The organism is Komarekiella delphini-convector SJRDD-AB1 (assembly GCF_014831675.1).
Classification (GTDB): domain Bacteria; phylum Cyanobacteriota; class Cyanobacteriia; order Cyanobacteriales; family Nostocaceae; genus Komarekiella.
On record NZ_VJXY01000050.1, the window covers coordinates 1 to 52558 of the forward strand.

Here is a 52558-nt window from a genome sequence, read left to right on the forward strand (position 1 = left end):
CCCCATTCCCCATTCCCCATTCCCCAGTCCCCATTCCCCAGTCCCCATTCCCCAGTCCCCATTCCCCAGTCCCCAGTCCTTATGTCTCCAAAGAAATCTCCTCAACCCACACCAGTTGATAGCCGCATTCGTATACCTCAGCATTACCAACGACAACCTGTGATTTCGCGTTTGGTATCGCGTTATGGTATTAGCGTTAATATCACATCTGCGATGCTCACACCAACAGAAAACTACGGTTGGTTTGACTTACAGTTCCAAGGCAATCCAGAACACATCTGTAGTAGTCTGCTGTACTTGCAGAAATTGGGAGTAGATTTGATACAGCTGAGTATTGCTGGGAGTGTGCAGCATGATTTGAGTTCTCAGCCATTTCCCAGCCAAAAACTCAATAAACAAGAATTTGCACCTTTGGCTACGTCTTCGCACACTCAAGCTTACCAAGGCTATAGTGGTCAATCTCACCGACTGCGCTTGCAAATTTGCATCTTGAAAGATTATTACCAAACACCAGTTATCTCTGATTTGGTTTCCCGCTACGGCATAACAGTCAATATTATTGCGGCATCACTCCCAGCTAATCAGCAAGATGATGGTTGGTTTGATTTGGATCTTTGGGGTAGACCACAACAACTTTTTTCTAGTTTCAATCACTTAGAAAAACTAAAGTTGCCACTATGGCTAGATGCGTCTTCTATGCATGGATATGTCCTTTAGATCTAATACCAGTTTGTAGTTAATATTTTAATTAAATACTTAAATTTGATCGACAAACAGTAGTTAAATATAGTTATGTACCAAATTGAATGAGTAGAGAACATGGGAATTCGAGTAGAAAATATTTCTAAGCATTATGGAACTTTTCGTGCAGTTGATGATGTAAGTTTGGAGATTAAAAATGGATCTTTGGTGGCGTTATTAGGCCCTTCAGGTTCAGGAAAATCCACCTTACTAAGGATGATTGCGGGATTAGAAACACCAGATGCAGGTCAAATTTGGTTAGTGGGTGAAAATGCTACTTACCGCAGCGTACAACAACGCAATATTGGCTTTGTTTTTCAGCATTACGCGCTGTTTAAACACCTGACAGTGCGTGAGAATATCGCCTTTTCTATGGATCTTCGTAAACATCCTAAACACCATGTACGACAACGCGTTGAGGAACTTTTAGAATTGGTACAGATGCAGGGATTTGGCGATCGCTATCCTTCTCAGCTTTCTGGTGGTCAACGACAACGCGTAGCATTAGCACGCTCACTTGCTGTACAGCCTCCCATCTTGTTGTTAGATGAGCCTTTTGGGGCCTTAGATGCCAAAGTTCGCAAGGATTTGCGTGTTTGGTTACGCAATCTGCATTCTGAAGTTCATGTCACCACCGTATTCGTTACTCATGACCAAGAGGAAGCAATGGAAGTTGCTGACGAAATTGTAGTGATGAATCAAGGACGGGTAGAACAAGTTGGGAGTCCGGCTGAAATTTATGACAACCCAGCAACACTATTTGTGATGAGTTTTGTTGGGCCTGTGAACGTCCTACCTAGTCATGTCGGTATCGTACCCAACAAAAATGCAACTTCTCCTAGTGACAAAGTTTTTTTGCGACCACATGATATTTTGATTAAGACCGAACCGAGTGAGAATGCCGTATCTGTGATTGTTGAAAGGATTATTCATCTAGGCTGGGAGATTCGTGTGGAGTTAGTTTTGCAGTCTGGTGAAACGCTCAATGCTTATCTGAGTCGAGAACAGTTCCATCAGCTTCAGCTACGAAAGGGACAACGTGTCTATATCCAACCGAAACAAACGAAGGTGTTTTCTGCTGCTTATGCTTTAAGGTAAGAGTTCTGAATTATTGAGTGTAGAAACCGGGTTGCTGTGTAAATCCGGTTTCGTAAGTATTCAAATTCATAACTCGTCTAAAATTCTTTAGAATTAACCCTAAGTATAGAAGGGATGCGTGGAGCGATCGCTAAAACTGATTAAGTTGTCAGATCACCCACTAACCCAGACTCCATCACTCCAGCATAAAAGTCTGCAAATAATCCAATGGAACTGTGAAGACATAATAGATCACTCCTATGCCAAGGAGAGCCACAGCCAAACTCGCAAGAATTATCCAACGGTCTGGCGGTTGATAGGTATCTTCGTCAATGTCTCGGCGAACAGCGAAATAATGCTGAGTTGAAAGTAATACTGTCAAGACACCCACCAAAGCGAACGCCAAACCCAACTTCCAGCCATTACCAGGAGGTTGTGGCGCTAATGGAGGACGGATAATACGCAAACGCACAATCAACACACCAAAACCCATGAGCGCAATACCACTACGCATCCATGCTAGATAAGTGCGTTCATTCGCCAAATGATCCCGTATTCGATCTGACCTATACTTCTGTACTTTTTCTGATTTTTGTGTCTCTAATTTTTCTGCTTCTATCTTCATAGAATTTGCATTGTCGAATAATTGTTAAAACTGTTGAATACTTAATTAATATTTTCTCAAAAAAAATACAAAAAAAATAATATTTTTACATCAACAATATTTCTTGATTAACTCAGGCTACTTAATCAAATATATTTATCCAAATTGAATAATCGATCATCTTGCTTATTCCGCTAGTAAGTTTAACTTTTTGGCGGGAGCAAGTCAAAAAATAAGAGCCAGAATTGCTCTGACTCTTATTTTTGTGTTATTCTTGCTTAATTAGCAAATTCAATTAGTACCAGTTACTCAATCGTCAATTTTTGCATTGGTAATTCCGGCATCAAGCGCAGCTTGTAAATTATCAGGAATAAACCAGTTGGCTTCGCCAGACTTGAAAATATTCGCAGGTGGAAGATTAAATTCAGTCTCTCCAGTTTGGGGGTTACTTGTAGCAACTAACCGAGTTCCATGAACAATCTTAAAAGCGCTAGCGGGTGTTCCTTCCTGTGCTTCTGTAGCAGCTTGACCGGGGATATAAACGCCTTGACAGTCCCACTCATCATCAGTTTCCGCACCACTAGGTAGCAGATATAATTCATTATCGTAGGTTGAACGAGATTTTTTTGCTTTTTGACCGTAGACTAACAGCGTCTTTTCTGTTTCATTACGGCATATTCCAACATTTTCACCAGTTTCAATGATATATTTCTGGAATTGTAAATTAGAGACTTTTTGTAGAATCTCTGGTGTAGCACCTTGTGTTTGTTTTTCTTGTAAGGCAGTATCTAGCGCCTTGGTGATTTCAATGTAATCTGGATCGTTTGCATATTTTTTTCCTGCCCAAGATGGTTGAGCAATCATCAAGTTTACCAGTAGCAATAAGCAAACAATAGTGATTTTGAAAACATTAGTTTTGAAAGTTTTCATGTATTTTTCCTTGTAGATTAGAAAAGATTTACTAGTTGTTAACTACCTAATTTAAGGTATTGCATGAGTATTTTTTCATCTATTTGTTGAGAATATTTATGTCTAATAGAAGTCTATTTTTGCTCAACTCTAGATAAAACTTCAGATTCAGGTGATCCCAAAGGAAATCTGTAAATTTCTTGCCATGCATTCCTACCTAAAATTAACAAGTAGGAGCCAAGACTTACACAAGTAATAACGACCAAGGCGGGAGTTTCTAAAGTGTGACTTTCCATCAAAATGGAAACACCCAATCCGATTAAGATAAAGGGAATAAAAGAATTGCCATAGCGAGTAATAACAGATGCGATCGCACTTACCTGAGTTAAGCAATAGGCTGCATAACACCACATACCTACCATCACAAAAAACACGGTCAAAACAACCAGTAAGCTATCCCATGTATTGGTAGCAAACATTGGCATATAGATACTAATGTTGTCACCACCATTAGCAATTGTTACTGCTGCTACACCGTAGGTTTGGGGAGAGAGAAAATTGTACAACCAAGATTGAGAAGATTCGGGAGTTTTGGGATCTTCTCCATCGTCAGTCTCTTGATTTAGTAAACGACTGATACCAATGATGATCGGAACAATTCCGAGTAAACCAATCCAGGATTCTGGTAGGATGAATTTGCTAAAAAAGCTAGGCAAACTTGCAATTACCAGCGCACTAAAACCCAGATATTGACCGATAACAATGTGGCGGCGGTGAAAGCAAGCATTTATTTGTGAGAAAAATAGCGATAAGATGACAATATCATCAAGATTTGTGGCAACGAAAGCAGTAAGTCCTGTAGGAATAGCAGTTAGTAATCCGCTCATTTATTGTGTCTCGTCAATGGTAGTGGTTCTCAACCATCTGTATCGGTGGGTAGCTGGGATGCTTGCTGATACGCAGGTTTAAAGTTTTGAATCTGGAATTACCTATTAGCGCTTGTCTTGCAGTGAAAAGGCAATTATTGTTGAAGTTTAAATTCTGTGATCATCAGCAAATTTTCTAGTTTATAGATGTCCGATTACGGTTGAATCGAACTGGTGATTTGCCTTAATCAAGAATGCTGTATCAAGGGCATAGATTTACTTTATGGTTTACTTTCAATAAAAGCAAACAGTGTTTTTTGTTAAATCGATAGATTGAACTTATTGATTACAGATATGAACGCATCCAAGACCTTTTGGTTAAGGGGTAAAGGGGAAAGGGAAAAGATGAAATTTCTCCCTTACCCTTTAACCTTTTCTCAAATCTTAAAGGAGATAAGAAGTACTTATAAGGGAAAGTATTGTTACCGTATCCACATAATTGAAGAATATTTAAAATTATCTACAGTTTTCCGCCCAATCTGCCGTATAATACTTTTGTGGTATTCAAAATCACTATCCTACAAGCTTCTACCATAGCCAAAATGACGCTGGAGCAGTTGCGAATCTTTTTAGCCGTTGCAGAAGTGTTGCACTTTACCCGCGCAGCTGAAGCACTTTATATTACTCAACCAGCAGTGAGTGCTGCTATTCAAACTTTAGAGACAGAATATGGTGTTAGGTTATTTCATCGCATTGGTCGTCATATTGAAATTACAGATGCGGGTAAATTATTGCAGGGTGAAGCGCAGAAAATTCTTGACCATGTAGAGTTAACAGAACGTGGTTTGAAGGAATTAAATAATTTGCAGCGGGGAGAGTTGAAATTGGGTGCAAGTCTCACAGTTGGGAACTATTGGCTACCCGAAAAAATTAGCCAGTTCAAGCAGTTATATCCCGGTATTTTTATCAACTGTAAGCTGGGTAATGCTGAAGAAATTTGTGAAGGGACTGCTGTTGGTATGTATGATTTAGGTTTAGTGACAGGAGAAATTAAGCCATCATTGCAGCAGTGTTTGGAGAAAGACAAAGTAGGAAGCGATCGCCTGCAAATTGTTGTTAGCAAATCTCACCCTTGGTTTCAGCGTACCGAGATTTATCTAGACGAATTACTCACTACAAATTGGGTAATGCGTGAATCAGGTTCCGGTGCACAACAAATGTTTCACCAAGCCTTACAAAGTTGGGGAATTGAACCCAGCCACTTGAATGTTGTACTCAACCTGAACACCAGTGAAATGGTGAAAGCAGTTGTAGAAAGTGGCGTTGGTGCGGCTGCACTTCCCGAATCTATGGTGAAAAAAGAATTGCAACTAGGAACACTACACGCTGTACGAATTATCGATCCACAAAAACAATCTCCAAAGAGATTAGAAATTATCCAGCCTGTTTGGAAACTGAAACACCGTCAACGTTTTCATACACGGGTGATGACAGCTTTTGAAAATATTCTCCTCGAAGAAAACGTGCAAGTTGCTTAATATCAAGTTGTAATTTATCAAGTAATATTTTATCTAGATTAATATATTTATATTATTATTTAGAACAATGAATATAAATTTTAAATGACATGAGTATCATTCAACTGTTTTTTTTAGTAAAATTGTTAAACAAATAAAACTTGCTCCTAGCTTAAAAAGACTTAAAGTTCCAGTTTTTAAAACAATAAAACAGCCTAATACTATCAATATAAAAGGGAAAATATAACTACTATATCTACTTAAGATATTTGCAACTTTTACTTGATAAGTAAATTTATACGCTAAATAACACCAAAGTGCTATTAATATAAAAAATACACCAATAATAATCACAAAATTTTCTAAATTACTACTAGCAAATAACGGCACATAGACGCTGATATTATCGCTTCCATTGGCGATAGTGATGGCTGCAACACTGTATGTCTGTGCATTAAAAATACTTGCTGTGTTTATATCTTGATATTCTGCTGTTGCAACTATAACCTCTTGTGATACATCTTCCTCTCGATTGATCAAACTGCTGATACCTATCGCTACAGGTATTAATCCCAGCAATCCAATTAAATTAGGTGGTATGACTAATCCACCAAATAACCCTGGAAGACTGGCAATCACTAACACTGTAAAGCCTAAATATTGACCAGCAATAATGTGCCGACGCCTGAAGCTAGAATTTAGTTGAGAAAACAGCAGTAATAAAATAACGATATCATCAATATTGGTGGCAATGAAGGCTGAAATTCCAACTAAGAGTGTAGTAATTAACTCACTCATTTCAGTATATCCTGATTTGTTTGCTTAATATTTTATTGGTTAATCATTATTGCTGACAACCTCACATGAATAAAATTAGTACAATTATCACTGAGGGAATTATTGCCTTTGTCGCCACCAATATTGACGACATTATCATACTATTGCTATTTTTTTCCCAGTTAAATACTCAATTTCGTCGTCGGCATATTTTCGTCGGTCAGTATCTTGGCTTTACTGCCATTATTATTGCCAGTTTACCAGGATTTTTTGGTGGTTTAATATTACCAAGAGCCTGGATAGGCTTGTTGGGCATACTACCAATAGCAATTGGAATTAAACAATTAATAAATCAAGAAACAGAAAATATAGAAGTTCAGACTGTAACTACTAATTTCAAACCGTCTACTACCAGTAACCCTATACTATCTTTTATTTGGAGTGTTCTGAGTCCCCAAACTTACAAAGTTGCAGCAGTCACTTTTGCAAATGGTGGTGATAATATCGGCATCTATATTCCTTTATTTGCTGGGAACAGTTTTGACAGTTTGCTAGTGATCCTGATTGTGTTTTTTATTATGGTAGGGATTTGGTGTGCTGTTGCTTACTTCTTAGCTCGTCAAGCTACAATTGCTTATATTTTAAGTCGCTATGGTAAAACCGCTGTGCCCTTTATATTGATTGGTCTAGGTTTGTACATTATGTATGAAAGGGGCACATTTACTCTATTACCTTGGCTAAAATAATAATCATTTTTTCTTACTCTGCCTTATCTGCGGCTATTTAAACTCCGCCTGTTGTCAGGAATTATAGTACCACAGCACAGAATTCAAAATCACCTAAAAACCTTTTAACCAGGGTTTTTAGGTGATTTTGAATAGTGATTTTGTTTTTGCGAGTCTGTCGTAGTTGAATCCATTATTTTTATTTATCGTTTTAAAAAGAAAGAATATTTGCTCTTATTGAGTAGAAGGAAGTAGTATTTAGTTCAGATAAAGTTAAAGTATCTAGCTAAAAATAAATCATTAGTTGATTTGATAGCGATCGCTTCCAACAATTATAAAAAATAACTGTCTGCTACTGCTAGGCAAAACAGTTAAATAATCACCTAAGATGCCCTCAAATTAAAAGAGTAAAGCAGGGCTAGAAAAAACATAATTAAATTTTTGCGGACAACAATCATGAGTTGGTTAATTGGTACTCTAATTATCGGAATTTCTGCTGCTTTTGCAACTACATTTGATGATAATTTATATTTGACAGCTTTCTTTGGGAAAGTCAATCACACCTTTCGTCCTAAACATATTATTATCGGCGAATTTTTGGGATTCACTGCACTAGTATTTGCTAGTCTTCCTGGCTTTTTCGGTGGTTTGGTCATTCCACATACCTGGATTGGATTACTAGGTTTTCTTCCAGTCGCCATTGGTATCAATCATCTTTTGAGCCGAGAAAATGACGAAGAAGCAGTACAAGCTGTGTCAGTTAACTTAAATTCTGCTAAACCTCAACGGCATAAAAAGTCACTATTAGCAACTCTACGCGACCCTCAAACTTACCGCGTTTCTGCTGTTACTATTGCCAATGGAGGAAACAATATTGGGATATATGTGCCGTTGTTTGCCAGCAGCAATCTTCCAAGTTTAGGGGTAATTTTATCTGTTTGTTATTTCACAGTTGGATTGTGGTGTTTTCTATCTTATAACCTGACTCGTAACCCCTTGATGCTTCCTATTCTAGCTCGCTACGGTCGAAAAGTCTTTCCTTTAGTATTAATCTGGTTAGGATTCTCTATCCTCATTAAAAGTGAAACCTATTTACTTTTACCTAGTATTGCAATGTTTTCCAATTAAATATTAGGTAATATTTCGCTCTCGATTCAACTGTAAATCATCATAAGGAAAAACTGATGAATATTCCTAATTCAAAAAAGCTAACTTCCTAGATTTTCACTGCTACATTTATAGTATTTTCAACGGGATTTTCTCTGCTTGACCAGTCCAGCGCCATAGCTCAATTACAAACATCATCTGCACCTATTGAATCTACATCTGCTCCCGAATTACTAATAGACATCTCCAAAAACGAATGTAGAGACGTAGCAGTGCTACATCTCTACTGGATAACGTATATTTAATTTCACCAGATGTCTAATAAAAAATATTAAACGATGAATTTTATTTAATAAACTAACTTTAAGCTCACCATCATTAATATAGAGTAAATAATAAACCGCAATGGTTTTAACGGTACAATTTGACAAATTTTCGTCCCCAGTATTACTCCTGGTACTGAGCCAAACCATATCGGTAGCACTAAACTCCAATCAACTGTACCTAATGTGAGGTGTCCAATAGCGGTAAATAGTAAGAGAATTGCTGCTTGGGAAATATCTGTACCAACTAGCTTTCGTGCATCCAAGCGGAAAAATGCAATCAGTACCAAGGCAAACATTGAACCGGAAGAAACGCTTGTTAGACCTACAATACAACCTAAAAACGCTCCGACGCTAATTGTCTGCAAGCATCCTAGTTGAGTTTCTAAATCAAATTTGGGGAGTTCAGGTAATTGAAACTTTGGAAAGAAAATCAATAGCAGCATTTGCACTAACGCCAAAACTGTAACCAACAGAATCGTTATACCCAACAAGTGAAGCATGATTTCGTTTAGGTTATGCTCGCTATTCTGTCTAATCAGGTGCAATATCCCTACCCCAAACAGAGAACCAGGAACACTTCCCAAAGCTAGCCATTTTACTACCTGCACATCAAGGGTTTGTTGCTGCCAGTGTTTGATGCTACCAACTACCTTCATGAGTGTAGCAGCAACGACATCAGAACTTACTGCGATCGCAGGCGGTACTTGAAAAATAAAAATCAACATCGGCGTAATCAGAGAAGCGCCACCAATTCCCGTCAGACCCACAACAATGCCAACCAGAAAGCTGAAGAGAGGTAATAATAAAAAGTTCATACTACTGTCTTTGAGTGGGGTTTGGTGAATGCAGCTTTGTTTAGCTGAAACAAAAAAATCGCTGTAATGCTCTCGTGGAAAACATTTCGTGCAATTGCAACTTTTGACCAACTGTTGAAAAGTTTATATCAAGTACTAAAATCTGATCGGCTTACCGTATTTTAATGTTAAAAATAATAAAAGTCCATGTTTATATGGAGTGATACGAAATACAAATATAAATTTATACTTAAAGTTAAAGTATTTTATTCAACAAACTGAGTTTCAGCTTATATCTCAAGTTCAGTAGTAAACTAGATAGCAGTATTTCAAAAAACTACATTAATTTCAGCGCAATACCGTATTTGATATGGCATTAGAAAAAGTCAACGACGAAAATCAACAAACAGCAGCATCTTTGCAAAAACCACAGTCTCCCATAGGGTTTGTGCAAAAACTGTTAATTATCTATTGGCGTTCTCTGTTGCTATTATTCGTGGGGATATATCTACCACTGCAAATTTTTGGACTGCTGGCATTAGAGGTGCAGCAAAAAGAGGGTAGTTTTCCTTGGGATTTGCCAATTTTGGTAACGGTTCACTCTTTAGCACAGCCGCAGTTAGACGTATTCGCTGTGATATTGACAAAATTGGGTTCATTTTGGACTGTATTACCCATACTGAGTATCATTGCATTCATTCTACTACTGCAACGTCGCTGGCGATCGCTCACTTATTTAGTTATTACTACTGCTGGTAGTGCAATTATTAACCGCACAGCCAAGGAATTTTGGCACAGAGTACGTCCTGATTTGTGGCACTCAGTTGCACCAGAATTTGATTATTCATTTCCTAGTGGTCATTCCATGACAAGTATGACTTTGATTGTCATTTTGGTAGTTTTGACTTGGGGTAGTGTTTGGTGCTGGTTAGTATTAATTTTGGGTAGCTTGTTTATCTTAGCTATTGGCTGGACACGGTTATATTTGGGAGTTCATTTTCCTAGTGACATTATCGCAGGTTGGATGGTAGCGATCGCTTGGGCAATTGGCGTGAGTTTAATTATTCGACCATTATCACAATCAGCAAATATTATCAGCGAAAAGCCAGCGAGTGAAACCAAATTGCTCTCTGAAGAACAGGAGTTATTTAATCAAGAATAATTCTTTTTAGTTCGTAACTATAGGCTTTATTAATACAATTTAAATACGTAAACTTTCTACTTTACTAGACTCAAAATCTTGTAGACTTTTTTGATTTTTTGTTTTAAAATACGGTAAGCCGATAAAAATACTGTACTAATATGATTGACATTGAAAAAAGTGTTCAAGAGCCTTTGTTACAAACTACAGAGAATTTACCCAAAACACTATTGCAGAAGATTAGAGGTGGATTTTTTTTAGTTATCGGATATTTGTTGTCACCATTATGCTGGTGGAACGATTTGATATTTAATTTACCAATTGCTTATTTATTTGGTTATATTTGTAGTCTTTTTGCTCCTAAATTACTTATGCCTTGTATCATTATCGGTTACTGGCTATCTAATATTATTGGTATTCTCTTGATGCAAGCAGGTGCAATTGATATTTTCCAAAAACAACCCCAAGAACGCAACTTAAAAAAAGAATTATTTACAGGCTTAATTTCTTCAACTGCATATACCTTTTTAATTTTGGCATTAATCCAGTTAAAAATTATCGAAACTCCTAATTTTTTCTCTGGTAGTTAATAAAATTTGAAAGTTCGTAGTAAGCAATTTAGTGATTAAAAAATCAAGGACTAAAGTCCTTACTACAAACCCGCATAACTATGAAAATTAATGAGACAGAGCACTACAACTATCTTTAATTGGTAGTTGTCAAAAATAGTTAAATCACTTTAATTTTAAAATATCATTCATATTTAAAAGACTTGGACTATCCTTTGTCATAATTAAAGGTAATTTACCATCCCATTTTTCTATAGCCTGTCTTTCCAAAATCTCATCAGTCAAACTCTCATGTAATAATTTGTTTACTTCTGCTTCTCCTCTAGCTAAATTTACCTTAGCCTCTGCTTCCTTTGCTGCTTTCAATGCAATAAAACCTGCTCGCTTAGCATCTTGTTCTGCAATCTGTTTTGCCTCTACTGCTTCACTAAATCTATCTGAAAAATTGACATTAACTAAAGAAATATCATCAACTGCAATATGGTAGCTGTGTAATCTCGTCGTCAATGTATTATCAACATCAGATTTTACTTCTCCTCGTTTAGTGACTATTTCTTCTGCTGTATACTTTGCAATGATTGCTTTTAACACTTCTTTAACTGCGGGATTAATAATTTTTTCAACTACGTCTTTTTCATCACCAACATCTCGAAAAATTATATTAGTTTCTTCAGGCAGAATATGCCAATTTAGCACTATATCTATATATATATCTTGTAAATCTTTTGAAGGAGATTCAGCATAAATATCTTGTCTTTGAACTCTCACACTGATTCTTCTGACTGTATTGACAATAGGAATTATGAGATGTATTCCTTCTGCCAATACCGTCTCTTGGACTCTACCAAACTGCATTAATACACCACGTTCTCCAGCATTTATCACCACAAACGGTGTCAGTAAAATTGTAATTAAAAATAAAAGTGCAGTTAATTTACCAGCACCATTTGTAAGCTTAATTTGTTTCATATTTAGCAAAACTATTTGTATTCTATTTGTGAATTTCCTTAAAGGGTGCTTGTTTATACTACTAAAATTCGATGGGAATAAGCTAGTTAATAAGTATTGTATACGAATATGTCATAGGTTTATCTGCAAAACAAGCCGCCAACAGTGAGAGCAGTAGTCCTTTTAAGGTGGGTAAAAATCCAAAAAAATTTTGCGAATTTTGGGCTTTTCAACTTCGTGTCTACCCTACGGTAAGCCGCTACCGCGTCTGAGTGCCTTAGTGGTTCAAAAGTCAAATTTGTAACCACTAAGACATCAAGAAAAATGCATTACACCTTGAAAGAGCTACAGTTATGGCATTAGGAAAGAGTTACTTGTCCCTTACTGTCCTACTCTCATCTCCTTCTAATCCTTTCTAAAAGCAGCAATAGTCTTGTAACTCTGATTGAGTACGGTAAACCGTATTTGCTCATTAGTTCACAAAGATTAGTTTAATTGTTAAGTTTAGTTACATAAATTAAAAATTGCTGCTAACTAGGAGAACTTATGAAAACCAGTAGTACCTTTTTGCGATCGCAACCTCAGATGTATGTCAGCCAACAACCTCAGTTTGATTTTACTGAGTGTGCCTAAAAGTTGAATAGTCGCTTGGCAATGATTGGGTTTGTCTTTCTTGTAGTTCTGGAAGTTCTGACTGGTCATAGTGCGATTAGTTTTTTGACCACTTTTTAATCAAACTTCCCAATCCACTCCAAAAATAAGATTTACTTAATAAATATTGTTTAAGATTGACATGGAAGCCACAAAGCAATTAGTTCATTTTTTAGAAGAAGAGTTGGGCATATCTGACGGAGCAATTTCTCTGGCGTTGCGACATTGTGAGCAAACACCCAACTTTTTACCTATAACCCTTTGGCAGTATGGCCTGGTGACACTGGATCAATTAACCCAAATTTTTGACTGGCTGGAAACAGTGTAAGCAACTGCTTCAACTATTTGGGATAGAAATAGCCAGCTTTCAGAGACACTGATACTTTCAAGAGTTTTAACAAAAAAAGCAAGGATTCAGAGAGAATCCCCTGATGAAGTCGGGTTCTCCTAACTCTTGTCTCCTAACCCCTGGGGTCTTAATTACGAATTAGCATGACTCCTCTCATTTGCAGGATTAGTAACATTAATGACGATTAAAGAACAACCTAAGCCGCCTCGGTTTCGGCTCATTGCCAATATATTGCTATCTGTATCAGGGTTATTCCTGCTCTTAAATCTGTTTTTGCCTAGTTTATTTACTTCCGGGCCTGCTGGTGTTCCCTACAGCTTATTTATTCATCAAGTACAAGAAGGGGAAGTCAGCCGTGTTTCCGTCGGTCAAAACCAGATTCGCTACCAGCTAAAAACTGAGAACGCTGAACCGGGTGCGGTATTCGTAACTACACCAATCTTTGATTTAGAGTTGCCCAAACTGCTTGAGTCAAAAGGAGTTGAATTTGCTGCTGCACCTCCACCCAAGAATACTTGGTTTACAACTCTCCTGGGTTGGGTCATCCCACCGTTAATTTTTATTGGTATTTGGCAGTTCTTCATCTCTCGTGGTGGCGGTGGCCAGCAAGGTGTTCTCTCTATTGGTAAGAGCAAAGCCAAAGTTTATGTTGAAGGCGACTCGGCAAAAATTACCTTTACAGATGTCGCTGGTGTTGAAGAAGCTAAAACTGAGTTAGTAGAAATTGTAGATTTCCTCAAGACTCCGGCACGTTTTACCCAAATTGGGGCGAGGATTCCCAAAGGCGTGCTGTTGGTAGGCCCTCCAGGTACAGGTAAAACACTGCTAGCTAAAGCTGTAGCCGGAGAAGCAGGAGTTCCATTCTTTAGCATCTCTGGTTCCGAGTTTGTGGAATTGTTTGTCGGTGTCGGTTCTTCTAGGGTGCGCGACCTATTTGAGCAAGCAAAAAAACAGGCTCCCTGTATTGTATTCATTGATGAATTGGATGCGATCGGTAAGTCTCGTAGCAGTAATGGCTTCTACGGTGGTAATGATGAACGGGAACAGACCCTTAACCAGTTACTAACGGAGATGGATGGGTTTGCAGCTGGAGATGCAACGGTGATTGTACTTGCAGCTACGAATCGCCCCGAAAGCCTTGACCCTGCACTATTGCGTCCAGGTCGCTTTGACCGCCAAGTGTTAGTAGACCGTCCCGATTTATCCGGTCGTGAGGCAATTCTCAAAATTCATGCTCAAAAGGTGAAACTAGGAGATGACGTAAACTTAAAAGCGATCGCAACTCGTACTCCCGGTTTTGCTGGTGCAGATTTAGCAAACTTGGTAAATGAAGCAGCATTATTGGCGGCTCGTAATCAACGTCAAACAGTTGCCCAAGAAGACTTTGCCGAAGCTATCGAGCGGGTAGTTGCAGGTTTAGAAAAGAAGAGTCGGGTGCTGAACGATACTGAGAAAAAGATCGTCGCTTACCACGAAGTCGGTCACGCAATGGTAGGGGCACTGATACCCGGAAGCGGTCGTGTAGAAAAGATTTCCATCATTCCCCGTGGGATGGCAGCTTTAGGCTACACCCTACAATTACCGACCGAAGACCGCTTTTTGATGAATGAAGAGGAACTGCGGGGTCAGATTGCTACCTTACTGGGTGGACGTTCCGCCGAAGAGATTGTGTTTGGCAGCATTACAACAGGTGCTTCCAACGATTTGCAACGGGCGACTGACTTAGCAGAACGGATGGTGACAACCTATGGTATGAGCAAAGTCTTAGGGCCACTGGCTTACCAACAAGGTCAACAAGCAATGTTCCTTGGCAATGGTGCGCCCAATCCCCGCCGTTTGGTGAGTGAAGATACAGCAAAAGCCATTGATAGCGAAGTCAAAGAAATTGTAGAAACAGCCCACGAACAAGCCCTAGAGATTCTCAAACAAAATCGAGATTTGCTCGAGGCGATAGCCACTCAACTCTTAGAAACAGAAGTGATTGAAGGCGAGAAACTAAATAGTCTGCTTAGCCAAGTTCAACCTATAGCTAAGGAAACAGCTGGTTCTGTTGCATCTTAGTTTAATCAACTTCACCCATTGATTGCAGAATTAGCGGAATCCAATGCAAGGATTCCGCTTTTTCTGTTATACCTCACCCGCCCAGAACTCAAGTTCTCGTAGCCTAATTACGAATTACGAATTATCTTGACGGCTTCCCGTACTCAACGAAAGTGAAAATAGAAAATAATAGATACATGAACAAACGCTATTTTCTTGAGGCTAGCGCAGCAATAGTTAGCACAGCACTGTTATCACGCTATATCAATTGGGGTTCAGAAAAAATGACAACTTCTAAGAGTGGATTTGAAATTACCAAACCTGAAGAAGAGTGGCGCACAATTTTAACGCCAGAACAATTTCGTGTGTTGCGTAAACATGGGACTGAACGCGCTCACACTAGTCCACTTGATAAGGAATATGATGAAGGCACTTATGTGTGTGCCGCTTGCGGACAGCCATTGTTTACATCTGACACTAAATTTAATAGTGGTACTGGCTGGCCTAGCTTTTTTAACCCGATTGAAGGAGCGATCGCTTTTACTGTAGATCGATCGTTTTTTATGACCAGAACTGAAGTGCATTGTAGTCGTTGTGGTGGACATCTGGGTCATGTTTTTGATGATGGCCCTGCACCCACAGGCAAGCGCTACTGTATGAATGGTGTCTCGCTGAACTTTGTTCCTGCTTAATTAGCTGCGATCGCACTGTCAATTTAAATCGTTAATGAAAACGGTGTGATACAATCACACCTCAATACGCTTAGTGTTAAGCCCAAAAGCAAGACGAACACACCGGATATTAGTGGGAAACTATTAAGCTCATCCCACCCATAAAAGGGGATGGGATAACACGAAAGATGGTTGACAGTTGACTATTAACCGTCAACTGTCAACGGCCTAAAAAGGCGTCTTTCATCACCTACCGAGAAGGAATAGGTTTTCCCGACACCTTTTTATAAGTTAGAGCCAACTAGGCAGCTATTAGTAGTCATTAGTCATTACTATTGAGACAAATGATTAATGGCTCAGGATAAAGGACAAGTATGATTAAAATCCTCCATCTCTCCGACATCCACATGGGAAGCGGTTTCTCCCACGGACACATCAATCCTGAGACAGGATTAAATACACGATTGGAGGATTTTGTCAATACTTTATCTCGATGTATTGACCGAGCACTAGCAGATGCAGTGGATCTAGTGATATTTGGTGGCGATGCTTTCCCAGATGCGACACCGCCGCCTTATGTACAGCAAGCTTTTGCCAGCCAGTTTCGCCGTCTAGTGGATGCCGAAATTCCGACAGTGCTGTTGGTGGGGAACCACGACCAACATTCCCAAGGATTGGGAGGCGCAAGTTTATGTATTTACCGCACCTTGGGAGTGCGAGGGTTTGTTGTTGGTGATACGTTAACTACTCACCGCATTCAGACCCGCAATGGAGGAGTGCAAGTGATTACCCTCCCCTGGCTAACTCGTTCAACACTGATGACTCGCCAAGATACTGAAGGTTTGCCTTTGGCGGAAGTTAACCAACTGTTAACGGAACGTTTGCAAGTTGTTTTAGAAGGAGAAATTCGCCGTCTTGACCCCGAAGTGCCTACAGTGCTTTTGGCTCATTTGATGGCTGATAATGCTAGCTTGGGAGCAGAACGCTTCTTGGCAGTGGGTAAAGGCTTCACTTTACCTCTATCTTTACTGACGCGACCATGTTTTGACTATGTAGCATTGGGACATGTCCACCGTCACCAGAACCTAAATAAATCCAATAACCCCCCAGTGATTTATCCAGGAAGTATTGAGCGGGTGGACTTTAGTGAAGAAAAAGAAGACAAAGGCTATGTAATGATCGAGCTGGTGCGGGGTAGTGCTGAGTGGGAGTTTTGTCCCTTACCAGTTCGGACTTTCCGCACAATTGAGGTGGATGTCTCAAAAGCAGATGATCCCCAAGCCCTATTGATCAAAGCGATCGCTAAGCATAATATTCAAGATGCTGTAGTGCGGCTAATTTACAAACTCCGCTCTGAACAGATGGATATCATTGATAGTAGCTCCCTACACGCTGCTTTAAGTACAGCCCACACCTATACCATTCAAGCAGAGTTGGTGAGTCAGTTGGCTCGACCTCGCATTCCCGAATTGAGCGCAAGTAGCAGCATCGACCCAATGGAAGCGTTAAAAACTTACTTAAATAATCGTGAAGACCTCAAAGATATAGCAACATCCATGCTAGAAGCAGCACAGAAGTTACTAGCAGATGACGTGGAAGTGTGGCTGGAAGGAGCTACTTCTGATTAGTCTCGAAAAGCTCAGATACCCGAATATCTCCAGGGAAATTGGCATTGTTCACGTAGTAATATTCTTAAGAAAGATTTCCGAATTATTGCGATAAGTTAATGCTATTCAAGTTTAGTAAATATACTGTTTGGCTAAAGAAGATAATGCTAGATTAAGAGCAAGGTACAAACAGGTTAAAAGTTTAAACAAAAACTTTCAAGTTAGAGCCTGTGCCTCCTGCTCTAATATTCTCGCGATCGCTGCTAGGTTGTAACATCCTCTAAATGTGTTTTCGCCTTGAGTTCATTGAATTATTTTGGAGGTTTTTGAACGCACAGCCAGATATACCTACCTAGTTGAAATAAAGGATGTACAACTCTGAGTAGTTTCGATTGCGAATACTGTCCACCTTAGTTTAGTTAGCTACTTCTAATTCTCCTAATCTTCTTGAAATATTGCCTCCTTAAGAAACCGCCTTAAGCTGCTTGATAATTATCCATCGTAGCTTTTGGCGGTTTCTGTTGTTGAGTTATTTAATTATCTGAACTTGATATAACTGCTAACTTTTCTAATTCTTCTTTTACAGATAAAAGCGGATATCCTAATGCAAAAGCTTTAGAACTATCTAAAGAAACATCCGCTGGTCTTGGTGCTGCCATTTTGACATCTTGCTGTTGGCAACTTTTAAGCCCAGTTGCGGGAAGTTTAAATACCTCAACTAATAAACGTCCAAAATCATAGCGCGAAATCCGCTCTTTTCCACCTAAGTGAATACGCCCGTTGACTTTCTCTAATGCTAATAACAGCCCTTTTGCCGCAGTTGTTCCACTGACTGGTGTGCGGAATTCATCTATAAATAAATTTAGTTCTTTTTCAGCTTTTAAAGTTTGGATAAATGGCTGTATAAAACTTTTAGCTGTAGGTGTTGCTATCCCATACATTAACGGCATCCGACAGACTGCGGTCAGAGGATATCGTTCTAGCATACCTATTTCAGCTTTGACTTTTTGCTCACCATAAATGTTTACAGGACAAACGGGGTCTGTTTCTCGATAGGGAGCATTTAAGCCATCAAAAACTAAGTCGGTTGATGTAAAAGCACAAGGAATAGAATTATCGGCGCAAAGTCCAGCAATATTGCAGGATGCTGTAACATTAATTGCGTGTGATTCTTCAGGATGAGTTTGACAAAAATTGGGTTGTGATTGAGCCGCTGTATGAATAACTGCTGCTGGTTCAATCTCATTAAATATGCACTTTAATTCCTGGAAATCTGTCAAGTTAACTTTCAGCATTTTGATGGCAGGAATCTCTAAAGCATGAGAAAAATAAGTACCATAAATTTCCCATTCTTGCTTGGCAAGCTGGCATAAATGCCATCCTAAAAAACCACTAGCTCCAGTGATTAACAATTTTTTCATGTCTAATTACCATTACTAGTAGTGGTAACAACAGACTATTAAAGTAGTTCCTGAAATCGTTTTTCGCTACGCACTTTATTAAAATCAGGGTCAGTTTTTGCTAACTTTTTGTACTTATTAGGCTCAAGCTGGATGGCTTTATTGAGATTCTCAATTGCTAATTCTAGATTGTTCTGTAAAGCATAAGAACAAGCTTTGTTGTAATATGCTTCGTGCTTATTTGGCTTGATAGCGATCGCTTTATCGTAAGATGCGATCGCCTCTTTGTAACGTTGCAACTTGGTGAGGGCAATACCTCGGTTTATCAAAGCTTCATACTTATCAGGTTTAATAGTGATCGCTTTGTTATAAGATGCGATCGCCTCTTTATAGCGTTGCAAAGATGTTAAGGCAATGCCGCGATTGTACCAAGCTTCATCTTTGTCAGGTTTGATAGCGATCGCTTTGTTATAAGATGCAATTGCCTCTTTATAGCGTTGCAAAGCTGTTAAGGCAATACCGCGATTAATCCAGGTTTCAGGACTGTCATATTTAATGGCGATCGCTTGATCATAAGCTGCTATTGCAGCCTCGTAACGTTGTGCATCTAATAAATTATTGCCTTGATGCAAAAAATCTTCTGCTTTTTGGCTAGCCTTTGCTTCTACAAGCAGCTGGGCAACATTAGTTTCCTGTACAACTTGTTTAATAGTTTCTGTGGATGAATTTGCCCCATCACCACAACCAAATACGAAGAAAGTGATAAAGCCAGAGGCAACGAAGCAGCGCCAAAAGACCATGCTGTACCTACAGAACTCATAATATGATGCTAGAACCTGTTCAGATTTTAAAATCGTATCAAGATGCACGGTTTTTTATCAATTAATTTTCTTAGTTTTATGAAAAAAAATCTTATTTTTAATGCATAAACGTCTTTTACTATAAAGTACGGATCATATTATCATATTAAATACAGTTAAAGCAATGACTTTGCTTAGAGTTGAGCTATCGAGCTCTTGCAATGACTTTGCCTACATCCCAAAGTCGCTAATAAATAATGTGTTTAAGCAAGCACAAATCAACCAACCTCAAGACATCACATCACTCCTTTACCACTAAAGGATTAACCCTTGAGAAAATAGAGAATGCAGGTAAAGCAGAATAGATAATTTGCGAGTAGGAAGGAAGTACAGTCTTGTGTGAAATTATGATGAAGCGAACTTTAAAGTTTAACTAAGCTGACAATACCTGTAGCTGAGATTGGCTCAAATTGCTGTTTTAGTATGTTTTGAAATTTGAAAACGACATGGCTAAATCAAATGTAATATTCCTAGAGGAATACGAGAGCGAAACTATTTCCAATCAAAAAAAGTAGTTGATTTATGGTATTGGACTCTTGCCTTACCCTACCCGGTGGCGGTTAACATAAAACAGCTGTTGAACTGAATCTGCTGGGACAAAATAGAAAGCATGACGATTGAATCCAACTCTCCGAATCTACCAACCCCAGAACCCGTCCCCGAAAACGACTTGCAACCAGATGACTTTGACAGTGGTACAGGGGAAAATAACCTCACTTCAGAAGCGCTAGCGGCACAACAAGCCTTAGCTACAATTTCGTCTTTGCAATCTTCACAACATACTACTGCCCTGCAACAATCCCGTTCCAGCTTCAAGCAACAGACTACCAATCAATTAACTGTTAAGCCAAGAGCATTGGTGATTACTTTAGTAGCGATCGCCATTACTTTTATCGGATTTGCCCTAAATAACTCAATCATCGGCATCTTGGGAACGCTGGTGACTTTGGTGTTATCGTTGGCGATACTATTGCCGTGGTTGAAATATGTACTAGATGAATGGTTTTCATCCGATGAAAAAGTTCTATTTGTCGCCTTTTTCGGGCTATTAGTAGCGATTATTGGCTTGTTTAAGTTTACTGGTGGGAGCGATCGCCTACTTGTTTGGGGACGCCAGATTAATTGGGATATTGCTGGGACTCTGGCAGAATGGTTTGGCGCTTTGGGGCAAATTCTCATTGCGATCATTGCTGTTTATGTGGCGTGGCGACAATACGTTATCTCCAAAGACTTGACAATTCAGCAAAACCTGTTGACGGTTCAGCAAAATATTATCACTCAGCAGCAGACGATTGATTCTTATTTCCAAGGCGTCTCAGATTTAGTATTAGATGAAGAAGGATTATTAGAAGATTGGCCCCAAGAACGGGCGATCGCTGAAGGACGCACTGCGGCAATTTTTAGTAGTGTTGATAGTACTGGTAAAGCGAAAATTCTCCGCTTTCTCTCACGTTCCAAGTTGCTCACACCCCTAAAACGCGATTCTCGCTTAGGCCGAGCCATTCTCAACGGCTTTGGCGGTTACGCCGAAGACCGCCTTGCAGGTGTGCGCGTCATCGATTTAGGCGTTATGCTAGCCGCCGCCGACCTTTCTGCTACAGATCTACGTTGGACTGACCTGAGTGAAGCTAATCTTGTCCGTGCTAACCTCAGCGGTTGTGACTTGGTTAAAGCCAACCTCTCCCGCACCATCTTATATAATGCCAATCTTCGCGGTGCTGACCTCAACGGGATTCGCTTATTCTACGGTACAGTGGCGATCGCATCACCACGCAGTCGTACGCAACCACCAAACTACGAAACTGGCGAACACACCGGTGCTGTAGTGGAAAATGCTGATTTTACTGATGTGCAAAGAATGCCAGAGTCCATACGTTATTACTGCTGCGCCTGGGGTGGTGAAAAAACTAGAAGCACTATTCCCGGTGGTTGTGAAGGCATTCCTAATAACTTAGGGCGATAGTTAATATCAAATTATAAAAGTATTTGTTGGCAAATAAAAATGAAGCAGGAACACACAAAGTTATTGTGTTCCTACTTAAACTAAAATTAGACTTTTTGCCAAATTAGCTTGAAAAGACACGCAATATAGGGATAATTCCCTTGGATGCGCTGCTTTTATTTCTCCAACATCGGTAACTCTTGCAAGAGGTTTATTGTTGAGGCGCCTAACTCTTAGTAAAGTTCTTCTTCTTTGTGAGTTTCGATGGTCACGTCAGAAGTTGGATAGGCGACACAGGTCAGCACATATCCAGCTTGGATCTGATCGTCGTCTAAGAATGACTGGTCAGATTGATCAACACTACCTGATTTGAGTTTACCAGCACAGGTAGAACAAGCACCAGCGCGGCAAGAGTAAGGCAGATCAAGACCAGCTTCTTCAGCAGCATCTAGAATATAGACATCATCATCAACGTCAATTGTTGTGTTTAGCCCTTCTTCTTCGTTGATTAGTGTCACTTTGTAAGTTGGCATTTAGTAGTCCTCTCTTTTGCAAACGGCAGCATAAGTTATGCTAAAGCAAATGATACGGCTGACCTTATGGGTTAGTCGCTGATTCAAATTTGCTTCAATTCTGATACTACGAGAAAAACTAATGGATGTAACTGGAAATTGACCCCGATTAGTAATGAAATTTAGTTAGTTAATACCGATAAGTTTTATTTATAGAAAAACTGACATAATAACCTTGTTTTAAGAAAAAACTATCTTTGTAGATAAAAAATATGAATCTCTCGCAGTGCTGTCAGACAGCAGAAGCGTCTACAGACTTCTCTGTGCCTACAGCACTGGATTCACACACTGGTTCATTACGGCGCGACCTCGTAAACCTTCCAAATGGTGAGCAAGTATTGTTAGACTTCCTATAAAAAAAGAATCCCATGCTTTCTAGCCGTGGAATTGTCAAAAACAGAACTGGTAAGGATCATGTATAATTCAGAGGCAGCTTTGGAAAAAGCAAGAGTGCGTGTGGGTTTGGTTGGTACTGGATATGCGGCAAAACTTCGGGCTGAGGCTTTGCTGAGTGACGAGCGATCGCATCTAATCGCGATTGTTGGTCATAGCCCAGAAAATACGCAAACTTTTGCCAGAGAATATCAGACTGAGGCATTAAGTTCTTGGCAACAGCTAGTAAAGCGCGATGATATAGATCTAGTGGTGATCTCTACTGTAAATCGAGATCATGGGGCGATCGCCCGTGCTGCACTCACCAATGGCAAACACGTAGTTGTAGAGTATCCTCTTTCGTTAGATGTGGTAGAAGCCGAAGAATTGATCGCTTTAGCCAAAACACAACAAAAACTCCTGCATGTTGAACACATTGAACTCTTGGGCGGATTGCATCAAGCCTTGAAGCAGCACTTAGCAAAAATTGGCAATGTGTTTTATGTCCGCTATAGCACTATCAATTCCCAGTATCCCGCACCCCGCAAGTGGACTTATAACCATGAGCTTTTCGGCTTCCCCCTGATGGGTGCGCTGTCTCGCCTACATCGTCTCACCGATTTGTTTGGTCAAGTCTTGACTGTTAACTGTCATCAACGATATTGGGAAACCGAACAAGATTACTACCAAACCTGTTTCTGTATTAGTCAAGTATGCTTTACCAGCGGACTTCTCGCGCAAGTAGTCTATGGCAAAGGTGAAACCATTTGGCTCTCAGAACGCAAATTTGAAGTTCATGGTGAAAATGGCGGGTTAATTTTTGATGGCGACAAAGGACTTTTCATCCAGCCTGGAGAAACAACACCGATAGAGGTTGGTGCTCGCCGGGGTTTGTTTGCCAAAGACACAAGTTTAGTGTTAGACCATCTTATTGATAACACTCCCTTGTACATAACTCCAGAGGAGAGCTTATACACCCTGAAGGTTGCAGATGCTGCACAAAGAGCCGCACAGACAGGGACAACTATATTTATGAAAAATTCTCTAGATTTAAGTTCATGAAAACCGAACCAATTGTTATTTTATCTACAAGAGAACTAGACAAAATGCGTCACGTGGGACGCTTAGCAGCCAAACTTCTACAGCATCTTGAACCATTAGTCAAGCCAGGGATTAGCACTCTCCAACTCAATGATGAAGCCGAACGTTGGACACAGGCGCACGGAGCAAAAAGCGCCCCTCTCGGCTACAAAGGCTATCCCAAATCGATTTGCACCAGTGTCAATGAGGTTGTTTGTCACGGTATTCCTAATGCTAAACAGATTCTCAAGGAAGGTGACATTATCAATATTGATGTGACGCTGATTGTTGAGGGCTATCACGGCGATACATCTAAGACATTCTTTGTCGGTACACCTTCCCCCAAGGCTAAAAAGCTAGTAGATGTTACCGAGAAATGCCGTAGCCTGGGCATTGCTGAGGTTAAACCAGGCGCACGCATTGGGGATATTGGTGCAGCCATTCAAGAGTATGCCGAAGCACAAGGCTTTTCTGTAGTGCGAGATTTCGTCGGACACGGCATCAGTAATGTTTTCCACACTGCGCCGGATATTCCTCACTATGGCACACGCGGCAAAGGCAAGCGGCTCAGACCAGGGATGGTTTTTACCATTGAGCCGATGATTAACGAAGGCACATGGGAAGTCGAAGTTATGAGTGATGGTTGGACTGCTTTAACTCGCGATCGCTTACTTTCTGCTCAATGTGAACATACCTTAGCTGTAACTGAAGATGGGGTTGAAATTCTGACTATACCAGAATAGGACATGCAAAATTTGTTGGGAATGTCAATATCTTTAAGTATCATCAACAGTCATTTGTATTTATTAATGACAAATGACAAATGACAACCCGGATAAATATGCATGTAGAGACGTTGCAATGCAACGTCTCTACTTTTTTAATTGGTATTAATCTCGTCGCTGAGAATTTTAATTTGAGTACCGGGATAGTAGAATTGCAAAATTTTTGGATTCGACCAACCTAGTTTGGCTAAATTTTGAGCACCAGTTTGGCTCAAACCGACTCCATGTCCCAAACCACCACCAATAAAGGCGTATCCCCAAAGATCTTGTTTGCCTTTGTTCAAAGGTTCCAGATAAAAAAGCGTACTTCTAGGAGCAGCAAAGGCACTACGAACTTCGTCTTTGTGGAGCGTAAAAGTGCCGATATCAGTTTTAACAGCAAGTTCAAGAATGCGTCCGCTCGAACTTCGCTTGGTTACGGCCATAGCCTGAATTGTCTTAAATTTGGCATAGGGATTCTTTTTCACCTGCAAAAATTTCTGCAAGCCTTTGGTAATATCCTCTAAAGAAGTTTCTTTACGCCAACGAAACATATCCCAACTGCTTTCATTAAATCCTTGTTGCCGATTAATAAACTGCTGAAAATTCTTTTCATTGGCTAAACTCTGTTTAGACAAGTTCCAAAGATTAATAGGAGCATCCACTACTGGGCGCAAATAAGCACGATCCTCACCATTCCAGACATCGCTGAAAGAGGCGGTGACGCCACCAGTTGTAGAAGAATAGAGGGCATCTACTAACTGGTCTTTATAAGTTAGCACCATACCCCTTGTTGAGGCGATCGCCCGATCTGTGACGGGAGCTACTCCATTTAGTCCATAATAAACTTGGCAATGAGTATCAGCACACAACTGATAGTTATCTGCGGCAAATCTCCGTAAATTCCGCAGGGCATAAGTCCGAGCCAGAATCGTTTGGGCTTCTAGTGCTGCTTTTGGCGCATCTGTGCCAATTTCATAAGGTACAACCCCACGCAAATAAGTTTCTAAGGGTACTTGGTTAACTAGAGTGTATGTACCGTAAGCATTTGGTTGCAAGTTCATCCGCCCTGCATAAAGCCGAGCATTTTCAGGTTTTTCGCTTTTATTTACCCGAATCAAGTTTTTATCACTACTAATTTCCAGATTATTCGGGCTGTAGCGATTACCATTTACTACCCAACTAACTCGCGGTACTTTTTGCAGGATTTTAGTGTCAATATACGCCCCTTTCTTGCCAGAAGCTTGGATGTTCTGGAGTAGCAAGCGTCGCAGTAAGGGCGTGCTGTAAACATCCCGTTTTGCCCAAACTTGCCAGCGTTCTGGTTGGGCTATTTCCACCTCAATTCCCTGAGAACGCCAGTTTTTAGCACTGTCTTCGGCAGTTTCAAAGGTGCGGTAATTGCCTAAAACTACTACTTCCTCAACTGCCGGTTGGCGTAAAGCTTGCATTACTGTTTCCAGCTTTACGGGGTCTTTTGTAACCAGGATTTGCTGTTTGTTACCTTTTTTAAATCTTAACTTTAAGCGATCGCCTTTTGTCGGCTCCAGTCGCAACTTGGCTGTGGTCTCTCCAAATCGCTGTACAATCCCAATCTTTAGTTCTATATCCTTGGTGTTGCTCGCTGGGCCTGATGCAGCAGTCAGTCCCAACAAGCAAAATGTTGCCAGTAAAGTGTAAGAAAAACGCCAGAACGTAAATTGCATAGCTACCTGATAGCAAAGCGGTAGCGAGTCTTTGTTCGCGCAGCGTCTCGTAGAGAGCGTCTTCTGTCCCTCAATGAGGCGTTGGGACAGATTTTTCAATTGCTTTGTAGTGTGGTGTTTTTGTCGCATTAGTGCTCCAACGATACCATTACCTATTTTGCCCAAAATATTGCTTGCAAAACGAAGTCATAATGACTATGATTTATTTAGAGACACAAAGAACTACTTGGGAAAATACTTTATGGTTAGAGTCCAAGAAATTCCATTAAATCAGATTCAACGGCCCTTACCCCGTGCAAACGATCCCAATAAAGTGCAAGCTTTGATGGAATCGATAGCGGAAATTGGGCAGCAAGAACCCATTGATGTCTTAGAAGTAGATGGACAGTATTATGGCTTTTCTGGTTGCCATCGTTATGAAGCTTGCCAGCGTTTAGGCAAAGAAACCATATTAGCCAGAGTCCGTAAAGCTAACCGCAGCGTTCTGAAGATGCACCTGGCATAGAGAATGGGGCATAAGGCATGGTAAAAAGTAACAGACAATCAAATAATGCCCAATACACAACTACATATAACCCAATTAGGAGAAAATTATGTCATCTAAAGCAACAGTTAAGAATGTAAATATCGGCATTGACGAAACGAGTCGGGCTAAAATTGCCGAAGGGTTGTCGCGTCTGTTAGCCGACACCTATACACTATATCTAAAAACTCATAACTTCCATTGGAACGTTACAGGGCCGATGTTCCAAACCTTGCATTTGATGTTTGAGACACAGTATACAGAACTAGCTCTAGCAGTTGATTTAATTGCCGAGAGGATTAGAGCACTTGGCTATCCTGCACCAGGAACTTACAGCGAATATGTCAACCTGAGTTCGATCGCAGAAACTCCTGGAGTTCCTAAAGCGACAGAAATGATTGGCTTACTAGTGGAAGGACAAGAAGCTGTAGTGCGAACCGCACGGTCTATTTTTCCTGTAGTGGAAGAAGTTAACGACGAACCCACTGCTGATTTGTTAACCCAGCGGATGCAAGTACACGAAAAAACAGCTTGGATGTTGAGAAGTTTACTGGAAGAATAGGATTGGGGACTGGGGACTGGGGATTGGGGACTGGGGACTGGGGACTGGGGACTGGGGACTGGGAAAGAATTCTTTTAATCCTCAACCCGATATTCAATACACTAATCCCTACCTAATACAATCTCCAATGCCCTATGCCCAATACTGATTTCACCCAGAAGTTGCAAAATTTAATGCAACAAGTAAATATTTCTAGTTTTAGAGCGCTGAGTCGTGCTGCTGGTGTTTCAGAGCGTCAAATTTTGCGGTTACGGCAGGGAAAACTAGAGCAGATGCGGATGGATGTGCTACTTAAGCTGTCACTAGTGCTACAAATGCCATTGAGTGAATTGGTAGCAACTTTTTTAATACCGGGTGCTGAGTATCAAATATCCTCAGAACAGGCTAAACCAAAGCTATCCGCTAACAGCACTCAGCACGGGCTAAACCAAAGCTATCCGCTAACAGCACGGGCTAAACCAAAGCTATCCGCTAACAGCACTAGCAAAGAGATTGCAGATTTAAAAAGAGAGTACCAGCGATCGCAGCTTCAGCTAGAAGAACAACGAGAGTTATTGCTGCAAGAGTTTCAGCAGTCGAGTTTGCAACTACTGGAGTCTTTATTATTGCAATGGCCCACAGCAGCGCAGAAGGCACAAGAAAATCCCCAGTTAGCAGCAATCAAAATAGTGCCGTTGGTGCAAAAACCCCTAGAAAAACTTTTGCAGGCGTGGGGTGTGGAAGCGATCGCATCTGTGGGAGCCGAAATCCCCTACGATCCTCAGTTACACCAGTTGTTTGAGGGGAATGCACAACCGGGTGAAAGAGTCAAGGTGCGCTACACTGGGTATCTTCAAGGCGACAAACTGCTTTATCGAGCTAAAGTCAGTCCTGTTAGAGAGAGTTAGTATTCAGATCCCCGACTTTTTAAAGAAGTCGGGGATCTATCTCTCTGTCTCTATCCAGGCTAATCATCCAGTAGCAGTCTTTTGAAACCAGCCCTATCAGGTAGGTTACAATCCACCAAAAATTGCTGATAAACTGATTCTTCTGAAATCTGCATCTTGATATACTTTATTTTAGGTAGTGTTCCTCGTCGTAATCCTGCATATTCCAAGTAACTGGAAAACTCCCATTCTTCAGGTTGCTGCACAAGTCCTGCTTTCACTGGATTGAGATGAATATAGTGTCATAGATTGACAAGATAATCAGTTTGTGAAACATGAATACTTTGAAACCGTCCCTGAAATAATACCCCAGAACGATTAAAACGCTTATTAATTGCCTTTGTGTATGAGAGTGAGAGGGATTTCATGGCATCAGACAGGGTTTCATTTCTGAGATAGACCAAAAAATGATAATGATTGGGCATTAATACAGTAAGCAACAATATCTACTGCATTAGTGATGAGATGTTTTTTTAGCAAACACAGAAAATAAACATAGTTCTCACGCTCAAAGAAAATCGTTTGGCGATTATTCCCCCGATTGTAGACATGATAGAAGTTTCCAGCTTGCAGGGGAATTCGTCTTTGCGGCATAGGCTTTGAATCTGGAATGTTGCCTTTAGTATTCCCTTTTTCGGACTTCAGATCCCGGACTTCTTAAAGAAGTCCGGGATCTGGGGGAATGAAAGGCGCATTGCAGCAATCCTGTTGAGCAGTAACAAACATTGGGAATACTAAAACAGTAGAGGCAATAGCCTCATAAAACCTCAGAAAGTGTTGGTGTATATCAACTCCAACCATCTGAGGCTAGAACGATTACCAACAGGATTTCAGGAATGCAAGAGGACAATACCCTTGATCAACCACAAGAACTCGCTAGTAATTGTCCGCTTAGAAACCCACAGGAAAATCTCTCTGTTGCCTTTCTACTCCAGATCATCGACTGTCTAGAAGACCCAATTTTTGTTAAAGACCACCAGCATCGTTGGGTACTGCTCAACGATGCCTTCTGTAAGTTCTTGGGGCATAACCGAGAAGAACTAATTGGCAAGTCAGATTATGATTTCTTCCCAAAAGCGGAAGCTGATGTGTTTTGGGAAAAAGACGAACTGGTTTTTACCACAGGTATTACCAACGAGAATGAGGAATCTTTTACTGATACTCAGGGGCAAACGCGCTTTATATCTACCAGAAAATGTTTATTTGAAGGTGATGCAGGTAGTAAGTTTTTAGTTGGTACTATTCGGGACATAACGCAGTATAAGCAAGTTGAAGCTGAACAACGCCAGTCAAAACACCTGCTACAACTAGTAATGGATAACATCCCTCAGTCTATTTTTTGGAAAGACCGTAATTCGGTTTATCTGGGCTGTAATCGGAACTTTGCCCGTGATGCATGTGTGATCCCAGATCAGATCGTCGGGTTGAATGATTATGATTTGCCCTGGAAAAAAGAAGAGTCTGACTGGTATCGGGAATGTGATCGCCGTGTGATGGAATCAGGCATACCAGAATTGCACATTATCGAAACACAACAAAAGGCTGATGGCAAGCAGTATTGGTCAGATATCAATAAAATCCCACTACACGATACTCAGGGTAATGTGGTCGGTATCCTTGGTACTTACGAAGACATTACCGAGCGCAAACTAACGGAGGAAGCTTTACGTCAAAGTGAGGCAAAATTACAGAAGCTATCGGCAAATGTGCCGGGAATGCTCTACCAGTTTATGCTGCATCCTAATGGCTCACTCTCCTTGCCCTATGTAAATTCTGGCTCTTATGATCTGTATGGTTTGACGCCAGAAGAGATTCAAGCCGATCCCAGCTTGATAATTTCAATTGTCCATGCAGATGAACATGAGGATTTTGTACAATCCATCAGTGTTTCTGCCCAAACCTTGCAACCTTGGCAGTGGGAAGGACGAATTGTTTTACCTGACGGACAAGTTAAATGGCTACAGGGTGTATCGCGTCCAGAACAGCAAGCAGATGGGTCGATTCTTTGGGATGGTTTAATAATAGACATAACCCGTAGTAAGCAGGCAGAAAAGGCACTCCAGCAAGCTTATGCAGAACTAGAAAGACGGGTAGAAGAACGAACTCAACAACTGGCACAAAGTAATGAAGCGCTACAGGTTGAGATTGCTGAACGGCAACAAGCAGAAGTAGAATTGAGGGCTTCGCAACAAAGGCTAGCACTTTTGATTCAACAAACACCAATAGGTGTCATTGAATGGAATACTAAATTTGAGGTTCAGGAATGGAACCCTGCGGCCGAAAGAATTTTTGGATATAGCAGAAGTGAGGTTCTCGGTCGTTATTTTGAGTTCTTAGTTCCTGAGACTGTTAGAGAACACGTCAAGCGCTTAACAGATGCTCTTTTAAGGCAACAAGGGGGAACTTCAAGTGTGAACGAGAACATCACAATAGATAATAGAACAATTATCTGCGAGTGGTATAACAGCCCTTTAGTAGCCATGAATGGTGATGTGATTGGTGTGGCATCAATGGTGCTTGACATCACAGAACGCAAACAAGCAGAGCAGAGTTTAATACTTTATAAGCAAGCAGTGGAAAGCTCAAGTGATGCGATCGCAATAGCAGATGCAGCAGGTAATCACATCTACCAGAACCCGGCATTTTGCAAATTGTACGAGTGCGAAACTGTAAAGGATTTTATCGCATTTGGTGGCTTTTCTGCTGTCTTCACTGACTCAGTAGTTGCCCAGGAGATATGGCAAGCTACTATTTCGGGTCAATCTTGGATAGGTGAGATTGAACAACAATCAGCTGGTGGTCGAAGTATACAGACCTTCCTAAGATCTTATGCTCTGAAGGACTCCACAGGTCAAAACATCGGTTTAGTTGGTGCAATTACCGATATCACAGAGCGCAAACGGGCAGAAACTCAATTACAAGAGAAAGAGCAATTCCTTCGCAGTGTCTATGATGGAACTGAAAATCCTATATTTGTGCTAGATATTGTAGACGAAAGCGAGTGCTACTATACAGGTTGGAACCCTGCCACAGAGCGGGCTACTGGTATAAGTAGCAAAGAGATAATCGGTGTAACACCAGACGTTGCACATGGTTTAGTTGAAGGTGCAGGAGTACGCCAGAGATACTTGAGATGCGTAGAAGTAGGTACGTCCATTACATACGAAGAGTGCCTGACTTTCCAGGATCAGAAAACTTGGTGGTTAACCACAATTAATCCACTCAAAGATAGTGAAGGTAGAATCTATCGCTTGGTGGCGACTACACATAATATCACTGAGCGCGTACAGGCAGAAACTCAGCTAAAGCTGCGAACAGAAGATTTAGAAATAGCTCTCCAGGAACTCCAAAAAACTCAAATGCAGCTTGTCCAAAGCGAGAAAATGTCAGGCTTGGGACAACTAGTAGCAGGTGTTGCCCACGAAATCAACAACCCTGTAAACTTCATTTACGGCAATCTCACCCATGCCAACGACTATATTCAAGATTTGGTAGGACTCGTACAAATCTACCAGCAATCTTATCCTCATCCCACACCTCAAGTTCAGGAATTAGCAGCAGAGATAGAGTTAGAATTCTTAATAGAAGATTTGCCCAAACTCCTCAACTCAATGAAAGTTGGAGCACAGCGCATTCGGGAGATTGTTTTATCCTTACGCAACTTCTCCCGCATGGATGAAGCCGATATGAAAGAGGTAAATATCCATGAAGGAATTGATAGTACTTTGATGATTTTAGAACATCGCATTAAAGCTACACCGAATCGCTGTGCCATTCAAGTTATTAAAGAATACAGCGATTTACCTTTAGTGGAATGTTATGCTGGGCAACTCAACCAGGTATTTATGAACATTTTGGCGAATGCAATTGATGCTTTGGAAGAATCATTAGTCAGTGGTCATTTTTCATTTGTAAATAACTCTGGACAAAAAGATAAGTCTGAGCACCAGATAGAGGCTAATAGAATGGAGACAAATGACACAGCGCAAAGTCTGAGCGCCGGCTTCCGGCGCTCAGAACTATGTAAGAGAGGAAAAATGACCTCTCCACAAATTAAAATTTATACTCAATTATTAGAGCCAAATCAAGTAACAATTCGCATTACCGACAACGGTCTAGGAATCTCAAAAGAAGTAAAACAAAGACTGTTTGATCCTTTTTTTAGTACTAAGCCTATTGGTCAAGGCACTGGTATGGGGCTGTCTATTAGTTACCAGATTATCTCACAAAAACATGGAGGCACTTTAGAATGTATTTCGCAGCTAGGATGTGGGGCTGAGTTTGTAATTTCTATTCCTCTTCGTCAAGGTTAAGTTACTTAATCTGTATGCTTGAGCTTGGTACTCCTGAAAGGAAATTTAGCAAGAGTTGATCAATCTATCCATCACTAAAACCCTGATGGTTAAAGAGTTTTTGTAATTGTGTTTTTTGGAGATAAAAGAAGCGATCGCTACTTTTAAATTACTTGATATGACTACTGTCCACTGTTCATTAACGAGCATCATCAGTAATATTTATTTGCATTTTCACTTTAAGGAGTCAAAGAGTGATTGTAAGTTAATAATTAGTTTTTTTCAAAAAAAATAAATACTTCAATTGATAATACCTGATTTAGCAGTACTGAGAAAGCATTGAAGGCTCATAAGTCCTAATTTTTTTATGGTAAGCATTTTTTAAATGATATATGATTAGGATATACTAACGAAAACAGAACATCATTGATACCATTTCTCTATGAAGATGCACTAAATCTGACCTCTCTGTAGTCCTCTCAAATAAGAGAGACGGCAATAGCTAGGGGTAAATAAAGTACGTCTTTGCAAAGAATTGGTATTACACAAATCAGAGTGAGTATTATGAGAGAACAAGTCAAAGTTATTAAGCTCAGCGGAAATTTAAACGCCACAACCTCACAAGACTTTCGGCAAAATATTACTACAATTCTAGAAAGTGGGGCAAAAATCGTATTAGTTGATTTTCAAGATGTAACGTTTATGGATAGTTCTGGTTTGGGTGCTTTAGTGTTAGCTTTTAAAACATTACGAGCGGCAGATAGCAAGCTTGTTGTCTGCTCAATTAATGAGCAAGTCAGAATATTATTTGAACTAACTAATATGGATAAGGTATTTGAAATTTTTCCTAGCCAAGAAGCATTTAATCAGGTTTTAGTTTCGCAAAACTAAATTAATCAAACTGAATCTGAAGTATTGATAAATCATCATCAAAAGCCTCTTTGGAGTTCAAAGTGATTAGGTAGTTTAATATCTGTTCAAGTTGGTAGTTAAAAGGATGCTGTAGACTAACTAATAGCTGAATAAAAGCATCCAAACTCCAAAGAGTGCCATCAGATTTAGTAATTTCATAAGCACCGTCACTAAAAATATAAAGGGTGCTGAAATTTTCAATATTGCAAAACCCATCAACATATTTTGCCTCTGGAAACATCCCGATTGGCATACCGGGTGTTTTTAAATATTTAACTTCAGAGATTTTCTGATTTGTACAAGATACTAAAATTGCTGGTGGATGACCTGCACTAGCATAAATTAACTGGCGCTTAACTCGATTATAAACGCCGTACCAGATTGTAAAGTATTTGTCATTTTGATAACTCATCTGAAAGGTATCATTCAAAGCCGTCAGTACATCACTAGGTTGATAATAATTCAAACTTTTGAGTGCGCGAGAACGCAACAGATTCAGTACTGACACTGAAGGAAGAGTAGCTTTTAGTCCATGTCCGGCTGTATCTAGTAGATAAATTGCCAGATAATCAGAATCGAGCCAGTAATAATCGAAACAATCGCCGCCGAGTTGCCGCGATGGAATAAATCGAAAATTTATGTTAAAAGGTTCAGTTATCGGCGGAGGTAGAAGCGATCGCACATATTCTGCTGCTTCTGCCATTTCTGCTTCTAAAAGCAGCTTTTGTGTTTGTAAATCCCGGCTCAACTGATGCAAGCGCAATCCCGCTCTTACTCTTGCTTGTAATTCATTTTGCTCAATGGGTTTGGAGATAAAATCATCAGCACCAGCATCTAAACCCTTAACACAATCGGCAACTGAATCTAAGGATGTTAATAAAATAAAAAATGTTGTAGATAATTTGGGGTCTGTCTTGATGCGGTGGCAGACTTCTAGACCATTCAATCCTGGCATAATCCAATCACAAATAATTAGTGCTGGATTGCAAGCCAGCGCCTTTTCTATTCCTTCTTCTCCACTACTAGCAGCAACTACCTCATAACCCTGTTTTTCCAACATCCTTTTCAGGAGTATTTTCATTGAATGGTCGTCATCAATTATTAGTATTTGAAACATAGAAAGTTGCGGGCAACAATAATTAATAATTGGATTAAAAAATAAAAATATAGTTAAGGCTAATAGGTTAGCAGTATCAATACAGAGATCCTACTAACCCATTCCCAATTGTCCATCGAATTTATCACCTTTTGACAGTCATAAAATATTATGGCGGTGAAAGAGGATTCAGCCATAAGAGAATGATACGTTTTAGTTGGTTCAAATCGCGGTATGCTTCTTGCTTGAACCATTGTCCTAGGGCGTCAAAGGGGGTGAAAGATGATCCAGTTTGCCATTTGATGTCTTGACCTAAAGGCGTGGTGTGAGTTCCAGGTAACGTTTGTGCTGTCACCATCTCAGGAAAGCGTTCTTGTAAGATTTTGGTTAAAGCTGCCGATTGGTCGATGGTGTCATTGCTAAATTTTATTAATAAATTGCGTCGAATATTGTATCGTTCTTGTACAAGCTTGTTAGTTTCCAAGGGTGTGGGGGTAAACTCGATCGCAAAAGTAGAATTTAGCTGTTCGACTAGGGGGATAGCTTCCCTGGCGGCGTAGTTGTTAAAGGATATTAAAATATTGCCAGCACGTTCTACTTTAAAGAGGCTACCAATTAGCAAGTGGAGTTTACAGCCCATACTGTGCCCAATACCGTAGATGGGAAGATAGAGCTTGCGTAATGCCGCGGAGTCGTGTAAGCGTTCGAGAGTCCGATCAAAGTTTAGGAGTACAGTTTTAGCGATCGCAGTATGATCCAACGTGTTAACAAAAGGTGTAGCAATTACAACATAACCTTTACTTGCCAACTGTTCTAGTAACCAACGGTAAGTAATGTGGGGTGCAGTGGCGACGAATGCACCTCCCAAAAAATGAATGATACCGATGGGATTTTGCGGAATGATTACCCAGTTACCTCTGATTTCTTTCCAGTCCATGCTGATGAGCGATCGCTTGAGGAATATTCTTTATGTTAAACCGGGGATTGTAGTCGTGGGGAGGATTATGGAAAAAGCCATTGAGGATGTCTAGTGTAGAAACGATGCCTACGGCTGGCTACGCTTACGCTCTCTCTAACTGACTCGCTTGACGTAATTCTCATGATTATTGGTTTTAACGCTGACTCTGCAACCTTCTCATTTCATGTTGCACATCTAATGCAATCTGTAGTGCTTCATTGAGTAATCTTCCATGCTCAGTAGCCTGTTCAGTTACTTGCATAGCTGTTAAAGTTGCTAAATTGTTGATAAACAGTTCTGTATTACTGAGAATAAAGTTTTTATTTTCTCTCAAAATCTTTTCTGTCTTCAAAGCGCGGATTAAATCGGTTCTTGTGAGTTTCAGTGCTTCGATAACTTTTTCTCTTTCTTTTATACTCACTTCTGGATTACCAGCTTCTTCTATTTGGTCATTAATATCTATTGCTTTAATTACATCATTATATCTATTAACATCATTTAATAAAACTAATAAAGAATTTGTCATATTTAATTTAACAAATTTGCTATTTTTTTTCCAGATTAAATATAAGATAGTTTGGATAACTCCACCTATCCAAAAACCTGATATTATTAACAATATCCAAGACGGAATTGTTATCCATGTAGCGAATAGTTTGATAATTACATCAAATAAAAGATAGCCAAAAACAATTATAGAAAAACCAATAAAAACTACAGTTGCTCCTTCAGAACCTTTAATCTTTTTTAGAAAGTTTACTCCCAATTTTTTGAGAGGATTTATAATAATTACAAGTTTATCATTAACAGGTAAATTAGTCAGTTTTTGTAGTTCCTTCTGACTAATCTCCAAACCTTGTAAATCATCCCTCACAGCTTTCAAATCCTTGCCAGAATAGTTATTTAGTATAATATAGCAATCAAATTTCTGGAATGCTAAGCTAGTAGGCATTTTGTCCGAAATTTTTTATGCAAATTAATACTTCTAGGCTAGGGATAGATTTTTGTACAATCTGATACTCATTTGCAATGATAACTAGTCAGACTCTAAAGATTGCTACATACTATTAGATGAATTACCTATGAATCTGAGTAAATAGGGAATAGCCGCTAACAGCAAAAATAAAAAGAATAGCGGCTGAAAAGATTACTACATCTCTGACAATAAATAAAATCCAATCTTTTCTTAGTTCCTGTTTAAACTTGAGTTCTTGCAGCTTTCGCTCAAGTTCTGCTATTTCGTATGACTGTAAGTTTACTATTAATACAGTTAATGGCTTGTCGCCTTTGCTAGCAATTATTTTTGATAAATCTATTAAATCTGTCATGCTGTTAGATGCCAATAACTTCAGCTTCAAGGTTTTGGTTTTCGTCTGCAATCCAGAGATGCTTACCTTTTTGCTTAGCTTCTACTGCTACTTCCATAAGTGCGATCGCTTTTACAAATACCTCAGCATTATCTCCATTAATCTGTTGAGCTATTTTGTTTAATGTCTCATAAAGCTCTGGCGACAAATCTAAAATTATTTGAATTCGTTGGGTTGTTTCTGGTAAAATCATTTATATGACGATTATTTCTATCAAAGTTCTAGCCTAATAAATAAAATTACTTTTATTTTTATCTTACTAATAAGAGAATACTAACATATTAGAATATGCCAATTGACTACTGATAAATTCCGTTGAGGAACTCTGTCCTAGCTTCAATAATTGAAGGCATTAAAACACAACATGCTAACAAATTTACATCTAATTCTGGTAGAATTTACTTTGAATAATTTGTTCATAATTATCATTACTTAGGTGATATACAGATAACTGATTGCTTTTCCAGAACCAGACTTCAGTAATTTGAAACCGCTTATATTTTTCTAATTTATCTATGCTACCGCTAGTAATATTTATTTCAATTGCCAAATCAGGATTTTTTTTCCCCTATATAATAAGATTCATCAGGTTCAAAAGAAGCACCTTTTTCTTTTGCTTGACGAGTGGCGCTACCTACAGGAAAAAAGTTGATATCTTTTTCAAATAAGTAAAGCGCTAGTAATATAGCAATCACACTTTTAATAGCTTCGTGTTGTTCCCCAAGAGTCATAAATTCCACACACCCATCAAGATAAGTTATCCGCAAACCTGGAGCATCTGCTGTTAAAGCTTCAAGTTTCTCAAATTCTTCCCAAGTGTAATAGCCAGGTAAAAGAAACCGCTGTTCTTGGAGAGTAGTGATTTTGTCTAGGGTTTGTGGAATCATAGTTAATGTGCCTGTTTTTGCTAAGTTTCTAAGGCAGAGTCCAGTTTTCCAGTTTTAATCCGTTGATGCGTTCGTAGTGACGAGTATTGTTTGTTACTAAAATATAATTTTCTGCAAGTGCAACACTAGCAATTAGTAAATCAAACTCAGCAATTGTTTGTCCTATTTTACGAAGTTCTGCTTTTAATTCACCATATTTTCTCAGAGCAGGATCAGTTAAAGGTAGAACAGGTAAGTTTTGAATAAAGTCTTCTGCACGAGTTAAATTTTCTACTACTCGTCGAGAATTATAAGCACCGAAATACAACTCAGCAACGGTAATACTGCAAATACAAATTTGCTCCCATCCTATTTCTCTAACTTTATTCCTAACTGAATTAATATCTTTCATCCAATAAATACAAGTATCGGTATCAAGTAAATAAGTCATAGACTGATGTCATTGTTAGAGATAGTACGACTATCATAAATATCTTTGACTATTTCCTCAGCAGTACGTTCATCTTCCCAAGGGCCAAGCCTTTCCATAAATGTGTCTAGTGGATGCGGTTTTGGCTGCTGCTCAGATGAGAAAATGATTTCATTCGCTATCAGTTGATTTGCTTCTGGAACTCCTAATTTTTTGGTTTCCTCTTTAGCTATAACCATAATTTGCATCAACATTATAGCCTGACGCAGAACATCACTTTTACTTGTGCCTATTTTCTCTGCTAGTTCGTCTAGTATCTGATTCAGTTCAGGTGACAAATCCAAATTTAAGCGAACCATCTTTTGAGTATTAGTCATGGTTCCATCCTTGTGTAAAATCTTAAGTACATTATAGTTGGCTGAGCCTGTAAGATTGACAGCTATAATTCAATAACTTCATAAGGTTATTCTGACTAACATAATAATCCTTGTATCTAAGTTCATTTGTTTTCGAGGAATTTATCAACTGTAATTCCTGCTTGTCGAATCAAACTTCTAAGTAACCCAGGTGCTAATTCCCGATGATTGGGAATTGATAAAGTTGGTTTTGATTCACACCAAAGTATCATGTGGCTTCCTGTTTGGTGATCTAATACATAACCGAATTTTTCAAAAATCTTGACAGCTTCTTTACTGGAGATATTTGATAAACGTCCCATTTATACTACAACTTCCCCAATAAACACTTGCGATTCCTTAACAATATAAGGTTGGCCATGTTTAGCTTGGACGTGAAGATATCCCGTAATGGCATCTTTAATATTTTCAATTGCTTCATCTAATGTTTTGCCTTGACTTACACAGCCTGGAAGTTCAGGAACTTCAGCAACATAGCCTTCATATTCTGAATCAAAAGTAAAAATTACTTGAAATTTCATAATAAATTAATTTTCTATAGTCGAGGTCTAGAATAAATATAACGCTCAAATCCTAAGTTTTTTACTTCATACCATTAGTAGAAGAGAAATTGCGCGATCGCGCGTGCTAAATTAATGTGAACAGTGCTATGTCTACGACGGGCTATTAACTTGTGAAGCTGTTATTTCAGAGGCTTGTTTATCATAAAACTGTATTAATCATTTCTTCTATATATTTTAGATATTGATCTCTTAACGGATATTGAGCAGGTAATTTTAAATATTCTTGCTTCGCTAGTTGGAATTTTAAACGCCCTTCATTGCCAAATTTTTGTGAATTTTCTTGCTGTCCCCATTCTTGGTATATTTGTCCTGTTTTGAGATAAATGGAGTTAGTATCAGCCAGGTGGGATATAACATCAAGTGCTGCAAGAAAAATTTTTCTGCCTTCTTCAATGTCTTTATCTTTCCCTGTATTAAAATAACTGATTGCTAGCTGCTGATAAAGGTTGGCTGTTAAGTTTAGTTCATGTTCTTTGTACACGTACCCAGTAGGTAAGTTAAAAAAGAGAGCTTTTGCATTTTCGAGCGTGCTAGCTGCTTGTAGTTTATCTCCCCAATAAATTTCTGAATATGCCCAAGATCTGTATGTAATCCCCTGACAATAGATTGAGTAGGGATCTACCTCATTTTTTAAAGCATCAATAGCTTCTCTAAAATGCTTTCTTGCTTGTTCTACATCTTGCAGGGTTCCTGACACAAAATAATTACTAGCTAACTCTCGTAAGGCATACGCTTGCATAATTATTGAGCTTCGCTTGGCAGCTTTGACTGCTTTTTTATAATAACTTCTAGCTTGGACAAAATCGGAATCATAATAATTTTCTGCTGCTAATATTACATATTCTGGTGACGAAACATGATTAGGAATTTGTTTTGCTACTAATTCGGCTGCTTCCAGATATATTAGTTTTTTATTGTTAAGTATAATTCCAGCATACATCCGTGCTTGTTCATCTTGCATATGAATAATTGTGCTATTGAAATTTTCTTGAAATTCTAAAAGTTGCACTATAATCTGTCGCAATTCCTCTTTTTTAGCACGGATTTCCTCAGCAGTGGCGCTTCTTTGTGAACTAACGGCTGCAAGTATAGCTACTATTAATGCACCCAAGCTCAATATATTTGATACTTCGTACCAAGGTTTTTGGCTTTCAGTAGATTTTTCAGATGCTTGATTCTGGCTTGGAGTTGCTATTTGAGAGAAGTAATATAGATTAGATTCCTTTGTTGCAGATTGCATTAAGTCATACACATAAAAACTATTTAATAACAAAAAAGCAGATATACCGAATGAATAAACCACACCACACAAGCTACTGATCATTGGCTTTACTGATTACAACTGATGTTAATCTTGAACTTCTCAATATATAAAATAGGGTGAGAACTACCCACCCTAGATTCTACATAAGAAGTGCCAAATTTAATTTAATGCACTAACGCGATCGCACGTTTCGTCAACGCCTCAGCAGTCAATCCATTAAACGCCATTAGTTCACCAGCACTCGCTGTAGTTTCCCCACGCTTCCAAGCGAAGGTATCGCGCTTACAGTTACTCCGCAACAGAATCGGTTCCAGCATCGCCGCAGCACCACCCGTTACAGCAATTAGCGCATCGCCATCAAATAATTCGGCAAATTTCGCATCATCTAAAAAACCACCTTCTGGTTCTGAACAAGTCTCCCAGGCGGTATCATCAGGACGATATAACTGTCGAGGATTAATTACAGAAACTATCTTGACGCCAATACCTTCATTTTCTAAGAAAGCAGCAGCTTCAAATACTGGCATTAATGTCATATCGCCAATAACTGCAAACACAACTTGCTTATCACCAGCAACTTCATGTAACAGCACTGCACCATCACGCAACCCTTGACGATTTTGTTCTAAAGTAGTGCGAATGGGTAGAGGTGATTTACTTGCAGTAATGACAATTCCCTTATTTTTAGTTTTCAATGCCCAGTCATAACAGGCTTGGATACTATTAGCATCGGGGGGAAATAATGGGAAAACATTACCATTTCTCATCAACGAAGCAAAGTAAGCTTCAATTTCTGGACGTTGGTGAGTCCAACCGTTGCGCCCTTGCTCTAATGCACCAGCTGTGAATAAAGTAATAGTTGAGGGAGTTGGACGCCGCAATTCTGCCATTGCTTGGGTAACAGTTTGCCAAATTGGTAATCCGTTGATGGCAAAAGATTCGTAGGAACACCACAAAGTTCTCGCACCCATTAGCGCCAAACCAGCAGCTAAACCTGCACAAGCATCTTCACTCAAAGGTTCGTAAACTTGTCCGTTTGGTGCTTGGTTATATAAGTCGTCGGTTGTGGGATGGATAATCTTCAATGCTTGGTTGATGTTAGCAATTCCCGATGCTTCATTACCGTCGGCGTTAGTGACGAGGAAATTTTGATCCTTCTTTCCGACAATTCCTACTAATCGTCCCATCGCTGTTGTGGAAACTTTGGGTTCGCCACCTACTGGATATTCTTCTAAAGGTAATTCGCCTAAATCTGGTAATGGTAATTCAAATTCTGTCACCACTGTCTTGGCTGCGGGGCCACCGCCAGCGCGTTCTGCATTTGTCCTTACTAATTGCCAAGCTTCAGCTGTTAAAGCACGGGTTTGCAATGCACTGATTATGTGAGGAGCATCCAACGTATCTTTAGCATAGAGGTTGTGAGATTTTGCACCCCGCGCGTGGACTCCTGCACCTTTGAGTTGTTTAATGATGAAGACGGTAAGCTTGCCACCAAGAGCCGATCGCGCCGCTTGATCTATACTCGAAAGCACTGCTTTGGTAAATTCTAGCCGTTGCTCAAAGGAAAAGGCGGTGCTATCAACGTAATCGCCTGGTTGGTTTTGATCGTCAAAATCTTTGGCATCCACCAAAATGACTTCATCAAAGCCGTTACCTTGCCAGTATGCCTGCATCTGTTCATTGGTTTTGAGAGAAACCATGCTGTGGTGTTCTTGGCTATAACCGTTCCACACCAGAACTGGCAAGAAGTTAGTAGCATTTGGATAAGCAGTATGGAAATGCGCGATCGCACTTACAATATAAGGCTCACCCAGCCCTCCATCACCAACTGTAAAGGGAAATAACTTATCTGGGTGTAGCAACGCCGCCGCCATTGCAAAGTGTTGTCCTTGTCCCAAGGGCCCCGCTGGTGCGAGAATACCAGGTATGAAACCGGAGAGGTGTCCTAAGAGTCCGTGCTTTTCTCGGAAGCGATCGCGCAATTGTTGGACTGTGAAAATTCCCATATCCTCTAAAGAGCGATCAAGAAACATGGCACTATAGAATCCGGGGGCGTGGTGTCCGACTTCGGTGATAATATTTTTGTATCCCAACATGACCAAAGCTGCGTAAGCTTCTGCTTGGCTGGCAAATCCGCCCGGATGTCCAGAAGCTTTACTACCGGTGACTTGTAATGTCAGGTAGCGTAGAGCATCGGCAGCTAGTAAAGTTTGATATACAGCCGCCTTGTCTGTGGGATCTGCGATCGCTACTTTACCCGACTCTACAGCAGGTTTCGCACCATAAGTTTCAAAAGCTGGTAGCGCTTCACTAAAATATTGGATTCCTTCACAAAAATCGGGAAGCGCTGAAGATGCCTTTGGAGAGATTGCAGTCATGCTGAGTACCTTATAAAAAGTGGGGAAAATGTAGATGCTCGTTGAATTTAACAAAAATTTTACATCTTTCAGGTTGTAACAGTTTATTGCTTTTTCGCAACGTCAGGATAAGTAACTTCAATCATCACCCAATAAAAATTGATGCTTTTCAGTTAGTTTAAGTAGTCAAAAAAATTTATGAAACTATTAAATGGCCCAAAAACCCCAGTGATTTTACAACTGCTACGCTGGATTACCAGCCCCATGCCTTACATGGAAGCATGTGCCAAACGCTATGGAGATATTTTTGCTCTGAGATTGTACAAAAAATCTCTTCCTCTAGTCATGGTCAGCAACCCGCAAGCATTACAGCAGATTTTGACCAACGATACAAAGGAGTTTGCAGCGCCAGGTGATTTGAATCTGCTATTTGAACCTTTGCTTGGTAAGCGTTCTGTAATTACTATCAGTGGAGCAGAACACCAACGTCAACGGCAGTTGTTAATGCCTCCCTTTCATGGCGAAAGAATGCGAAGCTATAGTCAAATAATTATTGACATCACCGAGAAAGTTATCAGCCAATACCAGATAGACCAACCCTTTAACGTCCGGTCTGCTACCCAAGCTATTACCCTGCGGGTGATGATGCAAGCTGTGTTTGGACTAGATGAAGGGCCACGCGCTGAAAAACTCCAGCAATTTTTGGCTGACCTCCTAGAAAAGGGAAGTTCTCGATTGAATGTCGCTTTGCTTTATCTTCCAGCTTTGCAGAGGGATTTTGGCCCAATTAACTTGTGGGGTAAGCAGATGCGCCGCCAGCAGGAAGCTGACCAACTCATCTACGAGGAAATTCGAGAACGTCGAGAACAAAATTTGTCGGGTACAGATATTCTCAGCTTACTCATGGCGGCTAGGGATGAAGCAGGTCAGCCGATGACCGATGAAGAGTTGCGCGATGAATTGATGACCTTGTTAGTTGCAGGTCATGAAACCACGGCTACAGCCATAGCATGGGCATTATATTGGATTCACAAACTGCCATCAGTGCGCCAAAAGCTACTGCAAGAACTAGATAGACTGGGCGATGAGCTAGACCCCAATGCCATTTTTAAATTACCTTATCTCAACGCTGTTTGCTCCGAAACCCTGCGGATTTATCCAGTAGCGATGCTGACTTTTCCTAGAGTAGTTACAACACCTGTGACTCTGGGTGGTTACGAACTTGAACCAGGTACACCAGTGATTGGTTCTATTTATTTGACTCACCAACGCGAAGATTTATACCCTGAACCCAAGCAGTTTAAACCAGAACGCTTCTTAGAACGGCAATTTTCTCCCTACGAATATCTGCCCTTTGGTGGTGGTGCAAGGCGTTGTATCGGTCTAGCATTTGCTCAGTTGGAAATGAAGTTAGCACTCGCCAAAATCCTTTCCAGCGTGGAATTAGAGCTAGTTGACAATGGTGAAGTGCGACCTCAACGTCGTGGTTTGGTGACAGGCCCAGACCGTCCTATCCAGATGGTAATTAAGAGTCAGCGTCAGGTAAAACCTCGCATTCTCCAAAAAAGCACTGTTTAGAACACCGATTCATTATTCAAGATGGGGGCAAAAAAACCGATTATTTCGTAGAGACGTTGCAATGCAACGTCTCTACAGTCAACGAAAATTGATCGTTTTATCGAAAAAAATCGGGTTTTTGCGATTACTGAATCGCTGCTCTAGCTAATGTGTGTCTAAATTTGTCATTTATAAATACAAATGACCTATCACCAATGACATATATGATTACCCATAGCTCTGTTGAAAACAGAAGTATGGGGTATTTTAATATATTTGCGACTATCAAAAGGATGAATTTTAAATTTAGTGCATACATAACTAGACTACAAAATAAAATCACCAAAAGAGTGAATTTCGGTAGGTGTTTACTCAAAATTTTTTGAGAAGTTTTTTGCAAAATCCTTCTAGAGATTCATGCAAAATTTGATAAACTTTATAAAAGTTAATAATAACTATTTACGACCTATTATAAATACTTAGATCTTAAAAGTATTAAATTGATAATGAACGTATTTAACGAGCTACGCACACCAGCGTTGCTACAAACACTGCAATTAATTACTCAACCTACGCAATTTTTAGAAAATTGTGCTGCTAAATATGGCGATACTTTTACAGTGCGAGTAATGGGATTAAAGTCACCGCCAGTAGTCTTTTTTAGCCATCCCCAAGCAATTAGTGATTGTTTTGCTGTACCTGCACAAAAGTTAGATTTTCAGAAAGCAACTCATGTATTTAAACCTTTATTTGGTGAGAATTCAATTGTCTTAAAAGAGATGCGATCGCATCAGCGACAGCGACAGTTATTATTACCAGCATTTCATGGCGATCGCATCAAATATTTTGGGCAATCAATTTGTCAAATCACTGAAAGAGTTATCAAGGATTGGACATTAGATACGGCGGTTTCTATACATAACTTGATGTCCGATATCACCTTAGAAATTATCTTAGAAGTGGTATTTGGTGTTAGCCCTGGTGTGCGTTACCAACAATTAAAAACACAACTGAGTTCTTTGTTAGAAGATGTAACTAAGCCTTGGTATTCTAGCTTGTTTTTCTTCCCCATACTGCAACAAGATTTCGGCGCATGGAGTCCTTGGGGAAGTTTCTTGAGAAGGCGACAGCAAATAGACAAACTTATCTACGCAGAAATTCATGAAAGACGTTGGCAAAATGATGCTGGTACAGATATTCTTAGTCTATTGATGTCAGCGCGTGACGAGAACGGACAACAAATGACAGACCAAGAATTACGCGATCAATTAGTTTCACTACTGCTGCTAGGTTATGAAACAACAGCAGGTGTATTAGCCTGGTTATTCCATTTGATTCACTCCCACCCAGAAGTTGAAAATCAGCTAATACAAGAATTAAACACTTTGGATCAGACAACAAATCCAGAAGCAATTACACAACTCCCTTACCTCACCGCAGTCTGTCAAGAAACATTGCGGATTTACCCCATTGCTTTAATTTGCACGCCACGAATGGTAAAAGATGTGGTAGAAATTATGGGTAATAAATTCACGTCAGGAACTATTTTAGTTCCTTGCATTTATTTAGCTCATCGTCGAGTTGAAACTTACCCAGAAGCAGACCAGTTTCGACCAGAAAGATTTCTTAATCAGAAATTTTCACCACATGAATATTTACCTTTTGGTGGTGGTTATCGCGGTTGCATTGGCGCAGTATTTTCTATGTATGAAATGAAACTAGTATTAGCTACAATATTATCGCGGTTTCAATTAACTCTTGCTGATCATCTTCCTGTACATCCAGTACGTCGTGGAATTACTATTGTTCCTCGTGGTGGCGTGCAAATGGTTGTCACCCAGACAAAAATTAAAAAGTGAAAAATCCACTTTTTGCGTGGTTGTTTTATCCTCCTATTTGGCTATATCGTCCTATAGATACGTTCCTGAGATACAGCATCTACAGTAAACAGTAATAGGATATTAGGAGATCTAGAATTCATGCCTGACGAGCAAAGATTAGAGGAGCAATTACTATCACAAGAAGCTGAGAGAATGGTATCTCATCAGATAGAGAAAGCAGAAAAAATTGATATAGATGTGCAAACAGATCTATTAAAAATAGTTCAGGGACAAGCAGATGGAGTTTCATTTACAGGTGAAGGATTAACTATAAAAGAAGACATCCGTGTGCAGGAAATTAAACTGCAAACAGATAGTATTGCCATTAATCCGTTAAGCGCTCTTTTTGGTCAAATAGAACTAAACCAACCAGTAAATACTATTGCTCGTATTGTACTTACAGAAATAGATATTAATCGTGCTTTAAGCTCAGACTTTGTTCGTAGCAAGTTGCAAAGTTATGATTTGCAAGTAGATAGCGAAATTGTGAATTTGAAGCCGCAAGAAATTCAGATATTCTTACCTGGTAGTGGCAAACTAGAATTCAGCATAAAGGTGTTGTTAACAGAAATGGGTAATACTCGCCCGTTAAGTTTTACGGGAATGGTTCGTCCACGCACTCATTCACAACCTTTAATGCTAGAAAGTTTTAATTGTACTCAGGGTGAGGGTGTTTCAATAGAGCTAGTTGTGGCAATAATGCAAAAAATCAAAGAATTGGTAAACTTACCGTCTTTCAAATGGGAAGATATAGTATTTCGGATCAAAGATTTGGAAGTAGAAAAGGGAATTATGACACTGATGATAGAAACTCAAGTGAAGCAAATACCATCATCGTCAACTGTCGTATCTCCTTAGTAGTAGAAACAGCTACAAAAGCTAATTTTTGTACCTAATGAGTGATGTAAAATTAGGAAAAAACTTCCTAACATTAGAAAGCTAGCGCATTCTAAAATCAAAATTATGCAAGAGTACGACATTGTAATTATTGGTGCAGGACACAATGGTCTAGTTTGTGCTGCTTATTTGCTGAAAGCTGGCTATAGTGTTTTGTTGCTGGAGAAGCGTTCTGTTCCTGGTGGTGCGGCGACAACTGAAGAATGTTTACCGCAAGAAGCTCCTGGATTTAAATTTAACTTATGCGCTATTGATCATGAATTTATCCACCTAGGGCCAGTTGTCGAAGAATTAGAACTGGAAAAATATGGATTGGAATATTTAGAATGCGACCCAGTTGTTTTCTGTCCCCATCCTGATGGCAAATATTTTTTAGGTCATAAGTCGCTGGAAAAAACTTGTGCAGAAATAGCCCGTTATAATGAGCGCGATGCCAAAAAGTATGCAGAATATACAGATTACTGGCAACGAGCATTGGGTGCGATGATTCCTATGTTCAATGCACCGCCAAAGTCAGTTATAGATATCCTTGGTAACTATGACATTACAAAACTGAAAGATTTATTTTCAGTAATCGGTTCCCCAAACAAAACCCTTGACTTTATTCGTAACATGTTGACCAGTGCTGAAGATTTGGTTAACGAGTGGTTTGATGAGGAATTTTTGAAAGCACCTTTGGCAAGACTTGCATCAGAACTTGGTGCGCCACCATCGCAAAAAACCCTTGCTATTGGTGCAATTATGATGGCAATGCGTCATGACCCTGGTATGGCTAGACCTCGAGGCGGTACTGGCGCGCTTGTGCAAGCTTTGGTGAATTTAGTTAAAAGTAAGGGTGGCGTTATTCTAACAGACCAGCACGTTGATAAAATCCTGATTGACGATAAAAAAGCAGTTGGTGTACGGGTTGCTGGTGGTAAAGAATATCGTGCTAAACATGGGGTAATTTCTAATATTGACGCCCAGCGATTGTTCTTGCAAATGACTGATAAGAGTGATATCGATGCAGTTGCTCCAGAGTTAAGAGAAAGATTAGAACGCCGCATTGTTAATAATAACGAAACCATCCTCAAGATTGATTTGGCTTTAGATGAACCGTTGCGCTTTCCATATCACGCGCACAAAGATGAATATCTAATTGGCTCTATCTTGATTGCAGATTCCGTGAGTCATGTGGAACAGGCTCATAGTAAATGTACCTTGGGAGAGATTCCCGATTCTGACCCCTCTATGTATGTGGTCATGCCTAGCGCTCTTGACCCGACATTAGCACCACCAGGTAAGCACACTCTGTGGATTGAGTTTTTTGCTCCCTATCAAATTGCAGGTGCAGAAGGTACTGGTTTAAAAGGTACTGGATGGACAGATGAGTTGAAAAACAAAGTTGCAGACAGAGTAATTGACAAGTTGGCGACCTATGCACCCAATGTAAAAGATGCGACTATTGCCCGTCGTGTGGAAAGTCCAGCGGAATTGGGAGAAAGATTAGGTGCTTATAAAGGCAATTACTATCACATTGACATGACATTAGATCAAATGGTGTTTTTCCGTCCTTTGCCAGAAATAGCAAACTACAAAACCCCAATTGACAATCTATTTTTGACTGGTGCAGGGACGCATCCAGGTGGTTCTATCTCTGGAATGCCAGGACGCAACTGTGCTCGTGTGTTTTTGCAGGCTAAGCATCCAATTAGCCAGACTTTAAAGGATGCAAGAGATTCCATAAAGTCAACGGTAGAGTCAGTTTTTGGCATTAGTTGAGCAGGATGTATGCATAAGTGCGTACATTAATTGAATGTAAAAGATAATATCTCGGAGTTCTGAGTTCAGAGCTAGAAGTGTCGAGTTGCAAGCTCGGAGTTCTGAGTTTTGCTCTTGGAATTCCGAGTTTTGAGGTATGAGGGTTAAGTTTTGAGAGTGATCGCGCTACATAACAACACGAATTCTCATAAAAACTTAGGAGCAATTTATAAGTCCTCCTTTGTAAGCAGGCAAAGTCATACTTATAACAGGTGACAAACAGAACCGAAAGCTGGTGAAATATATAGTGGTGTTTCCTGTGCTGGAGCAATGACACGCGTTTTAATTTTAGGAGGACGGGGGCGAATTGGTAGCAGTGTTGCCCAGGATTTAGCCACCCACACGCAGGCACAGATTACGATCACTGGGCGTTCCCCAGAGATAGGAAAAGCTGTTAGCTTGTCTTCAGGAGGACAGGTGCAGTTTTTGGTATTGGATTTAGCAGAAGTTGATAAGCTAGGGGAGGCGATCGCAAACTCTGACTTAGTTATCCACTGTGCTGGGCCATTTCACTACCGAGATACTAATGTTCTTGAAACTTGTATTGCCCAAGGCGTTAACTATGTAGATGTCAGCGACCATCGTTCTTATACTAGTAAGGCTCTTAATTATCAAGAACAAGCCGCTGCTGCTGGTGTCACAGCGATTATTAACACTGGCATTTTTCCAGGCATTTCTAATAGCATGGTACGTCAAGGTATCGAGCAATTTGATGAAGCAGAAAAGATTCATCTGAGTTATTTAGTTTCTGGCTCTGGTGGTGCTGGCGTTACAGTGATGCGGACAACTTTTCTGGGGTTGCAGCATCCTTTTGATGCTTGGATAGATGGAAAATGGCAAGAAGTACAGCCTTATAGTGAACGCGAAGCTGTTAACTTTCTACCTCCCTATGGACGTACGGGAGTTTACTGGTTTGATATGCCAGAAACTTTCACGTTACCCCACGCTTTCCCATCAGTCAAAACCGTAATTACTAAGTTTGGCTCAGTTCCCGATTTTTATAATCACATGACTTGGATCACAGCTCATGTGTTTCCTAAATGGTTAATGCAGAAACGTAGCACTATTGAATTTTTATCTCATGTTAGTCATTTTATGACTGATGTTACCAATCGCTTTACTGGTATTGGAGTAGCAGTTCGCTCCGAAGTGACAGGTCAAAAGAACGGTAAAACAGCCGTATTTTGTTCAGACTTAGTACATGAGAATACAGCAATGGCTTCTGGTTGTGGTACAGGTAGTATTGCCCAATTATTGCTAGAGGGTAAACTCAAGAAACCAGGCGTTTTTGCTGTGGAAGAGGCACTACCAACAAATTTGTTTGAGTATACAATGCAAAATCGAGGAATTAAGATTCATCACAGTTGGTTATAGCCGAAAATTAATATGCCTTGCGGTAGAAGGAAGAACTGTACTTAAACACTTAGTATGCCTTTGAGCCTTGTGGATGGAATCTATTTATACACGACGAAGGTTCATAATAAAAAATTAGGAGGTTTTTCCATGCAAAAAATTCTATTGACTTGCAAGCAAGTTTTACGTTCTACCTTTTTGGTTTTTGGCTTAATAATGTTTATCAGCTTGTCGAGTTCATTCATTTTTATTCAGCAAGCTAATGCAACTACACTTGAAGAATTAAAGCTCGTACCTCCAGAGTATAAACCGAATTCTCAAGAAAAAATTAACCGTGCTTACGAATATGATCCAGGTGTCGGTGTTTTAGAAGAAGAACGACAAGAGGCTTATGAGCAAGCAGTAAAAGATGGAGAGAATCTTAATACTATGGAAAAGGCATACGAAAGGAATGTGAAGGCTGAAAACGAAGGAAAGCCTCAAGAAAGTATCGTTGACAAAGCGAAAGAAGTTATTGAGAATGTAACAGCAAAATAAAAATATCGGGATGTTCAGAAGATACTTGAATTTTTAATTGAGGTGTCTCTTGAATCCTGATATTTTGCAGTATTTTCAACTAGCTAATAACTTAACCAGCCTGGAACTTCGAGTTCCAGGCTAATTGCTAAAGTCTTCTCAAGAAGATTGATAAAAGACTCCGCTTTATTGGAGTTGGGATATAAAAGAGGTGTTCTGCCACCTACTAGGGCTATATCTGCAATTGTAAATCAACGTCCTCAGCGATCGCATAATACGCCGAAAATTCACTTACTGTCCTCACAAGTTTCTCAAATTGTTCTCATATCATCTTAACAGTGAGACTCGCAACATCCTGAAGAGACGGAGGCTCATTTCACTTGCACCTATATGATTCCTCAGCTGATTGGGTTGCAGATCGTTTTACCATTTGTTCTGATTGCGTGGCTAGCGATCGCACCGCCCCACAATTTCCTGGGTGTTTCGCTACAGGCCTTCGTAACAGCATTGACCTTATTTGCGATCGCCCGCATGGGAGTCTGGGTTTTTCCGCCTTGGTGGACACCTTATGTCTATGGGCTGCTCTTTATAGTTGCCTTAGTAGTTCGGCAACACAAGCTCCAGCGAAAGCTGCCGTCTAGCTGGCTCGGCTGGATTGCCATCATCGGTTTGGTTGCTTTTGGGGTTTTTGCAGGCAACGAGGCCGTGCAAAGTTGGGCAGGTCAGTTTCCGCCCCCGATTCCTGCTGTGGATCTCGCCTTTCCGCTGCGGGATGGTGATTATCTGATCGTCAATGGTGGTAGCGGCACACGGATTAATGCACATGTAAAGACATTGGACGAATCAGTTCCGCGTTTTCGGGCTTATCGGGGCAATAGCTACGGAGTCGATATTGTCGAGATTGATTCATTGGGCTTGCGAGCAAAAGGGTTAGCTCCCAGAGATCCGGCTGCTTACCATATTTATGGTAAGTCGGTGTTAGCTCCCTGTCCGGGTCAGATCGTTCAAGCGATCGACGGCTTTCCAGATATGACGATTCCACAGACTGATCCGGTGAATCGCGCGGGTAATCATGTCATTCTACGCTGTGGTGATATCGATGTCTTGCTTGCCCATTTTCGTCCCCAGAGTCTTTTGGTTCAGACTGGAACAGTCGTCAAGGTTGGCGATCGCATTGCCGAGGTAGGAAACTCCGGTGTCAGCGATGAACCCCACCTGCACGTTCATGCCCAGCGTCCCGGATCTTCTGTGGCTCCGTTTTCCGGCGATCCGTTGCCGATGCGTTTCAATGGACGCTTTCTCATTCGCAGTGATCGCGTGACCATGCCCAAATAGAAAAGAGGCTGATACCTTGAACAGAATTAGCTACCAAATTACGATTCATTACAAGAAGGGATCAAGAAAATGATTGCAAAAATTTTCTTGAGCATTGGGGTATTGCTGGCGATCGCATTCATAGTTCTAGTTATCATCCAGGTAAGAAACGAACAAGAAGTTGAGAGGATTTGGCGATCGCTCGAATCTTCACCAGCAGAAAATCGTTTCACTAAAGATATGGTTGCAGAATTACCTGCACCTGTACAGCGCTACTTTTTACATAGCATTGCATTGGGAACTCCTCTTGCTTCTTCTGTCAGCTTGGAAATGAGTGGCAGTTTTAGGATGGCACAGGATAAACCGTGGATACCAATGCGAGCAAAACAGATTACTTCAGCACTTAAAGGATTTGTTTGGAAAGCAGTTATTGGTAGCGGTTTGTTTAATTTTATGGGAGCAGATTGGAATGGCACTAAGAAAAGCTCTAAGCTATGCTCCATAATGATTACAGGCATTTATGCGATTAATGAGTCAAGGAGTAGCAGCGATCGCGATTTTTTGTAGGTGTCGTGAATATAGGTGCTGTGAAAT

General features: G+C 40.0%; 49 protein-coding genes and 2 pseudogenes. 27 read left to right on the plus strand and 24 right to left on the minus strand.

The window, feature by feature from the left end; genetic code table 11:
• On the plus strand, positions 1–717 hold a 717-nt coding region (locus FNW02_RS29910), incomplete at its 5' end, for an NIL domain-containing protein (protein WP_348535468.1).
• Between the two features lie 102 nt (positions 718–819).
• Positions 820–1839 carry a sulfate/molybdate ABC transporter ATP-binding protein gene (locus tag FNW02_RS29915; RefSeq protein ID WP_191761089.1) on the plus strand — a complete coding sequence of 340 codons (1020 nt, stop codon included), beginning with the start codon at positions 820–822 and terminating at the stop codon, positions 1837–1839.
• Positions 1840–2014: 175 nt separating this feature from the next.
• Here FNW02_RS29915 and FNW02_RS29920 read toward each other — a convergent pair whose 3' ends face one another.
• From FNW02_RS29920 to FNW02_RS29930, 3 genes are all read right to left on the minus strand, one after another.
• Positions 2015–2443, minus strand: a complete 429-nt coding sequence (locus FNW02_RS29920) for a YidH family protein (RefSeq protein ID WP_162397299.1) — start codon at positions 2441–2443, stop codon at positions 2015–2017.
• A gap of 288 nt (positions 2444–2731) precedes the next feature.
• Positions 2732–3352 (minus strand): hypothetical protein, encoded by a 621-nt coding sequence (locus tag FNW02_RS29925; RefSeq protein WP_191761090.1) that lies wholly within the window; start codon positions 3350–3352, stop codon positions 2732–2734.
• A gap of 113 nt (positions 3353–3465) precedes the next feature.
• On the minus strand, positions 3466–4218 hold the full coding sequence (locus FNW02_RS29930; protein ID WP_191761091.1) for a cadmium resistance transporter: 753 nt from the start codon (positions 4216–4218) through the stop codon (positions 3466–3468).
• A 581-nt stretch (positions 4219–4799) separates the two neighbouring features.
• Between FNW02_RS29930 and FNW02_RS29935 the strand changes: the two genes are divergently transcribed.
• The gene (locus tag FNW02_RS29935) at positions 4800–5735 is read left to right on the plus strand and encodes a LysR family transcriptional regulator (protein WP_191761135.1); all 936 of its coding nucleotides are present in this window, start codon (positions 4800–4802) and stop codon (positions 5733–5735) included.
• A 96-nt stretch (positions 5736–5831) separates the two neighbouring features.
• Here the strand turns inward: FNW02_RS29935 and FNW02_RS29940 are convergent, their stop codons facing one another.
• Positions 5832–6512 carry a cadmium resistance transporter gene (locus FNW02_RS29940; RefSeq protein WP_191761092.1) on the minus strand — a complete coding sequence of 227 codons (681 nt, stop codon included), beginning with the start codon at positions 6510–6512 and terminating at the stop codon, positions 5832–5834.
• A 65-nt stretch (positions 6513–6577) separates the two neighbouring features.
• On the opposite strand from FNW02_RS29940, the gene FNW02_RS29945 reads away from it, so the two are divergent.
• Both FNW02_RS29945 and FNW02_RS29950 read left to right on the plus strand, forming a co-directional pair.
• Positions 6578–7237, plus strand: coding sequence for a cadmium resistance transporter (locus tag FNW02_RS29945; RefSeq protein WP_191761093.1), 660 nt, complete (start codon positions 6578–6580; stop codon positions 7235–7237).
• A 435-nt stretch (positions 7238–7672) separates the two neighbouring features.
• Positions 7673–8344, plus strand: a complete 672-nt coding sequence (locus FNW02_RS29950; protein WP_191761094.1) for a cadmium resistance transporter — start codon at positions 7673–7675, stop codon at positions 8342–8344.
• Between the two features lie 328 nt (positions 8345–8672).
• On the opposite strand, the gene FNW02_RS29955 is transcribed toward FNW02_RS29950, so the two are convergent.
• The gene (locus tag FNW02_RS29955; RefSeq protein WP_191761095.1) at positions 8673–9464 is read right to left on the minus strand and encodes a sulfite exporter TauE/SafE family protein; all 792 of its coding nucleotides are present in this window, start codon (positions 9462–9464) and stop codon (positions 8673–8675) included.
• 349 nt (positions 9465–9813) lie between these two features.
• Here FNW02_RS29955 and FNW02_RS29960 point away from each other — a divergent pair, with 349 nt between their 5' ends.
• Both FNW02_RS29960 and FNW02_RS29965 read left to right on the plus strand, forming a co-directional pair.
• Entirely contained in the window at positions 9814–10605 is a 792-nt protein-coding gene (locus FNW02_RS29960) for a phosphatase PAP2 family protein (protein WP_191761096.1), read from the plus strand.
• A 140-nt stretch (positions 10606–10745) separates the two neighbouring features.
• The gene (locus FNW02_RS29965; protein ID WP_191761097.1) at positions 10746–11174 is read left to right on the plus strand and encodes a hypothetical protein; all 429 of its coding nucleotides are present in this window, start codon (positions 10746–10748) and stop codon (positions 11172–11174) included.
• Between the two features lie 144 nt (positions 11175–11318).
• Here FNW02_RS29965 and FNW02_RS29970 read toward each other — a convergent pair whose 3' ends face one another.
• A complete protein-coding gene (locus FNW02_RS29970; RefSeq protein ID WP_191761098.1) occupies positions 11319–12122 on the minus strand; it encodes a prohibitin family protein in 804 nt (267 codons plus the stop codon).
• Positions 12123–12635: 513 nt separating this feature from the next.
• Entirely contained in the window at positions 12636–12803 is a 168-nt protein-coding gene (locus FNW02_RS39980) for a hypothetical protein (RefSeq protein WP_191761099.1), read from the minus strand.
• A gap of 91 nt (positions 12804–12894) precedes the next feature.
• Between FNW02_RS39980 and FNW02_RS29980 the strand changes: the two genes are divergently transcribed.
• From FNW02_RS29980 to sbcD, 4 genes are all read left to right on the plus strand, one after another.
• Complete coding sequence (locus FNW02_RS29980; protein WP_191761100.1) at positions 12895–13080, plus strand: DUF2949 domain-containing protein; 186 nt, start codon at positions 12895–12897, stop codon at positions 13078–13080.
• A 198-nt stretch (positions 13081–13278) separates the two neighbouring features.
• Positions 13279–15162: an ATP-dependent zinc metalloprotease FtsH4 gene (gene ftsH4, locus FNW02_RS29985; protein ID WP_191761101.1), complete on the plus strand. Its 1884-nt coding sequence runs from the start codon at positions 13279–13281 to the stop codon at positions 15160–15162.
• 176 nt (positions 15163–15338) lie between these two features.
• The gene (gene msrB / locus FNW02_RS29990) at positions 15339–15833 is read left to right on the plus strand and encodes a peptide-methionine (R)-S-oxide reductase MsrB (RefSeq protein ID WP_191761102.1); all 495 of its coding nucleotides are present in this window, start codon (positions 15339–15341) and stop codon (positions 15831–15833) included.
• Positions 15834–16186: 353 nt separating this feature from the next.
• On the plus strand, positions 16187–17440 hold the full coding sequence (gene sbcD, locus FNW02_RS29995) for an exonuclease subunit SbcD (protein ID WP_191761103.1): 1254 nt from the start codon (positions 16187–16189) through the stop codon (positions 17438–17440).
• A 512-nt stretch (positions 17441–17952) separates the two neighbouring features.
• Here sbcD and FNW02_RS30000 read toward each other — a convergent pair.
• Both FNW02_RS30000 and FNW02_RS30005 read right to left on the minus strand, forming a co-directional pair.
• On the minus strand, positions 17953–18840 hold the full coding sequence (locus FNW02_RS30000; RefSeq protein WP_191761104.1) for an SDR family oxidoreductase: 888 nt from the start codon (positions 18838–18840) through the stop codon (positions 17953–17955).
• 38 nt (positions 18841–18878) lie between these two features.
• Positions 18879–19619, minus strand: coding sequence for a tetratricopeptide repeat protein (locus tag FNW02_RS30005; protein ID WP_191761105.1), 741 nt, complete (start codon positions 19617–19619; stop codon positions 18879–18881).
• A 670-nt stretch (positions 19620–20289) separates the two neighbouring features.
• On the opposite strand from FNW02_RS30005, the gene FNW02_RS30010 reads away from it, so the two are divergent.
• A complete protein-coding gene (locus FNW02_RS30010) occupies positions 20290–21642 on the plus strand; it encodes a pentapeptide repeat-containing protein (RefSeq protein WP_191761106.1) in 1353 nt (450 codons plus the stop codon).
• A gap of 212 nt (positions 21643–21854) precedes the next feature.
• Here the strand turns inward: FNW02_RS30010 and FNW02_RS30015 are convergent, their stop codons facing one another.
• Entirely contained in the window at positions 21855–22154 is a 300-nt protein-coding gene (locus FNW02_RS30015) for a ferredoxin (RefSeq protein ID WP_191761107.1), read from the minus strand.
• Positions 22155–22607: 453 nt separating this feature from the next.
• Here FNW02_RS30015 and FNW02_RS30025 point away from each other — a divergent pair, with 453 nt between their 5' ends.
• Together FNW02_RS30025 and map are read left to right on the plus strand one after the other, a co-directional pair.
• A complete protein-coding gene (locus FNW02_RS30025) occupies positions 22608–23627 on the plus strand; it encodes a Gfo/Idh/MocA family protein (RefSeq protein ID WP_191761109.1) in 1020 nt (339 codons plus the stop codon).
• The gene (gene map / locus FNW02_RS30030) at positions 23624–24388 is read left to right on the plus strand and encodes a type I methionyl aminopeptidase (RefSeq protein WP_191761110.1); all 765 of its coding nucleotides are present in this window, start codon (positions 23624–23626) and stop codon (positions 24386–24388) included. Before FNW02_RS30025 ends, map begins: the two co-directional genes overlap by 4 nt.
• A 137-nt stretch (positions 24389–24525) precedes the next feature.
• Here map and FNW02_RS30035 read toward each other — a convergent pair whose 3' ends face one another.
• Positions 24526–26244 (minus strand): SpoIID/LytB domain-containing protein, encoded by a 1719-nt coding sequence (locus FNW02_RS30035; protein ID WP_191761111.1) that lies wholly within the window; start codon positions 26242–26244, stop codon positions 24526–24528.
• 112 nt (positions 26245–26356) lie between these two features.
• Here FNW02_RS30035 and FNW02_RS30040 point away from each other — a divergent pair, with 112 nt between their 5' ends.
• The 3 genes from FNW02_RS30040 to grpE all read left to right on the plus strand — a co-directional run bounded on the left by FNW02_RS30040 (position 26357) and on the right by grpE (position 28087).
• On the plus strand, positions 26357–26620 hold the full coding sequence (locus FNW02_RS30040; protein ID WP_191761112.1) for a ParB N-terminal domain-containing protein: 264 nt from the start codon (positions 26357–26359) through the stop codon (positions 26618–26620).
• Positions 26621–26708: 88 nt separating this feature from the next.
• Positions 26709–27200, plus strand: coding sequence for a Dps family protein (locus FNW02_RS30045; protein WP_191761113.1), 492 nt, complete (start codon positions 26709–26711; stop codon positions 27198–27200).
• 134 nt (positions 27201–27334) lie between these two features.
• Positions 27335–28087, plus strand: coding sequence for a nucleotide exchange factor GrpE (grpE, locus tag FNW02_RS30050; protein ID WP_191761114.1), 753 nt, complete (start codon positions 27335–27337; stop codon positions 28085–28087).
• Between the two features lie 59 nt (positions 28088–28146).
• Here grpE and FNW02_RS40230 read toward each other — a convergent pair.
• A pseudogene (locus FNW02_RS40230) lies at positions 28147–28720 on the minus strand (transposase).
• Between the two features lie 242 nt (positions 28721–28962).
• Between FNW02_RS40230 and FNW02_RS30060 the strand changes: the two are divergent.
• Together FNW02_RS30060 and FNW02_RS30065 are read left to right on the plus strand one after the other, a co-directional pair.
• Positions 28963–32439 carry a PAS domain S-box protein gene (locus FNW02_RS30060; RefSeq protein WP_191761115.1) on the plus strand — a complete coding sequence of 1159 codons (3477 nt, stop codon included), beginning with the start codon at positions 28963–28965 and terminating at the stop codon, positions 32437–32439.
• Positions 32440–32982: 543 nt separating this feature from the next.
• Positions 32983–33309, plus strand: a complete 327-nt coding sequence (locus FNW02_RS30065) for an STAS domain-containing protein (RefSeq protein ID WP_191761116.1) — start codon at positions 32983–32985, stop codon at positions 33307–33309.
• 1 nt (position 33310) lies between these two features.
• Here the strand turns inward: FNW02_RS30065 and FNW02_RS30070 are convergent, their stop codons facing one another.
• From FNW02_RS30070 to FNW02_RS30125, 12 genes and pseudogenes are all read right to left on the minus strand, one after another.
• Complete coding sequence (locus FNW02_RS30070) at positions 33311–34447, minus strand: SpoIIE family protein phosphatase (RefSeq protein WP_191761117.1); 1137 nt, start codon at positions 34445–34447, stop codon at positions 33311–33313.
• Positions 34448–34595: 148 nt separating this feature from the next.
• Positions 34596–35363: a DUF1350 family protein gene (locus tag FNW02_RS30075; RefSeq protein ID WP_191761118.1), complete on the minus strand. Its 768-nt coding sequence runs from the start codon at positions 35361–35363 to the stop codon at positions 34596–34598.
• Between the two features lie 175 nt (positions 35364–35538).
• The gene (locus FNW02_RS30080) at positions 35539–36258 is read right to left on the minus strand and encodes a hypothetical protein (protein ID WP_191761136.1); all 720 of its coding nucleotides are present in this window, start codon (positions 36256–36258) and stop codon (positions 35539–35541) included.
• A 202-nt stretch (positions 36259–36460) separates the two neighbouring features.
• Complete coding sequence (locus FNW02_RS30085; RefSeq protein ID WP_191761119.1) at positions 36461–36712, minus strand: hypothetical protein; 252 nt, start codon at positions 36710–36712, stop codon at positions 36461–36463.
• 4 nt (positions 36713–36716) lie between these two features.
• Complete coding sequence (locus FNW02_RS30090; protein ID WP_191761120.1) at positions 36717–36944, minus strand: DNA-binding protein; 228 nt, start codon at positions 36942–36944, stop codon at positions 36717–36719.
• Between the two features lie 106 nt (positions 36945–37050).
• Positions 37051–37638, minus strand: a pseudogene (locus FNW02_RS30095) (Uma2 family endonuclease).
• A 28-nt stretch (positions 37639–37666) separates the two neighbouring features.
• Entirely contained in the window at positions 37667–38068 is a 402-nt protein-coding gene (vapC, locus tag FNW02_RS30100; protein ID WP_191761121.1) for a type II toxin-antitoxin system tRNA(fMet)-specific endonuclease VapC, read from the minus strand.
• On the minus strand, positions 38065–38424 hold the full coding sequence (locus FNW02_RS30105) for a ribbon-helix-helix domain-containing protein (RefSeq protein WP_191761122.1): 360 nt from the start codon (positions 38422–38424) through the stop codon (positions 38065–38067). Before FNW02_RS30105 ends, vapC begins: the two co-directional genes overlap by 4 nt.
• 122 nt (positions 38425–38546) lie before the next feature.
• On the minus strand, positions 38547–38765 hold the full coding sequence (locus tag FNW02_RS30110) for a type II toxin-antitoxin system HicA family toxin (RefSeq protein ID WP_191761123.1): 219 nt from the start codon (positions 38763–38765) through the stop codon (positions 38547–38549).
• Positions 38766–38984 (minus strand): type II toxin-antitoxin system HicB family antitoxin, encoded by a 219-nt coding sequence (locus FNW02_RS30115; protein WP_191761124.1) that lies wholly within the window; start codon positions 38982–38984, stop codon positions 38766–38768. It abuts the gene before it with no gap.
• Positions 38985–39165: 181 nt separating this feature from the next.
• Positions 39166–40350, minus strand: coding sequence for a hypothetical protein (locus FNW02_RS30120; RefSeq protein ID WP_191761125.1), 1185 nt, complete (start codon positions 40348–40350; stop codon positions 39166–39168).
• A 104-nt stretch (positions 40351–40454) separates the two neighbouring features.
• Positions 40455–42668: a phosphoketolase family protein gene (locus FNW02_RS30125; protein ID WP_191761126.1), complete on the minus strand. Its 2214-nt coding sequence runs from the start codon at positions 42666–42668 to the stop codon at positions 40455–40457.
• 177 nt (positions 42669–42845) lie between these two features.
• On the opposite strand from FNW02_RS30125, the gene FNW02_RS30130 reads away from it, so the two are divergent.
• The 8 genes from FNW02_RS30130 to FNW02_RS30170 all read left to right on the plus strand — a co-directional run bounded on the left by FNW02_RS30130 (position 42846) and on the right by FNW02_RS30170 (position 52531).
• Positions 42846–44225 carry a cytochrome P450 gene (locus tag FNW02_RS30130; RefSeq protein WP_191761127.1) on the plus strand — a complete coding sequence of 460 codons (1380 nt, stop codon included), beginning with the start codon at positions 42846–42848 and terminating at the stop codon, positions 44223–44225.
• Between the two features lie 485 nt (positions 44226–44710).
• Complete coding sequence (locus tag FNW02_RS30135) at positions 44711–46063, plus strand: cytochrome P450 (RefSeq protein ID WP_191761128.1); 1353 nt, start codon at positions 44711–44713, stop codon at positions 46061–46063.
• A 120-nt stretch (positions 46064–46183) separates the two neighbouring features.
• Positions 46184–46942, plus strand: coding sequence for an LmeA family phospholipid-binding protein (locus FNW02_RS30140; RefSeq protein WP_191761129.1), 759 nt, complete (start codon positions 46184–46186; stop codon positions 46940–46942).
• Between the two features lie 105 nt (positions 46943–47047).
• On the plus strand, positions 47048–48742 hold the full coding sequence (gene crtO / locus FNW02_RS30145) for a beta-carotene ketolase CrtO (protein WP_191761130.1): 1695 nt from the start codon (positions 47048–47050) through the stop codon (positions 48740–48742).
• Between the two features lie 309 nt (positions 48743–49051).
• Positions 49052–50155, plus strand: coding sequence for a saccharopine dehydrogenase family protein (locus FNW02_RS30150; protein WP_191761131.1), 1104 nt, complete (start codon positions 49052–49054; stop codon positions 50153–50155).
• Positions 50156–50284: 129 nt separating this feature from the next.
• Entirely contained in the window at positions 50285–50671 is a 387-nt protein-coding gene (locus tag FNW02_RS30155; RefSeq protein WP_191761132.1) for a hypothetical protein, read from the plus strand.
• Between the two features lie 888 nt (positions 50672–51559).
• The gene (locus FNW02_RS30165) at positions 51560–51985 is read left to right on the plus strand and encodes a M23 family metallopeptidase (RefSeq protein ID WP_191761134.1); all 426 of its coding nucleotides are present in this window, start codon (positions 51560–51562) and stop codon (positions 51983–51985) included.
• A gap of 69 nt (positions 51986–52054) precedes the next feature.
• Positions 52055–52531: a DUF6544 family protein gene (locus FNW02_RS30170; protein ID WP_225226007.1), complete on the plus strand. Its 477-nt coding sequence runs from the start codon at positions 52055–52057 to the stop codon at positions 52529–52531.
• Positions 52532–52558: the final 27 nt, after the last annotated feature.

What these genes read in the sequence shown, in the direction of transcription:
- FNW02_RS29925 (WP_191761090.1), bottom strand. Translation starts at nt 3,352, where the DNA reads ATGAAAACTTTCAAAACTAATGTTTTCAAAATCACTATTGTTTGCTTA.
- FNW02_RS30085 (WP_191761119.1), bottom strand. Translation starts at nt 36,712, where the DNA reads ATGACAGATTTAATAGATTTATCAAAAATAATTGCTAGCAAAGGCGAC.
- FNW02_RS30035 (WP_191761111.1), bottom strand. Translation starts at nt 26,244, where the DNA reads ATGCGACAAAAACACCACACTACAAAGCAATTGAAAAATCTGTCCCAA.
- FNW02_RS29950 (WP_191761094.1), top strand. Translation starts at nt 7,673, where the DNA reads ATGAGTTGGTTAATTGGTACTCTAATTATCGGAATTTCTGCTGCTTTT.
- FNW02_RS30110 (WP_191761123.1), bottom strand. Translation starts at nt 38,765, where the DNA reads ATGGGACGTTTATCAAATATCTCCAGTAAAGAAGCTGTCAAGATTTTT.
- FNW02_RS30090 (WP_191761120.1), bottom strand. Translation starts at nt 36,944, where the DNA reads ATGATTTTACCAGAAACAACCCAACGAATTCAAATAATTTTAGATTTG.
- FNW02_RS30045 (WP_191761113.1), top strand. Translation starts at nt 26,709, where the DNA reads ATGTCATCTAAAGCAACAGTTAAGAATGTAAATATCGGCATTGACGAA.
- FNW02_RS30120 (WP_191761125.1), bottom strand. Translation starts at nt 40,350, where the DNA reads ATGATCAGTAGCTTGTGTGGTGTGGTTTATTCATTCGGTATATCTGCT.
- FNW02_RS29935 (WP_191761135.1), top strand. Translation starts at nt 4,800, where the DNA reads ATGACGCTGGAGCAGTTGCGAATCTTTTTAGCCGTTGCAGAAGTGTTG.
- grpE (WP_191761114.1), top strand. Translation starts at nt 27,335, where the DNA reads ATGCCCAATACTGATTTCACCCAGAAGTTGCAAAATTTAATGCAACAA.
- FNW02_RS30000 (WP_191761104.1), bottom strand. Translation starts at nt 18,840, where the DNA reads ATGAAAAAATTGTTAATCACTGGAGCTAGTGGTTTTTTAGGATGGCAT.
- FNW02_RS30150 (WP_191761131.1), top strand. Translation starts at nt 49,052, where the DNA reads ATGACACGCGTTTTAATTTTAGGAGGACGGGGGCGAATTGGTAGCAGT.
- FNW02_RS39980 (WP_191761099.1), bottom strand. Translation starts at nt 12,803, where the DNA reads ATGACCAGTCAGAACTTCCAGAACTACAAGAAAGACAAACCCAATCAT.
- FNW02_RS30135 (WP_191761128.1), top strand. Translation starts at nt 44,711, where the DNA reads ATGAACGTATTTAACGAGCTACGCACACCAGCGTTGCTACAAACACTG.
- FNW02_RS30005 (WP_191761105.1), bottom strand. Translation starts at nt 19,619, where the DNA reads ATGGTCTTTTGGCGCTGCTTCGTTGCCTCTGGCTTTATCACTTTCTTC.
- msrB (WP_191761102.1), top strand. Translation starts at nt 15,339, where the DNA reads ATGAACAAACGCTATTTTCTTGAGGCTAGCGCAGCAATAGTTAGCACA.
- FNW02_RS30025 (WP_191761109.1), top strand. Translation starts at nt 22,608, where the DNA reads ATGTATAATTCAGAGGCAGCTTTGGAAAAAGCAAGAGTGCGTGTGGGT.
- FNW02_RS30105 (WP_191761122.1), bottom strand. Translation starts at nt 38,424, where the DNA reads ATGACTAATACTCAAAAGATGGTTCGCTTAAATTTGGATTTGTCACCT.
- FNW02_RS30060 (WP_191761115.1), top strand. Translation starts at nt 28,963, where the DNA reads ATGCAAGAGGACAATACCCTTGATCAACCACAAGAACTCGCTAGTAAT.
- FNW02_RS29965 (WP_191761097.1), top strand. Translation starts at nt 10,746, where the DNA reads ATGATTGACATTGAAAAAAGTGTTCAAGAGCCTTTGTTACAAACTACA.
- FNW02_RS30015 (WP_191761107.1), bottom strand. Translation starts at nt 22,154, where the DNA reads ATGCCAACTTACAAAGTGACACTAATCAACGAAGAAGAAGGGCTAAAC.
- FNW02_RS30130 (WP_191761127.1), top strand. Translation starts at nt 42,846, where the DNA reads ATGAAACTATTAAATGGCCCAAAAACCCCAGTGATTTTACAACTGCTA.
- FNW02_RS29940 (WP_191761092.1), bottom strand. Translation starts at nt 6,512, where the DNA reads ATGAGTGAGTTAATTACTACACTCTTAGTTGGAATTTCAGCCTTCATT.
- FNW02_RS30125 (WP_191761126.1), bottom strand. Translation starts at nt 42,668, where the DNA reads ATGACTGCAATCTCTCCAAAGGCATCTTCAGCGCTTCCCGATTTTTGT.
- vapC (WP_191761121.1), bottom strand. Translation starts at nt 38,068, where the DNA reads ATGACTTATTTACTTGATACCGATACTTGTATTTATTGGATGAAAGAT.
- map (WP_191761110.1), top strand. Translation starts at nt 23,624, where the DNA reads ATGAAAACCGAACCAATTGTTATTTTATCTACAAGAGAACTAGACAAA.
- FNW02_RS29980 (WP_191761100.1), top strand. Translation starts at nt 12,895, where the DNA reads ATGGAAGCCACAAAGCAATTAGTTCATTTTTTAGAAGAAGAGTTGGGC.
- FNW02_RS30070 (WP_191761117.1), bottom strand. Translation starts at nt 34,447, where the DNA reads ATGTTTCAAATACTAATAATTGATGACGACCATTCAATGAAAATACTC.
- sbcD (WP_191761103.1), top strand. Translation starts at nt 16,187, where the DNA reads ATGATTAAAATCCTCCATCTCTCCGACATCCACATGGGAAGCGGTTTC.
- FNW02_RS29920 (WP_162397299.1), bottom strand. Translation starts at nt 2,443, where the DNA reads ATGAAGATAGAAGCAGAAAAATTAGAGACACAAAAATCAGAAAAAGTA.
- crtO (WP_191761130.1), top strand. Translation starts at nt 47,048, where the DNA reads ATGCAAGAGTACGACATTGTAATTATTGGTGCAGGACACAATGGTCTA.
- FNW02_RS29930 (WP_191761091.1), bottom strand. Translation starts at nt 4,218, where the DNA reads ATGAGCGGATTACTAACTGCTATTCCTACAGGACTTACTGCTTTCGTT.
- FNW02_RS29970 (WP_191761098.1), bottom strand. Translation starts at nt 12,122, where the DNA reads ATGAAACAAATTAAGCTTACAAATGGTGCTGGTAAATTAACTGCACTT.
- FNW02_RS29955 (WP_191761095.1), bottom strand. Translation starts at nt 9,464, where the DNA reads ATGAACTTTTTATTATTACCTCTCTTCAGCTTTCTGGTTGGCATTGTT.
- FNW02_RS30010 (WP_191761106.1), top strand. Translation starts at nt 20,290, where the DNA reads ATGACGATTGAATCCAACTCTCCGAATCTACCAACCCCAGAACCCGTC.
- FNW02_RS29915 (WP_191761089.1), top strand. Translation starts at nt 820, where the DNA reads ATGGGAATTCGAGTAGAAAATATTTCTAAGCATTATGGAACTTTTCGT.
- FNW02_RS30115 (WP_191761124.1), bottom strand. Translation starts at nt 38,984, where the DNA reads ATGAAATTTCAAGTAATTTTTACTTTTGATTCAGAATATGAAGGCTAT.
- FNW02_RS30075 (WP_191761118.1), bottom strand. Translation starts at nt 35,363, where the DNA reads ATGGACTGGAAAGAAATCAGAGGTAACTGGGTAATCATTCCGCAAAAT.
- FNW02_RS30170 (WP_225226007.1), top strand. Translation starts at nt 52,055, where the DNA reads ATGATTGCAAAAATTTTCTTGAGCATTGGGGTATTGCTGGCGATCGCA.
- FNW02_RS29960 (WP_191761096.1), top strand. Translation starts at nt 9,814, where the DNA reads ATGGCATTAGAAAAAGTCAACGACGAAAATCAACAAACAGCAGCATCT.
- FNW02_RS30140 (WP_191761129.1), top strand. Translation starts at nt 46,184, where the DNA reads ATGCCTGACGAGCAAAGATTAGAGGAGCAATTACTATCACAAGAAGCT.
- FNW02_RS30155 (WP_191761132.1), top strand. Translation starts at nt 50,285, where the DNA reads ATGCAAAAAATTCTATTGACTTGCAAGCAAGTTTTACGTTCTACCTTT.
- FNW02_RS29945 (WP_191761093.1), top strand. Translation starts at nt 6,578, where the DNA reads ATGAATAAAATTAGTACAATTATCACTGAGGGAATTATTGCCTTTGTC.
- ftsH4 (WP_191761101.1), top strand. Translation starts at nt 13,279, where the DNA reads ATGACGATTAAAGAACAACCTAAGCCGCCTCGGTTTCGGCTCATTGCC.
- FNW02_RS30040 (WP_191761112.1), top strand. Translation starts at nt 26,357, where the DNA reads ATGGTTAGAGTCCAAGAAATTCCATTAAATCAGATTCAACGGCCCTTA.
- FNW02_RS30065 (WP_191761116.1), top strand. Translation starts at nt 32,983, where the DNA reads ATGAGAGAACAAGTCAAAGTTATTAAGCTCAGCGGAAATTTAAACGCC.